This window comes from Pigmentiphaga daeguensis (assembly GCF_039523035.1).
GTDB lineage: Bacteria > Pseudomonadota > Gammaproteobacteria > Burkholderiales > Burkholderiaceae_B > Pigmentiphaga > Pigmentiphaga daeguensis.
Window position 1 is genome coordinate 1 of sequence record NZ_BAAAEN010000033.1, and the last position, 53,781, is coordinate 53,781.

The window sequence follows — 53,781 nt, forward strand, 5'->3', positions numbered from 1 at the left end:
AGAGCAAGACGCCTATGCAGGCTATGAGTGGGTGGTATGATTCACACCCTCATTTGTTCCATCGGCGGCCTTATGATCGTCCGGGACTCGACATCTAGTGCTTCCTTGAGGATCGGCCAGCCGCCAATCGCCAGACCGATGACGCCGATCACGCTGATCGCCGGATAGGGTTCCCACCACTTGAACCAGACCGCAGCGGCAGCGACCGCGACAAGGCAGATACGCAGTGCCTCTTTCCAGTCGAAGGGATGCTCGTGATCGTGAGCCTCGTGCTCATGATCGTGATCGTGATCCTCGTGGCTCTGCTTGGTGAGCCTATCGTGCCCATGCGGCACATTATGCGGAGATGTATTCATCGTAGAGTCCTAAGAGGGTTTGCGCGCGACAGGCACGACTGGAATTCACTTCATGTAGCTGCGAAGAATCGCGATCAACTCGGCCGCGCCTTGCTCGCGCGTGCCGTCGCCGGGGTCTTGGGGGTTAGCGATGTGCGAGTGGATGTGCCCCTCGATCACTTCGCGCATCAAGCCGGTCAACGCACCCCGAGCCGCCACGATCTGGTGCAGGACGTCGGCGCATCCCAGTTCTGCTTCCAGGGCGCGCTCGATGCCCTCAAGCTGTCCCTTTATGCGACGGGCTCGGGCGAGAAGCTTCGGCTTTTCCTTGACGGTGTGACTCATGGTGTCGAGACTTTAGTTAGCATAGGGGGGTATGGTATTCTAGACGCGACCTTTTAACAAGGACGGGCACCAGGCGCCCGGAAAGACGAGGTACCCATGCGTTCTTGCTTTTCAAACCCCCTACCACGGTGGTTCATCGCCCTGCTGATTGCGATGAGCCTGCATGGTCTCGCCGCAGCCGCCCCGGCCGATGATGAGAAGGCACAAACCGTCGTCCACATGCTTGACTACGTTGGCGTGGACTACCCCGAGTTCGTGCAGGACGGCAAGGTTCTCAACGCCGAGGAATATGCGGAGCAACAGGAGTTCGCAACACAGATCGCGACGCTACTTGATCAGTTGCCCGCTGTGACCGAACAGCCTGCGCTGCTGCGGCAAGCTCGCGAGCTGATTGAGCGCATCGGGGCTAAGGCACCAGGCAGCGAGGTCGCTGCCCTAGCCGCGCGACTGCGCGCCGGGGTGATCCAGGCTTGGCAGCTCAGCGTGGCGCCACGACAAGCACCCGACTTGACGCGGGGCGCGAGGCTGTTTGCCCAGCAGTGCACCACATGCCACGGCGCGCAGGGCCGCGGAGATGGGCCATTGGCCAAGGACATGCTCCCTCCGCCCAGCAACTTCCACGACGAGGCGCGCATGCGTCAGCGGAGTCTCTATGGTCTGTACAACACGATCACGCTTGGCGTGGGTGGCACGCCGATGCGCGCCTTCAATGAATTTTCCGAAGCCGACCGTTGGGCGTTGGCCTTCTTTGTGGGCGGCCTGCGAGCTAGCCCCGAGATCATCGCCCAAGGTGAGGCCGCATGGCGCCAAGGGCAAAGTCAGCAGGCGTTCGATGCCCTGTCCACCCTGGTCACGAAGACGCCCAGCGAACAGGGAAAGGCCGGCTCGTCGCTGGACGCTGTACGCGCTTACCTGACCCATCAACCACAGGCACTACAGTTAGCCGCGCCGGCGCCCCTGGCGGTCTCGCGCACCAAACTCGACGAGGCTGCGAAGGCGTATGCGCGCGGCGACCGAGAATATGCGCGGCGGCTTGCAATCGCCGCTTATCTCGAAGGCTTTGAGCTTGTCGAATCGGCGCTTGACACCGTGAACGCTCCTCTGCGCGGCGAGGTGGAGCGGGAAATGATGACGTTGCGCGCTGCCATCGGAGACGGCCAGCCGCCCGAGGCCGTGGCTGCCCAGGTCGAAAAGACCAAGGCACTCCTCGACCGCGCCGACGACGCGCTCTCCGGCAGTGGTTTGTCGTGGTCGACAGCGTTCGTGAGTTCTCTCTTGATTCTGGTACGCGAGGGGTTAGAAGCGATCCTTGTGCTGGCGGCCATCATCGCCTTAGTCGTGAAGACCGGACGGCGCGATGCCTTGCCGTATATCCACGCGGGCTGGATTGGGGCAGTGGCACTTGCGGCTGTCACCTGGAGTGTGGCGCGCTATGTGATAAGCATCTCGGGAGCGAATCGAGAACTCACCGAGGGCATCACGGCGCTGCTGGCAGCGGCAATGCTGTTGTACGTGGGATGGTGGTTGCATAGCAGATCGAACGCACAGGCCTGGAATCGCTTCATCCGCGAGCAGGTCGATGTGGCGCTCAACAAACGAACGCTATGGGCGATGGCCGGTATCTCCTTCCTTGCGGTGTACCGCGAGTTGTTTGAGGTAATCCTGTTCTACGAGACATTGTGGGTCCAGGCGGGAGCTGAAAGCCACGGCGCGGTGTTGTGGGGCGTCGCAGGAGCCACGCTTCTTTTAGTGCTGATTGGCGGGGCCATCCTGCGCTACAGCGTGCGCTTGCCAATCGGGCCGTTTTTTGCGGCGACTTCCGCTTTTCTCGCTTTGCTGGCAGTCGTATTCGTGGGCAACGGCGTCGCAGCTCTACAGGAAGCCGGCATGCTTGACTCAACTTCCGTTCGATTTTTTTCACTGCCGCTATTGGGCATCTATCCGACAGCGCAGGGCCTAGCGCTACAGGTGCTGACATTGATCTTGATCGCGGGTGGCTTGTGGTTCAACCGAACAAGGCAGAACTCTTGAACAGATGCCGCTTCGACCCTTGAACGCGGGAGACGCTATGAAGCTAAATTACACGGGCTTCCTAATACGTTGGGGTCGAGTCCTTTCTCAAGTTATGCCGTCCTAATGCGACCAACACAATATGACCAGCAAATTGCGCCTCGACATTCCCTTGGTACTGCCGCAGATCGCGGATGCGCAGGACGCCATCGTTCGACGCCTGATCGACGACCTGCAGGGCCGTGAAGGCATCGACAAGGTGCATGTACGAACGGCGCAAGACGATGCGCCGGCGCAGTTGTGTATCCACCATGATCCCGAGTTGCTGCCTCTGGGCCGCATCCGCGAGATCGTGCAGGCAGCAGGTGCGCAGATCACAGAACGCTTCGCGCACGTGCTATGGCAGACCGAGGGCATCGGCCATGCGCGGCGCGCCAGGACGGTAACCGAGCTGCTGCGCGGGTTGCCGGGCGTGCTGGATGCAGAGGCCAGCGCGATGGGATTGGTTCACGTGGATTTCGACCGCCAGGCGGTCACGGAGCAGGCCCTCCTCAAGTCGCTTTCGGGTGCAGGGGTGAAGCGGCTTGAAGATTCGACAACGCCGACGTCTGCGGTGCACGGCGAGCCGGGGCATCGTCACGAGCCGGGCGAGAAAGGCGAACATGGGCATGTGCATGGACAGGGAGGTCTGTTCGGCGCCAATACCGAAATGATTTTCGCGTTGGCCTGCGGTACGTTGCTGGGCGTTGGCGTGGCGATCGACAAGCTGATGACGGGCATGCCCGGCTGGCTGCCGCTGGCCTGTTTCGTTCTGGCGTATTTCTTCGGCGGCTTCTACACGTTGCGCGAGGCGATCGACAACCTCAAGCTCAGGCGCTTCGAGATCGACACGCTGATGCTGGTGGCTGCCGCCGGCGCCGCAGCGCTAGGTTCCTGGGCCGAAGGCGCGCTGCTGCTGTTCCTCTTCAGCCTGGGTCATGCGCTGGAACACTATGCGATGGGCAGGGCCAAGCGCGCCATCGAGGCCCTGGCCGAGCTGGCGCCGGACACCGCGACGGTACGTCGTGACGGTCAGACAAAAGAGATTCCCGTCGAGGAACTGGTTGTCGGCGACATCGTCCTGGTTCGGCCCAACCAGCGCCTGTCAGCCGATGGCTTCATCGTGCAGGGCACCTCGGCCATCAACCAGGCTCCGGTCACCGGTGAGAGCATGCCGGTCGACAAACGCCCGGTCGAGGATGCCGCAAAGGCGCGCGCCCGACCCGACAGCGTGGATGCGGCGTCGCGCGTCTTCGCCGGCACCATCAATGGCGCGGGGGGCATCGAGGTGGAGGTGACGCGCCGCTCCAGCGAATCCGCCTTGGCGCGGGTCGTGAAGATGGTCAGCGAGGCGGAGACACGCAAGTCACCCACACAGCGTTTCACGGACAAGTTCGAGCGCATCTTCGTGCCAGCCGTGCTGGGGCTGGCCTTTCTGCTGCTGTTCGCCTGGGTTGTGGTCGATGAGCCGTTCCGCGACAGCTTCTACCGCGCCATGGCCGTGCTGGTGGCGGCCAGCCCCTGTGCGCTGGCGATTGCCACGCCCAGCGCGGTGCTTTCAGGTATCGCCCGGGCCGCGCGAGGCGGCGTGCTCATCAAGGGCGGCGCGCCACTGGAGGAGTTGGGCTCCCTCGATGCGATGGCCTTTGACAAAACCGGCACGCTGACCGAGGGCAAGCCCCGCATCACGGATGTGGTGACGGTCGATGGCACGAGCGAGGAAGAATTGCTGTCCGTGGCGGTGGCGGTCGAGTCGCTCAGCGACCACCCCCTGGCCGCCGCCATTGCGCGGGATGGGCGCGAGCGCCTGGGTGCAACGCAGCCATCGGATGCCGACGGCCTGCAGAACCTGATCGGCCGCGGCGTTACCGCCAAGCTGCAGGGCGAGACAGTGTGGATTGGCAAGGTGGAGATGTTCGGCACCGAAGGCGTTCCTGCGCTGGGAGCCGCTGCCCAGACTGCGATCGAGCGTCTGCGCGAAAGCGGCCGCACGACCATGGTGGTGCGGCGCGGTGACCGCGACCTGGGCGCCATCGGGCTGCTGGACACGCCGCGCGCTGGCGCGAAGGAGGCCCTGCAGCAACTGCGCGACCTGGGCATCCGCCGCATGATCATGATCTCTGGCGACCACAAGAAGGTCGCCGAGGCGATCGCTGGCGAGGTCGGCTTGGACGAGGCCTGGGGCGACCTGATGCCCGAGGACAAGGTCGAGGCGATCCGCAAACTGCGGCAGACAACGAAGGTGGCGATGGTCGGCGACGGGGTCAATGACGCTCCGGCGATGGCCAACGCAACGGTAGGCGTCGCGATGGGCGCCGCCGGTTCGGATGTCGCGCTGGAAACCGCCGATGTGGCGCTGATGGCCGACGATCTCAAGCACCTGCCGTTTGCGGTGGGACTGAGCCGGCATACACGCTCGGTGATCCGCCAGAACGTGTTCGTCAGCCTGGGCATCGTGGCGCTGCTGGTGCCGGCCACGATTTTGGGGCTGGGCATCGGCCCGGCCGTGGCCGTGCACGAAGGGTCCACCCTGCTGGTGGTGTTCAATGCGCTGCGGCTGCTCGCCTATCGCAATCCTGTCAAGAACTCGGCGGCATGAACGCCTGTACTGCGTGAAGCGTGATGTACGGTGAATTTGCCGCAGAAACCTGCTTGGAGCATCGCCTTGTGGCCGATAAGCAGCGTGTGGCCGGCATCTACCGGCGCGTCGTCAGGCTGGCCAACGGGCGCTGCGCGATGCTCGACGACGGAATGGGATTCTCGCTTGCGCCGTGGAAGCCAGTGATCGAGCAGCGTCCAGGACAGCACCTTGCCGCGACCGCGTGTGGCAGAGGGGTGCCCAGAGAAATCGAGAGGCCGCGCGGACTGGTCATGGGCCAACACATCGTCTGCCGGCTGTGGCTCCAGCAGGATACAATAAACCGATTGACGGTCGGTTTTTTGTACAGCATACTGCTAAATTCGAGTCAAAGCTCGGAGTTGACTACCTTGACCAATCACAGCGCACCAACGCTTGGCGATCTGGAAATCGCCGTGCTTGAAGACATCTGGCGTTTCGGCCCATCCGATACCAAGGCGGTGTACGCACGCATTGGACAGTCGCGCTCGATTTCCTTGAACACGGTGCAATCTACGCTGGAACGTCTATTTCGGAAGACCATGCTTCGGCGTGAAAAGATCAGTCATGCTTATGAATATTCAGCGCGAGTTTCGCGCCAGGAATTAATCCACAAGCTGGTCGAATCCACGGTGCGCCGTGTTGCAGGCCCGCAGCCGGATGTATTGCTGCGTGCCTTTGTCGATCTTGCTGCAAGAGCGGATGATGATCAGCTCAAGAGGCTTGAGGAGTTGATTGCCCGCCGGCGTGCTGAATTGGATCAGACGTGATGACGAGTTATGGCCCACTACTTCAGTTTGCATTGCTGTCCGGCTTTGTGCTGGCGGTGACGCTTACCCTGCTGATTGGAGCCTGTGAGCACCCGCTGCGTCGTGCGTTATCTGGGAGGACTCCTTCTCAGCGAGCACGGATATCTTGGTGGGCGCTGGTAACTCCGGCATTGGCGGGCATCGCCTACGTGCTTATGGCCCTTGCAATGCCGTCAATGTTTGAAGGTTCGGCTCGATTTGCCGCTGCCTGTTCTGCGCACGCTGACACGCTTCTGCATCTGTGCGTTTCGCAACCGAGCGGCAACAGTCAGAGTGCGTGGCTATGGGGGGCATTGGCGTTGCTGGTGGGATATGCCGCCTGGCTGGCGACACGGGCCGCAGCGGGGCTTTGGCGCGCTCGGCGAACTCTTGCCTCGCTGGTGCGTCTTAGCAGGCGTCCGGGACATCCTGAGAGACTTCGCGTACTTGATGTCGATCGGCCTATGGCGCTCGCCTGCGGCATCGGGCATGGCCACATCCTGCTTTCGACCTTATTGATGCGGCAACTTGACCCAACACAGTTGCGCGTGGTGCTAGCTCACGAACAGGCACACATCACCAATCGCGATGTTCTGCTTCGTTTAGTCGCTGCCGTATTGTCTAGCATCCAACTGCCAAGCACCCGTCGCCGATTGTTGCGTGATCTAGAACTCGCTTTGGAACAACGTTGCGATTTTGCTGCTGCGAATGAAGTGGGGTGTCGCGTCGCCGTGGCCGAAACTATCGTCGCGATGGAGAAGATATATCGGCAGCACGCCAGGGAACAGGCGCCATTCACGATGGCGTTCTTTTCCGATTTTGTTCCTGAGCGCGTCGAAGCACTGCTGTCGCCTAAGCAGTCGTCTGTCTCATATTTAGGGTTGATGCTAGGTATTCTTGTTCTAGCGTTTTGCAGCCTATCTGTAGGCTGGCTGCATTCTGCGACCGAATCTTTCATCACCATGATGCCCAGGTAAGTTCATATGCGTGTGTTCTGTGTTTTTTTAGGCGAAAAACCGATCAATGATCGGTTTTTTGATGATTCCGCCCGACGTGCGAGGACGGTCATCGCGCGGAATCGTTTGCTCGTCACCTGCCCTCGTGGGAGTTTTCATGAATTTGATTGGTTTAACGGCCTTGGTGGTCGTTGGAACCCGCGATCCATTCACCCTACCCGTCAAACCTCTTTGGCTGAAAGAGGCCGTCTCCCGTGCTCCTCGGCGTCATTTGCATGGCCGACACGTCACGGGGGGCGCGTGAGGTCACTCCCATGAAGCAGTCAAGACCCTGTTCGCTAGTTGCAGCGGCGCGTTGGAATTTTCGCGGAGTATTTATCGGAGCATCTATGTCTTACCAATCTTCACTTTGGACGCGCACGCTCTGCGCTTTCGCAATCGCGCTCTCTCTCCCATCGGCGGCCTTGGCCGCCGACGAGTTCGCCGTTTCAGCCGCGCAAATGCAAGCCTTGGGCGTACAGCTACAACGCCTAGAAAAGCCTGCATCCATTCCGGGTATGACTTACCCAGCCCGCGTCGTGCTGCCTCCCTCGCAGGAGTACGTCGTCAGCGCACCGCTAGCCGGCGTCGTTGATCAATTGCTCGTCGGTCAGAACGAAGCCGTGAAGCCTGGCCAAGCTCTGTTGCGCTTGGTGAGCCCCGAATTGGGTGAACAGCAGCTCAAGCTGATGGAGGCAGCTTCGCGCAACCGGCTGGCGCAGAGGACGCTGCAGCGTGAGAAGCAATTGGCCGCAGAAGGCATCGTGCCGGATCGCCGGGCACAGGACGCGGAGACCGCCGCAGCGGAGGATCGAGCCAGACTACGCCAAGCGGAAGCCGCCTTGCGGCTGGCAGGTCTGGATGCGGCTTCCATTCGCCGCGTCGCCGAAGGCGGCGCCATGCAGGATGCGCTGGTCATCCGGGCACGCGCCGGGGGCACCGTGACCGACATCGGTATTAAAACCGGCCAGCGCGTCCAACAGTCCGATCCCCTGGTGCGTGTCGCCGACACAAGCAAGCTGTGGCTCGACATCCAGTTGCCTGTGGAGCGACAGTCGCAGGTGACGGCTCGCGGCGGCCAGGTGAACGTCGTTGGTCGAGATACGAGTGCCGTCACGACGAGCCTGGGCACCACTGTCAGTGAAAGCCAGACCGTCACACTACGCGCGGACGTCACGCGCGGTGCGCCGTTGCTGCGGCCCGGCGAGTTCGTACAGGTGCAAGTGGCGTTTGCCGGTGGTGGGGAAGGCTGGCCTGTGCCGGTCGCTGCCGTGGCGCGGCAGGGCGACAAGGCCTATGTATTCGTGCGAACCGAAACGGGCTTCTTGGCCACGCCGGTGGAGGTGCTGGACAGCGCCGGCCAGGCCCTGCGCGTCAAGGGCACGCTGCGTCCCGGCCAGCAGATCGCCATCACCTCCGTGATCGGCCTCAAGGCGGCTTGGCTCGGCAAGGGCGGGGGCAACTGACATGCTGACGCGCCTCGTTCAATTCGCGCTCGCGCAGCGCCTGTTCGTCCTGCTGGCCAGCGTGTTGCTCGCCGGTGCGGGCTGGTATGCCTTCCGCAACCTGCCCATTGATGCGTTCCCCGACGTTTCCAGCACCCAGGTCAAAATCATCATGAAGGCCCCGGGCATGACGCCCGAGGAGATCGAAACCCGAATCGCGGTGCCGATCGAAGTGGAGATGCTGGGCATCCCCAACCAGCGCATCCTGCGCTCGATGTCCAAGTACGGCATCGTCGATATCACGGTCGACTTCCAGGACGGCACCGACATCTACTGGGCGCGCCAGCAGGTGGCCGAGCGTCTGTCCAACATCAGCGCCGATCTGCCGACAGGCGTCAGCGGCGGCATGGCGCCGATCACGACACCGCTCGGCGAGATGTTCATGTTCACCGTCGAGTCGCCGGAGATGACGTTGGAGGACCGCCGCAGTCTGCTCGATTGGGTGATCCGGCCCGCCCTGCGTTCGGTGCCAGGCGTGGCCGATGTCAACGCGCTGGGCGGAAAGGTGCGAACTTTCGAGGTCGTTCCCGATCCGGTGAAGCTGGCCGCGGTGGGCCTGTCCACGGCGCAGTTGCGGTCCGCCATCGAGGCCAACAACCGCAACGACGGCGCCGGCCGTTTGGGTGAAGGCGACGAGGTACTGCTGGTGCGTACCGAAGGCAGCATCAAGACCATGGACGACGTGCGCGCCATCGTCGTGAAGGCCGAGGGCGGCGCAAGCGTGCGCATCACGGACATCGCCCAGGTACGCGAGGGATACCTCACGCGCTATGGCGTGGTGACGCAAAGCGGCCGAGGCGAGGCCGTGCAGGGCCTGGTGCTCGGACTGGCTGGTGCCAATGCGCAGAAGGTCGTGCAAGGCGTGACGCAGAAGCTGGAAGAACTCAAGCCCACCCTACCGAAGGGCGTCGAGATCAACGTCTTCTACAACCGCGCCAAACTGGTCGAGACGGCGGTCGGCACGGTGTCAAAGGCGCTGCTGGAGGCGACCGTACTGGTGCTGGTCCTGCTGGGCGCATTCCTCGGCAACCTGCGGGCAGCGGTGACAGTGGCCGTGGTGCTGCCGCTGTCGGCGCTGGCCACCTTCATCCTGATGCGCTGGTATGGCATGTCGGCCAACCTGATGAGCCTTGGGGGTTTGGCCATCGCGCTGGGCATGCTGGTCGACGGCGCGGTGGTGGTGGTCGAGAACATCGTCCAGCACATGGCCCATGACGGCAAGGACAAGCTGCCTCGCCAGCACATGGTGTTCCGCGCGGTGCGCGAAGTGGCCGTGCCGGTGGCCGCGGGCATCCTGATCATCGCCGTCGTGTTCCTGCCGTTGATGACACTGCAAGGGCTCGAAGGCAAGTTCTTCGTGCCAGTGGCGATGACCATCGTGTTCGCGCTGGCCAGCTCGCTCGTGCTGTCCCTCACCATCATCCCGGTGCTGTCGTCCTTCCTGTTCAAGAAGGTGAAGCACGACGACCCGTGGCTGCCCCGCCAGGCACTGCGGCTGTATGCGCCGATCCTGCGCTTCGCGTTGGGCCGGCAAAAGCTCGTCTTTGTCGTGGCCGGCGTCATGCTGGCGGCCGCGGTAGGCGTCTATACCCTGGTCGGCAAGACCTTCATGCCAGCGATGGACGAGGGAGACCTGATCGTGGGCATCGAGAAGCTGCCATCGGTGAGCCTGGAGCAAACGGCCGAACTCGACCTGAAGATCCATCAAGCGTTGATGAAGGGCATACCCGAGATCACTGGCATCGTGGCGCGCGCCGGCGCCGACGAGATCGGGCTAGACCCGATGAGCCTGAACCAGACCGATACCTATCTCGTGCTGAAGCCTCGCAACGAGTGGGCCCCCGGGGGAAAGCCGGCATTGGAAGATCGGATTCGCGCGGTACTCGACGAACTCCCGGGCGTCGGCTACAGCTTCACCCAGCCGATCGACATGCGCGTGTCCGAGATGATCATCGGCGTGCGTGGTGACATCGCGATCAAGATCTTCGGGCCGGACCTGTCGACGCTCAATGACCTCGCCGCCCAGGTCGAGAAGCTGATGAAGGAAGTGCCGGGCAACCAGGACGTCTATACCGTTCAGAACGACGGCGTGCAGTACCTGCGTGTCATCGTCGATCGCCTCGCAGCGGGTCGCTACGGCCTGTCGGTCGAGGATGTGCAAGACGCGCTGCGCGTGCAGATCGAAGGCCAGCGTGCAGGCACGGTGATCGATGGCAATCGGCGCATCCCCGTCGTGGTACGTGGCCAGGACATCGTGAAGGTATCGCCCGCGGAGTTCGCGGCAGTGCGCATTACGACATCCAATGGGCAAAGCGTCGCGTTGGGCCAGCTCGCCCAACTGGAGCGCCAAGGCGGTCCTGTGAAGATCGACCGCGAGATGGGCAGCCGCTACAGCGTAGTGATCGCCAATGTCACCGGGCGCGATTTGGTCGGCTTCGTCGAGGAGGCCAAGGCCAAGGTCGCCCAGGCAGTCACGCTGCCCACCGGGTACCGCATTGCCTGGGGCGGTCAGTTCGAGAATCAGCAGCGTGCGGCAGCGCGTCTTTCGCTCGTCGTGCCGCTGTCGATCGGCTTCATCTTCATCATCCTGTTCTCCACCTTCGGCTCGGTCCGACAAGCGCTGCTGGTCCTGAGCAACATTCCATTTGCGCTGGTCGGCGGCATCGTGGCGCTTTGGCTCACGGGCGAGTACCTCTCGGTGCCGGCCTCGGTAGGTTTCATCGCGCTACTGGGCATCGCCGTGCTCAATGGCGTGGTGCTGGTGAGCTATTTCAACCAGTTGCACGCCGAAGGCTTGTCGCTCGTCGATTGCGTGACACAGGGAGCACACAGGCGTCTGCGCCCGGTGTTGATGACCGCATCAATCACCGCATTCGGACTCATCCCATTGCTGTTCGCCACCGGCCCCGGCTCGGAGGTCCAGCGGCCACTGGCCATCGTCGTGATCGGCGGCCTGATCACGGCGACCGCGCTGACGCTGATCCTGCTACCCATCCTGTACCTGCGATTCGCGCACGCCAAGTCGGCGGCGCCCATGGAGGCGCACCATGCCTAAGTCCTGCTTGACCCTGCTTCTCGATCCACAGATCGAGGAAAAGTTGCTCGACTTGCTGCTCGATGTCGCGGGTGACGAACTCTTTGTCAGCACGCCGACGTTCAGCCACGGCACAGCCTACGGGCGGCTATCGAACGAAGAAAAAGTGATGGGGCGCAGCCACGCGGTCCAAGTGCAGATCCTAGTCACCGACGGGAAGCAGGAAGAAATCCTGCAATTGCTGCAAGAACGTTTTGCCGGCACCGGGTTGCGCTATTGGGCAGCGCCGCTGTCGATCGATGGAGAGATTGCATGAAGTCTTGGATCACGATGACCCTGGGATGGGCGCTGGTGTTGCCCCTGCAGGCGTTTGCGCAGCCCGTCATTCCGTCCGACCTACCTCCTGCCGAACTTGCGCGTGCGGCCATTGAGCAGGAGCCTTCTGTCGTGAAGGCTCGGCATGCGCTCGAAGCAGCAGGCCATGCAGGGCGCAGGATCGCTGCATCGCCCTACGAGTGGTCTGTAGGGATCGACAGTCAGAGACGCCGCTATGACACAGGTGGCAATTCAAACGAATGGACCGCCAGGATCGAGCGACCGATACGAATTGGCGGCAAGGCCGAACTCGATCAGGGCCTAGGCGACACGACCGAACGAATAGCCCGCGCCGAGTTAGCGCAAACACGACATGAAGCGGCGCGTACATTGGCTGACTTGTGGATCGACTGGCTGGCAGCTATTCAGGCGCGAGAGTTGGCTAAGGAACAACTCGACTTCGCCGAATCGAGCGCGTCGGCGGTTGCCGGGCGCCGCAGGGCCGGCGATGCGTCGCTTCTTGATCTCAACGCTGCGCAAGCGGATGCGGCCGAGGCACGCCGACAGTTTGACACCACGCAGGCACAGGAAACCAAGGCGATCCTTCGCCTGCGCTCACGCTTTCCGTCTTTGGTGATGGAGCCACAGTCCTTGAGTGAACCTGTGGAACTAGACCTGGACGAAGCGCAATGGCGCGAACGAGTCCTGGCCGGGAGCGACACGCTGCGGACGATGCAGGAATCGCTGAAGCGGGCCGAACTGACGGCCGATCGGGCACGGGCCGATCGAATTCCTGACCCCACCGTTGGCCTTTTCACAGCCTCGGAGGCTCGTCGCAGCGAACGCATCGTAGGCATCAGCGTGAGCATCCCGCTCGGCGGGACCTATCGCAAGGAAACCATGTTGGAGGCGCTCAAGCAGGCGGACGTGGCGCGGGCCGAACTGGAGCGCCAGCGAAAGGAAATCGACCTGGCGACTGCGGAAACCATCAACGATGCCCGCACTGCACTGCGGCGGTGGAGGTTAGCCGAACAGTCCGCACAAATGGCCCGCGAGAACGCAAGGCTCGGCCAGCGTGGCTACAGCCTCGGCGAAGGGGATCTGCAATCGCTGCTGCTGCTGCGTCGGCAATCCGTTGACGCCGCCGGGGCATCGCTTTCATCCCGCGTCGAAGCGTTGAAGGCGCGCAATCGGCTGCTGATCGACGCTCACTTGATTCTTGGGCTGGCCGACGAATAAAGCTGCGTCGCTGCACACCCATATCACTGGCGCAACTCCCCGACGATGCCAAGACGGCACGCCAGCGTGCGCACGTCGATTTTCGTCACCCTGATCGCACGAGCGCGGCGAATGAAAAGCCACTTTCTGCGCTCATCAAAGGATTTTTTGGAGTTTATTAAAGGTATGAGATTCATCCACGAAAGATTTACGGCAGCAATGCCAAGTCGCCTTCCCTCAACCTGGCCACGGATTCTCCTATTTCTAATAGCAGCGCTTCTCCTCATGTTCGCAAGTGCGAATCAGGCGCTAGCCCATGCCGTTGCCGAAGGTGACAAGGGCTACATCCAAGAAATATCTGGCGTCAATCTGATCCCTTTCATGTATTTAGGGGCGAAGCACATGGCGACGGGATACGACCACATCCTGTTCCTGCTCGGCGTGATCTTCTTTCTGTACCGACTGAAGCATATCGGCCTGTATGTGACGCTATTTGCCATCGGCCACTCAACCACGATGCTGCTTGGCGTGTATTTCAACGTCGGGATCAACAGCTACATCATCGACGCGATCATCGGCTTCTCAGTTGTTTACAAGGCGCTCGACAACATCGGCGCGTTTCAAAGATGGCTAGGCTTTCAGCCCAACACGAAGGTTGCAACCGTCGTATTCGGACTATTTCACGGCTTTGGGCTGTCCACCAAGATCATCGAATACAACATTTCACCTGACGGCCTGATTCCCAACCTGCTGGCGTTCAATGTCGGCGTTGAAATCGGGCAGTTGCTTGCGCTCGGCACGATCCTGATCGCAATGAGCTACTGGCGTCGGACGGCGAGCTTCTGGCGCCATGCGTACACCGCAAACGTGGCAATGATGTGTGCCGGATTCGTTTTGATCGGCTACCAGATCACCGGCTACTTCGTTTCCTAACTGCACACGGAGAAAACTCTATGTACAACGTATCCAAGCCAACCCTTGACGCCCTGCCAACATCGAAACAGTTGATACGCTCGACGATTATTGCGCTCGTTGCGGCCATCGCAATTCTGGTCGCCGTCGTCCTTCCCTCCGAATACGCAATCGACCCGACAAGAATTGGTCGTGCTCTCGGGCTGACGGAAATGGGGGAAATCAAGACACAGTTGGCCAAAGAAGCTGCTGCGGACGCCGCCATGGATGCAGCCAAGACCGCTGCCACGAGTACAGGAAATGCAAGCGCAGCCACGCTGGCACAGGTGCAAGGTGCCGCCCAGGTGACGAACGATTCTGCGTGGCGCGATGAGGTGCGCGTCCTACTCAAACCCGGCCAGGGGGCCGAAGTGAAGCTAAGCATGAAGGCTGGTGAGAAGGCCGAATTCAGTTGGATCACCGAAGGCGGTGTAGTGAACGTTGATACCCACGGCGATGGCGGTGGACAGTCCATAAGCTACGAGAAAGGCCGCGCCGTGCCCGCAGGTGACGGCGTGATCCAGGCTGCCTTTAGTGGCAATCACGGCTGGTTCTGGCGAAACCGCGGGGATGTCGATGTGACTGTGGTTGTTCGCACTCGCGGCCAATACGTGGAAATGAAGCGCGTCTTGTAGTTCGCCGGAAAGACAGGGGCGAATGCCCTATGCACTCCGGCCCTCCTGCTGTGCCAAACGCGCACTAGGAAGCCGAAGTTTCCGCCCTGCCACGAGGCCGGGCCCTACCTATGGAGATAGTGAAATGAATGTTCGTCCGCTCTTGATTGCCTTCCTGGCCAGCACATCGCTTGCTTCACCGCTTGCGATGGCCCATCCCGGCGCGCATAACGACGATGAAAAGGCCATGCCGAAGACCTGCGAGCAATTGGCAGATACGAAGCGGTACATCAGCGACGTGGCTTACCCCGAAGTAAAGAAGCTGAAAGAGCAATGCGATGCCGCCACGAAGAAGAAGCCGGCTGCAACGCCGGCACCGGCAACCCGTCAATCGTCCGGCGGCAAGAACTGATTGCTCAAGGTTGTGGCCGTAGCCCTGCGAGCTGCGGCCACTGCCTTGTTGGATTGGCCCCTAGTTTGGCGCTCGTTTGCATGCTCGGTGCTACTAATACTCAGAACTTTCCTGGGTGACAGATCATGGCTCTGCCATTAACCGAGGAGCGGGTTCTACCCGGCAGCGCTCGCATTGAACCTGCGCGGCAGATTGGAGCGCACAAGGAGACATGTTTAATGGAGCTGCGACATCTACGTTGCTTCGTAGCCTTGGCTGAGGAGCTGCATTTCACACGAGCTGCCGAGCGACTACATATCGAACAACCACCTCTTTCCCGAGCCATCAAAGAACTGGAGGACGAATTGGGGGTCTTGCTCTTCGATAGAGACCGCAGAGGTACCCGGCTGACCGCAGCAGGTACTGCGTTCTTGCAAGACACTCGCCGACTATTCACCGTGTTGGAACAAGCACGAGAGAATGCCAAGGCTGTTGCAGCGGGCTCGCGAGGTAGCCTGCGCATCGCAGTATCCGATGGCGCAATTGATCCCTGGCTGTCGGATTTTCTCGCCAGTTGTCGCGCTGAAGAGCCAGACGTTGAGATTCGCTTGTCCGAAGTGCCGTTGGCCGAGCAGTTGCGCGGTCTGCGTGCCGGCGACTTCACCATCGGGTTCGCGCACACGGCCGAAGTCGGCGACGACATTGTTGCCGAGCCGATCTGGCAAGACCCGTTGGTGATCGCCGTACCTGTCAGACATGAGCTGCTTGTCCACAAGGCAGTCCCACTCCATGAACTCGGAGGCCACCCACTTGTACTGTGCGATCCACAGGTGTGCGAAGGCTACTGTCGTGAACTAGCTCGGCTTCTACGGCTTCTAGAACGTGAACCGAATGTGGTCGAGCACGTATCCTCGCTGGAGATGATGCTTACCCTGGTCAGCGCGGGCTTTGGTGTCGGCTTCACGACAGCGACCAGGGTTGCTATCAGTCCACGACCAGATGTGCTGACTCGCCCGCTAGCGGTGGATTCAGCAGTAATCACAACCTATCTGCTCCGACTCGGTGGCGGCGACATGCCGGCTTCGCTGGAGCGATTCATCGTTCGTCTGCATGATCTCGTCCGGTTACGCGACAGTCTGAGTAGCTGACAGCTCGGTCACCCTCAAGAATCTGTGCTGCTGCCGGTGCCAAGGTTGCGCTCCGTTGCAGACATCAGTTCAGCGGCGCTTATTCCGAGCGCCGTGGCAATTTTTAAGATGAGAGGAAGCGTGGGCACGTGCTCCCCGCGCTCGATCTTGCCCATGTGCGAACGCGAGATGCCTGCTCTAGATGCAAACTCGTCTTGAGCGACACCTTGAGCGACGCGCGCAGCGCGCACAGCCTGCCCGAAGGCCAACGCTGGCTCGGATTCATATGTCGATGTGCCAATGGGGCGGCCTGGCTGAATAGTGGGCTTCTGCATTAGCAGAAGCGTCGAACAATCTACCCAAATTAACCACGTTAATGTTATAGACGTTAAAGTTCTCTCTTAACTATCATGTCGGCTTGCTCTCGACCTGCTTTGCCGCTTTGGGGCACCCATGTACAACACCACCAGCCGGCTCTCCCATCTCAGGCTTGCCATAGCGCCAGGCGTGCCATCGTCAAAGCTCTCGGCACTGCTGGCGCTGCAACGCGCGGAAGAACCCGATGTCACCCTCGCATTCTTTGAGGTTTCGGGCAACGACCTGCGCACGGGGCTACATAACGGTCGCTACGACGCAGGGGTATCGCTTCAGGCGTCGGGCGACACGACCCTTAAGACCCAGCCGTTGTGGGTTGAGTGCATGGCCGTCGCCATGCCGCTACGGTTCCCGTTGCTTGACCAGGCAACGCTCACGATTGCCGATCTGCTGAACTACCCCATGTATCGCTGGCAGGCGGAAATGTGCTCCAAGCTCGACGAGCGACTTTCCACCCTCCCGCCTATAGGTCGGCAAAACATCCGGTACGTGACTTCGTTTGCCCTATTGGCCACATGGGTCGCGGCCGGCTATGGCGTCGGGGTATCCGCGCAATCGCGCATCGAGCATGCCCATCGCTGGGGGCTCGCGATGCGGCCGATCATCGATGGCCCTTACGAGATCGTGACGCACTTGCAGCGACCCCAGGAGCAAGCCAGTTCCGTTGTAGAGCGGTTCGAACGTAGAGCGCTGCAAGTTGCCAGGGCAAGTGCTGCATAGTGGCCGCCCCCTCTGGCCGGGGTGACAACCCCGGCCAGAGGTTGCAGTCCACGGGTCAGGCCCCCTCAAGCACTACTGCGCTATCCACCAACCGACGGACGCTCAGCCGCACATCCTCGGGGATGGGCCGCGTGGCAACGGCTTCGGGCACATCCTCATGGCGCTGCCAGTCGCCCATGAGGACCCGGATGATCGCGGGCACGTTGGTCGGCGTGACCACATCAATGGCCGCACGATCCCCCAGGTCAGGGTGCGGCTGCGTCAGCATGCGGTACAGGTCCCACGAATCCGCGTGCGGGCACTGGTTCATGAGTACCTGGGCCAGCTTGTGCTTGAGCGGCACCAGTTGCCAGTCGGGAACCCGCTGCCCCCGGTTGCCCAGGCTGATGGACAACAGCTTGCCGGCTTTCAGCTCGCGGTTGATCTGATCCTTGGACTTCCCGGCCAGCTTGCCGAACAGCGGGACCGGCAGATTGTTCGGCGACTCATAGATGGCCAGCATTTCCTCGCGCTCGCGCTGGATGGCGGACACTTCCGGCTCCGGGGCATGCACCGGAGGTGGCGGCACCTGCGACAGCCGCTGGAACGTGATTCCACCGCTGTTCGGGGTCACGACGATAGGCGTGGCCACCACGGGCGGCACACCAGGGACAGCGGACTCGGCCACCGTGGGGACCGCGCCCACCACTTCCTCCACTTCCGCCATCGCCGGCACCCCGTCGATACGGATGGTCAGGTGCGCGCTCGCGGCTTCCACTTCGCCCTGTTCGAGCAAGTCGAGGCGATCGGCCCAGTCCTGCATCATCCGGCGGCGCGGCTCCACGTACTTGGCGTGGTTGTAGGCCGAGCTGACCTTGTTCGGATCGGAGTGCGAAAGCTGCGCGTCCACCCAAATCTTCGGGTAGCCGATCTCGTTGAGCGCGGTCGAGATGGTGCCGCGAATGCCGTGACCGGTCAGGCGCCCCTCATACCCCATGAGCTGCACGGCCTTGTTGAGGGTGTTCTCGCTGATGCGCTTCTTGAGTTCGCTGCGATGCGACAGCAGGTACTTCTGCGCCGGACGCATCACGCCCAGGAGATAGCGCACGATCTCGATGGCCTGCAGGGACAGGGGCACGATGTAGGGCGGCACGTCCTGCGGCCGCTTGCCGGCCTTGCGCATTTCGTCCTGGAGCTGCTTGACGACCTGCGGCGGGATGATCCACAAGCCGCGGTCGAGGTCGAATTGCTCAGGCTCGGCCAGCCGCAACTCGCCCGTGCGCACCCCCGTCAGGAACAGCAGCCGGACGCCAAGCTGGGTCTGCCAGCCCCGGGGGTTGTAGAGCCGGAGCTTCTGAAGGAACTCGGGCAGCTCGGGCAGGTGCAGATAGGGGTTGTGGGCCACCGGGGGCTTGGGCTCGGCCACCACGTCCAGGTCCGCGGCCGGGTTGACTTCCAGCCCCTCGGCAATGACCAAGGCGTAGCGGAACATCTGGTTGAACCAGGTGCGGACCTTCTCGGCGGTGGTGAACGCCTTGCGCTTCTCGATCGCCGCCACGACGCCTACGAGCTGGGGCCGACGAATGTCGTAGATCGACATCTTCCCCAGGGTGGGCAGCACGTCCTTGTTGAAGATGCGCAGGATCTGCGAAAGCGTGCTTTGACGGCCTTCCTTGAGTTCCTTGCGGCGATGCTCGACCCAGGCATCGAAGACGTTCTTGAAGGTGTATTCGCCTGCCAGCCTGGCCGCGTGCCGCCGCTGATCCCGCTCGACCTGGGGATCAATCCCCCTGGCGAGCAGGGCTTGGGCCTTGTCCCGCTCGGCGCGGGCCTCGCGCAGGCTGAGGGCGGGATAGCCGCCCAGGGACATGCGCTTTTGCTTGCCCAGCCAGTAGTAGCGGAAGATCCACGACTTGCCGCCTGCGGCAGAGACCATCAGGCCCAGGCAGTCGTTGTCGGAGAGGGTGTAGCGCTTGCCGGTGGTCCTTGCCTGCCGGACGGTCAGATCAGAGAGTGCCATTTCGAGGCTCCTAAGTTATGACTTAGGCTCTATGCTCGTCATGGTTCCCGCTCAGCCCCAGCAACTATCCGGTAGCCGTCCCACCCGTATTCTTGTGCCTCAATTGGTCACTCAAAAACGGTAGCTGTGGGTGGATTTCCGTGGCGCTCGCTGGAATGAAAAAAGGGGCCGAAGCCCCTCTTTTCAACGACTTACAGACGTCAGTGGAAGTCTGTAGATCATAACTTGGAGCGGGAAACGAGTCTCGAACTCGCGACCTCAACCTTGGCAAGGTTGCGCTCTACCAACTGAGCTATTCCCGCATTGGCGCTGCAATGTCGTGCAGCGAGAAAAGAACTATAGCAAATAAAAAATTATCGTGTCAAATCACCCCGGTATGACCACTCGCCGCGAACCCTAAGAAAAACGCCGCACCGGCGATCCGGTGCGGCGCTCGAGGCAAGGCGATTACTGCAGGGTGCGGGTGAAGACGAAGCGTCCTTCGCTCCAGTCCACCGGCACCACGTCCTTCGGGCCGAACTTGCCCTCCAGGATCAGCTTGGCCACGGGGTTCTCGATCTCCTGCTGGATCGCGCGCTTCAACGGCCGCGCGCCGAACACGGGATCGAAGCCGGCACGCGCGATCTGGGCGATGGCCTCGTCCGAGACCTCCAGCCGCATGTCCATCTTCGCCAGCCGCTCGCCCAGGCGCTGCAACTGCACCCGCGCGATGGACTCGATGTGCTTGGCATCCAGCCCGTGGAACACCACGACCTCGTCGATCCGGTTCAGGAACTCCGGACGGAAGTGCTGCTTGATCTCGTCCCAGACCACGGCCTTGATGACGTCGTACTGCTGTCCGGCCATGGCCTGGATCTGTTGCGAGGCCAGGTTGGACGTCATGACGATGACCGTATTGCGGAAGTCGACCGTGCGCCCCTGCCCGTCGGTCAGCCGCCCGTCGTCCAGCACCTGCAGCAGCACGTTGAAGACGTCCGGGTGGGCCTTCTCGATCTCGTCGAGCAGGATCACGCTGTACGGCTTGCGCCGCACGGCCTCGGTCAGGTAGCCGCCCTCTTCATAGCCGACGTATCCCGGCGGCGCGCCGATCAGGCGGGCCACCGAGTGCTTCTCCATGAACTCGCTCATGTCGATGCGCACCATGTGGTCGTCGGCGTCGAACAGGAATCCGGCCAGCGCCTTGGTCAGCTCGGTCTTGCCCACGCCGGTCGGCCCCAGGAACAGGAACGAGCCGTAGGGCCGCTGCGGATCGGACAGGCCGGCGCGCGAACGGCGGATGGCGTCGGACACGAGACGCACGGCCTCGTCCTGGCCGATCACGCGCTCGTGCAGCTTCTCTTCCATGTGCAGCAGCTTGGCGCGTTCGCCCTGCAGCATCTTGGAGACGGGAATGCCCGTCGCGCGCGAGACGACCTCGGCGATTTCCTCGGCGCCGACTTCCGTGCGCAAGAGCTTGGGCTTGTCCGCCTCGATCGCCTTCTCGTTGCCCTCCGCGGACTTCAGGCGGGCCTCCAGCTCGGGCAGCTTGCCGTATTGCAATTCGGCCAGCTTGTCGAACTGGCCCTTGCGCTGCAGCTCGCTCATCTCGGCGCGCACTTTCTCGATCTCTTCCTTGATCGATTGGGCGCCCTGGACGGCGGCCTTCTCGGCCTTCCAGACTTCCTCGTAGTCGTTGTACTCGCGCTCGAGCTTGCCCAGCTCTTCCTCGAGCAGTTGCAGCCGGCGCTGCGAAGCCTCGTCGGTTTCCTTCTTGACCGCCTCGCGCTCGATCTTGAGCTGGATCATGCGGCGGTCGAGCTTGTCCATGACCTCCGGCTTGGAATCGATTTCCATGCGGATGCGCGCCGCCGCCTCGTCGATGAGGTCGATGGCCTTGTCCGGCAGGAAGCGATCGGTGATGTAGCGATTGGACAGCTCGGCCGCGGCGACGATGGCCGGGTCGGTGATGTCCACGCCGTGGTGCAGCTCATAGCGCTCCTGCAAGCCCCGCAGGATGGCGATGGTGGCCTCCACCGAGGGCTCGCCCACCAGCACTTTCTGGAAGCGGCGCTCGAGCGCGGCGTCCTTCTCGATGTACTTGCGGTACTCGTCCAGCGTGGTCGCGCCTATGCAGTGCAGTTCGCCGCGCGCCAGCGCCGGCTTGAGCATGTTGCCGGCATCCATGGCGCCCTCGGCCTTGCCCGCGCCGACCATGGTGTGGAGCTCGTCGATGAAGACGATGTTCTTGCCCTCGTCCTGGGCAAGCTCCTTGAGCACGGCCTTCAGCCGTTCCTCGAACTCGCCGCGGAACTTGGCGCCGGCCAGGAGGCCCGCCATGTCGAGCGACAGCACCCGCTTGCCCTTCAGGGACTCGGGCACCTCGTCGTTGACGATGCGCTGGGCCAGGCCCTCGACGATGGCGGTCTTGCCCACGCCGGGCTCGCCGATCAGCACGGGGTTGTTCTTGGTGCGGCGCTGCAGGATCTGGATGGTGCGGCGGATCTCGTCGTCGCGGCCGATGACGGGGTCGAGCTTGCCCTGGCGGGCCCGCTCGGTCAGGTCCAGGGTGTATTTCTTCAGGGACTCGCGATTGCTTTCGCCTTCCTGCGAATCGACCGGCGCGCCGCCGCGCACGGCGTCGATGGCGGTCTCGAGCGCCTTGCGCTGCAGCCCGGCCTCGCGCAGCAGGCGGCCGGCCTCGCCCTTGTCGTCGGCCAGGGCCAGCAGGAAGAGCTCGCTGGCGATATAGGTGTCGCCGCGGTTGGCCGCTTCCTTGTCGACCTTGTTGAACAGGGACTGGAGATCGCGGCTGATCTGGATGTTGGCATCGCTGCCCTGAACCTGCGACAGGCGGCCGATGGCGGCATTGACCTCGGGGGTCAGCTTGCTGACGGCCACGCCCGCGCGCGCCAGCAGGCTGCCCGCGCCGCTTTCGGCATCGGCCAGCAGCGCCGCCAGGACGTGCAGGGGTTCTATGTAGGGGTTGTCGTTGCGCGCAGCCAGGCTCTGCGCGTCTGCCAGGGCCTGCTGGAACTTGGTGGTGAGTCGGTCGATTCGCATTGTTTTCACGCCAATAAGTGGGGGCCGCGGGCCCGGATACTCTGGATGTGAGGTCGATTCGAACGGTTTCAATCCCCCTACATTGCGCAGGGGGATAGAAGGTTATACCACCCCGAAGACTACCCCCGCAGCCGGTCCAGCGCCTCGTCCAGCCTGTCCACTGCCCAGACCTCCATGCCCTCGATGGGCTGGCGCGGGGCGTTGGCCTTGGGAATCAGCGCCACGCTGAAGCCGAGCTTGGCCGCTTCGCGCAGGCGTTCCTGGCCGCGCGGCGCGGGCCGGATCTCGCCGGCCAGGCCCACTTCCCCGAAGGCCACCAGGCCGCGCGGCAGGGGCCGGTTGCGCATGGAGGACACGATGGCCAGCAGCACCGGCAGGTCCGCCGCGGGTTCGGTGATGCGAACGCCGCCCACGGCATTGACGAAGACGTCCTGGTCGAAGGCCGCGGTGCCGGCGTGCCGGTGCAGCACCGCCAGCAGCATGGCCAGCCGGTTGCCTTCCAACCCGACCGACAGGCGGCGCGGATTGGGCGCATTGGCCGAATCCACCAGCGCCTGGATCTCGACCAGCAGCGGACGGCTGCCCTCCTGCGTGACCATGACGCACGAGCCGGACACCTGCTGCTGGTGCTGGGACAGGAACAGCGCCGACGGGTTGGCGACCCCCTTCAGCCCGCGGTCGGTCATGGCGAAGACGCCGAGTTCGTTGACCGCGCCGAAACGGTTCTTGAACGCGCGCACCAGCCGGAAGGACGAATGGGTGTCGCCTTCGAAGTACAGCACGGTGTCGACGATGTGCTCGAGCACCCTGGGCCCCGCCAGCGCGCCTTCCTTGGTGACGTGGCCGATCATGACGATGGTCACGCCGGTCTGCTTGGCCGTGCGGGTGAGCTGGGCCGCGCACTCGCGCACCTGGGCCACCGAGCCCGGCGCCGAGCTGAGCTGCTCGGAATACAGGGTCTGGATGGAGTCGATCACGGCGACTTCCGGCGCGGTTTCGGCCAGCGCCGCCTGGATGGCTTCCAGGCGTATCTCGGCCAGCAGGTCGACGTTGCCCGTATCCAGGCCCAGCCGGCGCGCCCGCAGCGCGACCTGGTCGCCGGACTCCTCGCCCGTCACGTACAGGACCCGGCGGCTGGCCGACAACGCCGCCAGCGCCTGCAGCAGCAGCGTCGACTTGCCTATGCCCGGATCGCCGCCGATCAGCACCACCGCGCCGGCCACCATGCCGCCGCCCAGCACGCGGTCGAATTCGTCGATGCCGGTGGGAAAGCGCGGCATTTCGCGCGCCTCGATATCGGCCAGCTTGCGCACCGGCGTGCTGGCCGCCAGCGGCGCGTAGCGGTGGCCGGCCGCGGCGCCGGCGCTGGCCGCCGCCACGGTTTCCTCCAGCGTGTTCCAGCCGCCGCAATGGGGGCACTTGCCCTGCCATTTGGGCGCGGTGCCGCCGCACTCGGTGCAGACATAGACGGTCTTGGCCTTGGCCATGGTCACTCCTCGAAATGCATGGGCACGCGCGGGGCGACCGCGCACAGCAGCTCGTAGCCGATGGTGCCGGCGGCCGTCGCCACGTCGTCCACCGACAGGCCCTCGTCGCCCCACAGCGTGACCGGCGCGCCGGCCTGGGCCCGCGGCACGGGACCGAGATCGACTGCCAGCATGTCCATGGAGACGCGTCCCAGCAGCCGGGTGCGCACTCCATCGACGACCACCGGCGTACCGGTGGGCGCATGGCGCGGATAGCCGTCGGCATAGCCGCACGCCACCACGCCCACGCGCATCGGTCCCTCGGCCCGGTACATGCCGCCGTAGCCGACGGCGTCGCCGGCCCGCAGTTCCTGGGTGCCGATGAGCCGCGACTTCAGCGCCATGGCCGGCACGAGCCCCAGCGACTCGGCGCTTTCGTCGGCGAAAGGCGTCGCGCCGTAGAGCGCGATGCCGGGCCGCGCCCAGTCGCCCGCCACCTCCGGGTAGCGCAGGCTGGCGGCGGAATTGCAGAGGCTGACCGGTCCGGGCAGCCCCGCGGTCGCCCGGCGGAACACCTCCAGCTGGGCCTCGATGCCCTCTGCCGTATCGGCGGTGGAGAAATGGGTCATGTGGCCGACCTGGCCCAGCCGGCCCGCGGCCTGCAAGGCCGCGAGTCCGGCATGCGCGCCGGCGTAGGCGTCCGGGCTGAAGCCCAGGCGGTTCATGCCGCTGTTGAGCTTGAGGAAGACGTCCACGGCACGCGGCAGCCGGGCCTGGCGCAGCAGCGCCAGCTGGTCCGCATGATGCACCGCCGTGGTCAGGCCGTACCGGCCGACCGCGTCCAGGTCGGCGGCCTCGAAGATGCCTTCCAGGAGCAGGATGGGCCCGGTCCATCCTGCTTCGCGGCAGCGCACGGCCTCGGACAGGTCCAGCATGGCCAGGCCGTCGGCCCGCGCGAATCCGGCCACCGCGCGTTCGATGCCATGCCCATAGGCATTGGCCTTGATGACGGCCCAGATCCTGGCCCTGCCGCCATCGGGACGGGCGGCATCGAGCCGGCGGCGGACGACATCCAGGTTGTGGGAAAACGCGTGGCGTGAAACGGTGGCGAAGATGGGACGGGGCATGGCGCAAAAGAGGACCGGCGCGGCGCGCCGGGATGGCAAAAGGAAAGTGTAGCCCTTGAGCGCCGGCCGCGCAGGACATCCCTGTCCACACCGTCGTCGCGGCGAACCGGTATCATCGGCGCCGGATTCCCAGGTCTAGCCATGTCCGCCGGTCACTACGAAAACTTCCCCGTCGCTTCGCTGCTGCTGCCCCCGCGCCTGCGGACGGCGGTGCTGGATATCTACCGCTACGCGCGCGCCGCCGACGACATCGCCGACGAGGGAGACGCATCCGACCGGGAACGCCTGGCCGCGCTGGCGCGCTTCGGCGCCGGGCTGGACTGGATCGGGGAAGGCGCACGGGCGCAACCGCCCGCCCCCGAGCTGGCCGCCATCTTCGTCCCGCTGGCCTCCACCGTCGCCCGGCATCGCCTGCCGCTCGCCCCCTTCCGTCGCCTGCTGTCTGCATTCGCCCAGGACGTGACCGTCAAGCGCTACGAGGACTTCGCGGCCCTGCGCGACTATTGCCATCGCTCGGCCGACCCCGTGGGCGAGTTGATGCTGCACCTGTACGAGGCCGCCACGCCGCGCAACCTGGCCTGGTCGGACGCGATCTGCACCGGGCTGCAGCTGACCAACTTCTGGCAGGACGTGGCCGTGGACTGGGGCAAGCACCGGGTCTATATTCCCCGGGAGGACCTGGCACGCCACGGCGTGGCCGAGGCCGACATCGCGGCGGGCCGATGCTCGCCGGCGTGGCGCGCGCTGATGGCGTTCGAGGTCGACCGGGCACGGGCGCTGTTACACTCCGGAGCGCCGCTGGCGCGGGCCCTGCCGGGCCGCATCGGCTGGGAACTGCGCCTGGTCGTCCAAGGCGGGCTGCGCATCCTGGAACGCATCGAAGCCGGCGGGTACGACGTCTTCCGGGCCCGGCCGGTACTGAAGAAAACCGAGTGGCTGAAGCTTGCCTGGCGCGCGCTGCGCATGCCCCAAGCGACGCCCGCACCCCCTCCCCATCATGACGCCTGACCAGTACTGCCAGGAGAAGGCCGCGCAGAGCGGCTCCAGTTTCTACTACAGCTTCCTGTTCCTGCCACCCGAGCGCCGGCGCGCCATCACCGCGCTGTACGCGCTGTGCCGCCAATTGGACGACACGGTGGACGAAGCCAGCGACGCCTCGGTGGCCCGCCTGAAGCTGGCCTGGTGGCGGACCGAGATCGAACGTCTGTTCGACGGCAAGCCCGAGCATCCCGTCACCCGTGCCCTCGCCCCCCACCTGGTCGCCTGCGGCATCACCCGGGACCGCCTGCTGGAGATCGTGGACGGCATGGAGATGGACCTGGACCAGACGCGCTACCTGGACTACCCCGCGCTGCAACGCTACTGCCGCCGGGCGGCCGGCGTCGTCGGCGAACTGTCGGCGGGCATCTTCGGCTACGCCGATGCGCGGACGCTGGACTACGCCGACCGCCTGGGGCTGGCGTTCCAGCTCACCAACATCATCCGCGACGTCGGCGACGACGCCCGCAAGGGCCGCATCTACCTGCCGGTCAACGAATTGCAGCAGTTCGACGTCAAGGCGGCCGACATCCTGAACGGCCGTTATTCGGACAATTTCTCGGCCCTGATGCGCTTCCAGTGCGAGCGGGCGCGGCGTGCCTATCGCGAGGCGCTGGCGCTGCTGCCGCCCGAGGACCGGCGGCCCCAGCGCCCGGGCCTGATGATGGCCGCCATCTACCACGCGCTGCTGGACGAGATCGAACGGTCCGGCTACCAGGTCCTGCACCAGCGCATTTCGCTGACGCCGCTGCGCAAGTTCTGGCTGGCGTGGAAGACCTACGTGACCGGTGGCCGGGCCCTGTGGCGCCAGATCGGAAGCTGAGCGGCCCGCGCCGCGCGGCGGTGATCGGCGCCGGATGGGCGGGCCTGGCGGCCGCGCACGTCCTGGCCGGCCGCGGCTACGCGGTCACGGTGTACGAGGCGGCCCGCGAGGTAGGCGGCCGCGCGCGCACCGTCGTCGCCCGTCCCGGCGGCCCCGCCTTCTCCGCCCCGCTGGACAATGGCCAGCATCTGCTGCTGGGCGCCTACACCGAAACCCTTGCGCTGATGCGCGAGCTTGGCCAGGACCCCGATGCCTTGCTGCTTCGCGCCCCGCTGCGGCTGGCCTCCGCCGATGGACGCTTCGCCTTGCGTGCGCCCCGCCTGCCCTCGCCGCTGCACGGCGTGGCCGCGCTGCTGGGCGCCCGCGGCCTGAGCGCCGGCGCGCGCTGGGCGGCGCTGCGCTTCGTGCTGGGACTGCGCGCGCAGGGATGGCTGGCGGCGGGCCGGGACCCGATGCCCGGACAGGCCGGCGGCTCGCCCACGGTCGCGCGCCTGCTCGCCACCTGGAACCAGCCACGGGAAGCCGTCGCGCGCCTGTGGCGCCCGCTGTGCCTGGCCGCGCTCAATACCCCTCCTGAACAGGCCTGCGCCCGTCTGTTCGCCGCCGTGCTGCGCGATAGCCTGGACGCGCCGCGCAGCCACAGCGACCTGCTGCTGCCGCGCTGCGACCTGTCCAGCCTGTGGCCGCGCGCGGCCGCGGCCCGCCATCAATTGCGCCGTGGACAAGCGGTGCGGGAACTGGTGCCTGGCGACGAGCGCGTGCTGGTCGATGGCGAGCCCTATGCGGCCGCCGTGCTGGCCGTCCCGCCGGGCATCGCGGCCCGCCTGCTGCCCCCCCATCCCGCCATGCAGGCGGTCCGGCAGGCGCTACGCGCCTTCCGCCACCTGCCCATCGCCACGCTGACCGTGCGGCTCGCGGCGCCGTTCCGGCTTGCGTTTCCCATGTTGATGCTGACGGAAGACGCCGCGCGCGGGCACCTGGGCCAATGGGTATTCGACCGGCGCGCCCTGCTGGGCCACGATGAAGGACACGGGGAACTCGCCGTCGTGGTCAGCGCGGCATCGGACTTCGAAGGGCGGGACCGCGCCGCGTGCGCGGCGGGCCTGCTCGATCAATTGCGGGAACAATTGGCCGGCCAGGGCGCGGGCGGCATGCCGCCGGTGCAAGACTGGGAATTGCTGGTCGACAAGCGCGCGACCTTCGCCGCCGTGCCGGACCTGGCGCGGCCGGGCAATGCCACGGCCTGGCCGCGGCTGGCGCTGTGCGGGGATTGGACGGATACGGGCTACCCAGGCACGCTGGAAGGCGCCGTCCGCAGCGGGCTCGAGGCCGGCCGCCTGCTGGCAGACGCTGCGGACGCACGCGGCTGACCCGCGCCGCGCCCTCACTCCTGCCCGGACTCCCAGCGGCGGGCCGCCTCGTCGTCGGAATCGCGCGCCTCGACCCAACGATCGCCCCGGCCCGTGGCCTCCTTCTTCCAGAACGGCGCCTGCGTCTTCAGGTAGTCCATGATGAACTCGCAGGCGGCGAAGCACGCGCCGCGATGCCGCCCCGCCACGCCCACGAAGACGATCTGGTCCAGCGCCCGCAGCGTGCCGACGCGATGAATGACCCGTACGGCGTTCAGCGTCCAGCGTTCCCGGGCCTGCCGGACGATGTCGGCCAGCGCCTTCTCGGTCATGCCGGGATAGTGTTCGAGCGTCAGCGAGGAGACGCTGTCGCCTTCGTTGATGTCGCGCACGGTGCCGACGAAGGTGACGACGGCCCCCACCGACGGATCGGCCCGCAGCGCGGCGATTTCCGCGCCGGCGTCGAAGTCGGCGGTCTGGACGCTGATGGACATGTCACCCTCCGGTGACGGGTGGAAAGAAAGCGACCTCGTCGCCGGCCTGCAGACGTTCGGAGGCCTGCACCATCGTGTGGTTGCGCGCGGCGCGCACGGCGCGCTCGGGAGCCAGCGCCGCGGCCCAGGCGCCGCCGCGCCCGGCCAGCCACGACCGCAGTTCGCCCACGGTACGCACCGTCTCGGGCAGTTCGGCCGCTTCCCTTTCCCGGCCCAGAGCTTCGCGCAGCGATGCGAAATACAGGATGTCGACGTTCATGGCTCAGCCCAGCAGTTCGGCGTAGCTGATGAATGACACCGTATCGCCTTTCCGGATCGTCTGTCCACCCGGATTGTCGATCACGCCGTCTCCCCAGACCGTCGAGGTCAGCACCGCCGACAACTGGTTGGGGAACAGGTCGAGCCCGCCCTGCTCGTTGCGGCGCACCCGCAGGAACTCGCGCCGGCGGTCGGCCTTGGGCCAATCGAAATCGGCGCGCATGGCGGTCCTCGACGGCGTCGTGGCGTGGGCCCCGGCCAGCTTGAGCAGCAGCGGCTTGACCAGCAGGCCGAAGGTCAGGAAGCTCGAGACGGGATTGCCCGGCAGCCCGATGAAGACCGCCTCGGTACCGTCGTCGCGGCGCAGGCGGCCGAAAGCCAGCGGCTTGCCGGGCTTGATGGACAGGCTCCACATGTCCAGCCGCCCCAGCGACTCGACCGCCGGCTTGACGTGGTCTTCCTCGCCCACCGACACGCCGCCGGTGGTGATGATCAGGTCGTTCTCGCGGGCGGCGTTGCGCAAGGCCTCGCGCGTCGCCTCGAAACTGTCCTGCACGGCGCCCAGGTCGGCGTGCTCGACCGGCAGCGCCGCCAGCATGCCCTGCAGCAGGTAGCGGTTGGAGTTGTAGATCTTGCCCGGGGGCAGCGGCTCGCCGGGCGCGACCAGTTCGTCGCCGGTGGACAGCGTGGCCACGCGCAGCCTGGGTTGCACGGGCAGGCGCGGCACACCGACCGAGGCGGCCAGGCCCACGTCCTGCGCCCGCAGGCGCGTTCCGGCCCGCAGGATGCGGCTGCCGGCCTCGATGTCGCAGCCCTTGGCGCGTATCCAGGCGCCCGCCTCGACCGGCTTGGCGAATGCCACGCGGTCGTCCCGGACGTCGGCCTCTTCCTGCATCACGACGGCATCGGCTCCCTCGGGGATCTCCGCGCCGGTGAAAATGCGGGCGGCCGTCCCGGCGGCCAGCGGTTGCGGCACGGCCCCCGCGGGGATGCGCTGCGACACGGGCATGCCCGCGGCGAACAGCGCCGCGTCGGCGGTACGCACGGCGTAGCCGTCCATCGCCGAATTGTCGGCGGCCGGCACGTTGATCGATGCCGTCACGTCGGCGGCCAGGATACGGCCCGCGGCCCGCGCCAGCTCGATCTGTTCGGCGGCCCGGCCCAGGGGCTCGACCGCCAGCAGGATCTCCAGGGCCTCGTCCAGGGAAAGCAGGTTCGAACCAGGCTTCACAATCGACTCCTTCGCGGCCCGCCCCGCGGCGCGCCGCACATACTCGACGCCGCCGTCAGACGGCCTCGGCGGCGATCAGGTCCTTGATGGTCTGCACGTCGCCGTCCACGGTCTGCACGCGCTGCGGCAGCTGTTCGATGTTCTCGAATCCCGCGGGCCGCGGCGCGGGCTGCCCCAGGGCCTCCTCGATGGTGGCCGAGAACTTCACCGGCAGCGCGGTCTCGAGCACCAGCATGGGTATGCCCGGCTCGACATAAGGCAGCGCCACCTTGACGCCGTCGGCGGTATGCGGGTCGATGACCACGCCGGTTTCGGCATGGACGCGGCGGATGGTGGCCAGCCGGTCGGCATGGGTGCTGGTGCCCGAGACGAAGCCGTACTGCGCGAACTGCGGCTTGTAGGCCGACAGGTCGAACGAACCCTGCGCCGCCAGCTCGTCCCACAGCGCCTTCAGGCGCGCGGGATCGCGGCCCAGCAGGTCGTAGACGAAGCGCTCGAAGTTGGATGCCTTCGAGATGTCCATGGAGGGGCTGGAGGTCTCGTAGGTTTCGCTCGAGACGCGCGGGCGGTAGATGCCGGTGCGGAAGAATTCCTCCAGCACGTTGTTCTCGTTGGTGGCCAGCACCAGGCGGCGGATGGGCAGGCCCATGCTGCGGGCGACGTGGCCGGCCAGGATGTTGCCGAAGTTGCCCGAGGGCACCGCGAACGACACCTGGGCCATGGGATCGGCCGCGCCTTCGGTGGCCAGCCGCCAGCCATGGAAGTAGTACACCACCTGGGCGGCGATGCGCGCCCAGTTGATGGAGTTGACCGCGCCGATGCGGTGCGCGGTCTTGAACGCCAGGTCGCCGCTGACCGCCTTGACGATATCCTGGCAGTCATCGAACACGCCATGCACGGCCAGGTTGTGGATGTTGGCATCCTGCAGCGAATACATCTGCGCGCGCTGGAAGGCGCTCATGCGGCCGGCGGGCGACAGCATGAACACCGCCACGCCCTTCTTGCCGCGCATGGCGTATTCGGCGGCCGAACCCGTGTCGCCCGACGTCGCGCCCAGGATGTTCAGCGTCGTGCCCCGGCGCGCCAGCACGTATTCGAACAGATGGCCCAGGAACTGCATGGCCATGTCCTTGAAGGCCAGCGTCGGCCCTTCGGACAGGCCCAGCAGCGAGATGCCCTGCTTGAGCGGCTTGAGCGGCACGATGACCTCGCCGCCGAACACCTCGGGGCGGTAGGTCTTGCGCGTCAGTTCGCGCAGGTCCTGCTCGGGAATGTCGGTGATGAACAGCTTGAGGACTTCGTACGCCAGGTCGGCATACGACAGCGAACGCCACGCCTGGAGCTGCCCGGGCGTGACCTGCGGGATGGACTCGGGCACGGCCAGCCCGCCGTCGGGCGCCAGCCCTTCCAGCAGGACGTCGGTGAACGATTGCGGCGCCATGCCGCCGCGGGTCGAAAGGTATTTCATGCTGCGTCCTAGGCGAGGTTCTCTATGCGCAGGCGCGTGACGGCCGACACCACGGTGGGCAGCGCCTCGATACGGGCGATGGCGGCGTTGACGTTGCGCTCCAGCGCCTCGTGGGTCAGGAAAATGATGTCCGCCTGGGTGGCGTCCTCGCGCGGCTTCTGGATCATGGAAACGATGGAGATCGACGCGTCGGCCAGGATGCGCGTGATGTCGGCCAGCACGCCCGGCTGGTCGGTCACCGCCAGCCGCAGGTAATACGAGGTGGTGATGTCCTCGATCGACAGCATGGGACGGTCGGTGATGGCATCCGGCTGGAAGGCCAGGTGCGGCACGCGGTGCTCGGGATCGGCCGTGTGCAGGCGGGTCACGTCCACCAGGTCGGCGACCACCGCCGAGGCGGTGGGCTCCTCGCCCGCGCCCTGGCCGTAGTACAGGGTCGCGCCCACGGCGTCGCCCTTGACCATGACCGCGTTCATCGCGCCTTCCACGTTCGCCATCACGCGCCGGGCGGCGATCAGGGTCGGGTGCACCCGCAGCTCGATGCCCTCGGGACGCGCCTTGGTGATGCCCAGCAGCTTGATGCGGTAGCCCAGTTCCTCGGCGTAGCGGATGTCTTCCTGCGCCAGCCTGGAGATGCCCTCGATGTGGGCCTTGTCGAAGCGGATCGGCACGCCGAAGGCGATGGACGACAGCAGCGTGAGCTTGTGCGCGGCATCCACGCCCTCGATGTCGAAGGTCGGGTCGGCCTCGGCATAGCCCAGGCGCTGCGCCTCGGCCAGCACCTCCGAGAACGGCAGGCCGCGGGCGCGCATCTCAGTCAGGATGAAATTGGTGGTGCCGTTGATGATGCCGGCCACCCATTCGATCTGGTTGGCCGACAGGCCCTCGCGGATGGCCTTGATGATGGGGATGCCGCCGGCCACCGCGGCTTCGAAGGCGACCATGACGCCCTGTTCGCTGGCGCGGGCGAAGATCTCGTTGCCATGCTTGGCCAGCAGGGCCTTGTTGGCGGTGACGACGTGCTTGCCGTGGGCAATGGCTTCCAGGACGAGTTCGCGCGCCAAGGTGTCGCCGCCTATCAGTTCGACCACGATGTCGATCTCGGGATCGCGGACGATCTGGAACGGGTCGGCGACGACTTCGGCGGCTTTGCCGACGCGGGCCTTCGCCTTGGCGACATCGCGGGCCGAGACCTTGGTCGCGACGATGTGGCGGCCGGCGCGGCGGGCGATTTCTTCGGCGTTGCGGGCGAGGACCTTGAAAGTGCCGCCGCCTACGACGCCCAGGCCCAGGAGGCCTACTCGGATGGGTTCCATTGTGTTTCCGGGCAATACAGGGTTCTTCGAAAACTTCCCCGCCCTTGCTTTGGCGCGCTCCGACCCGCCGCATGGGCTCCGCCGGACGAGGCGGGATGCGGCACTGGGCTGCGGAAGGGGCGGGAATCGCCGGCCACGGCCGCCGGCTGGCAAACCTCCAGTGTAACGGACTTGGGACGGCAGCAGGAAAAGCTCCCGGCGCGCCGCCGGCGGTCTTCGCGCATCGGCGTGCGGCTTCCTCTGGTTTCTCCCGATTTGTACGAACGTACAACAAACTGTACGATCGTATAAAAATCCATATCGAGACCCATGGCCGCGAAAATCGCTCCAGCGCCCCGCCGCGCACGCCCCCGCTCCGAGATCGACGAGGCGCCCGACCGCCGCCGCAACATCCTCATGGCGGCCGAGGCGCTGTTCGCGCGCCATGGCTATCACGGCGTCTCGATACGCGACATCGCCGAGGAAGCCGGCGTGCCGCTGGCGCTGGTCGGCTACTACTACGGCCCCAAGCTGGCCCTGTACGAGGAGATCTTCCGGCAGCGCTCGGGCTACATCAGGGAGCGGCTGGCCGCGCTGGAAACGCTGTGGCATGCCGGTCCGCCCGACGAACTGCTGGACCGCATCGTGCGCGCCTTCGTACGGCCGGCGCTCAAGCTCGCCGCCAACCCCGAAGGCCGGCAGTTCATGCAGCTCGTCGCCCGCAACCTGGTCGAGCAGGGGCCGGAGAACAGCGGGCCGCGCGCCGAACTGTTCGACCCCGTGGCGCACGCCTACATCGATGCGCTGATGAAGGCGCTGCCGGGTATCTCCCGCGCCCAGGCCGCCTGGTGCTACCAGTTCTCGCTGGGCGCGCTGATGCACCACATCAGCGACCAGCGCATCGAGGACCTGTCCCACGGCCAGGCCAAGGCGCGCGAGTTCGACCGTTCCGCCGATCTGCTCTGCCGCTTCCTGAGCGCCGGCATCCGCCACACCTGCGCCGTCTAGGACCTGTCCCCGCGGCAACCGGCACCCTTTTTCCAGGAGACACCATGAAGACATCCAGACTCGCTCCCGCGCTGGGAATCGCGCTCGCCTTATGGGCGGCGGGCGCCGCGGCGCAGACCCGCATCACCGTGGCCTATACGGCGGTATCCGAGTTCATGCCCCTGTTCGTGGCCAAGGAACGCGGCTATTTCGCCAAGCGAGGGCTCGAAGTGACGCCGCAGCAACTGGCCCTGAGCGGCGTGATGCCCGCCGCGCTGCAATCCGGGTCGGTACAGATCGCGGGCGTGGCGAGCCCGGTGCTGCTGCAGGCCAACGACAGCGGCATGGACCTGGTGGGGCTGGCCGGCACGAGCGTCCACAATCCGTCGTCCAAGGCCATTGGCCTGGTCGTGCGCAGCGGCGGCGCCAAAAGCGCGGCCGACCTGGTCGGCAAGAAGATCGCTGTGCCCGGGCTGAACGCCGCCCTGCACATCATCGGCCGCAAATGGCTGGCCGACCAGGGCGTCGATCCCCGCAAGGTGACCTTCGTGGAAGGCGCCTTTCCGCAGATGGGCGATCTGCTCAAGGGCGGATCGATCGACGCCGCGGTCACGGCCGACCCGTTCCTGGGCCGCATCCTGCAAAGCGGCGCCGGCACGCTGCTGTCGCCGCTGGCGCCGGACCTGCCGGCCGGCTTTTCCAACATGCTGTACATGTCGACCCGCGCCTGGCAGCAGGCGCATGGACCGGCCATCGCAAGCTTCCGCGCCGCGCTGGCCGACGCGCTGGACTTCGCCGCCGCCCATCCCGACGAGGCGCGGGCCGACATGGGCAAGTACCTGAAGGTGCCCGCCCCGGTCCTGGCCTCCCTGACGGTGCCGGCCTACAAGGTGCCGCTGGCCGGCAGCGAGCTGCAGTTCTGGGCGGACACCATGCGCCAGCAGGGCATGCTGCGCAAGGCGCCCGACCTGGCCGCGATGGTGGCCAAGTGACCGCCAGCCTGCGCGTCGTCGACGCGGCGCCCCGCGCGGGTGCCGCCGCTCCCCTGATTCGCCTGAGCGGGGTGGCGCTGGACCTGGGCGACCGCCGCATCATCAATGGCCTGGATCTGGATCTGGGCCGGGGCGAGTTCGTCTGCGTGGTCGGTCCGTCGGGCTGCGGCAAGACCACGTTGCTGCGGCTGCTGTCGGGCCTGGTGCAGCCCAGCGCCGGCAGCATCCTGCGCGACGGCCGCCCCATCGACGGTCCGGCACAGGATGTCGCCATCGTTTTCCAGGACTATGGGCGCTCCCTGTTGCCGTGGCGATCGGTGGCGGGCAATGTCTCGCTCGCGCTCGAGGCCGCCCGCGTCCCCCGGGCCGAACGCGCTTCGCGCATCGCGCCGCTGCTGGCCCAGGTCGGGCTGGGCAATCACGCGGACAAGTACCCGGCGGAACTGTCGGGCGGCATGCAGCAGCGCCTGCAGATCGCGCGCTGCCTGGCCCAGCGTCCGGCGGTGCTGCTGATGGACGAACCCTTCGGCGCGCTCGACGCCATGACGCGCCAGTCGCTGCAGGACGATCTGCTGGCCCTGGTGCGGCGGCATGGCACGACCGTGCTGTTCATCACCCATGATCTCGAGGAAGCGATCTACCTGGGCGATCGCGTCGTCGCGCTGCGGGCCAATCCGGGCACGGGCGCCAGCAGCCTCGCGCAGGACATCGCCATCGGCCTGCCCCATCCGCGCGACCAGTTGAGCACGCGCGAGCATCCCGAGTTCCTGCGCCTGCGCCGCTTCCTGTTCGATTTCATCCAGGAGCCGCGTCCATGATCCGCGCCATCGGGCCGCGCCTGCGCGGCCTTCTCCTGCCCCTGCTGGCGCTGGCCGCCGCCGAGGCCGCCATGCGGGCCAGCGGCGCGCAAAGCGACGCGTTCGCCCGGCCCACCGAGATCCTGCGGGCCATGTGGACGGCGGCGCAGGATGGCTCGCTGGCGGCCGCGTCCGCGCAGACCCTGGGCAATGCGCTGCTCGGCCTGGCCGCGGGCGGCGGCATCGGACTGGTTCTCGGCCTGTGGTTCGGCGCCTCCTCGCGCGCCGGCCGGTGGTCGGCGCTCACGGTCAACCTGCTGCGCCCGCTGCCCTCGGTCGCGCTGGTGCCCATCGCCATGCTGGCCTTCGGCTTCGGCTACCGCATGGAAAGCGCGGTGGTGGCCTTCACCTGCGTCTGGCCCATGCTGATGTTCGCCCAGGACGGCGTAGCGCGGGTGGAGCCCCGCCTCGTCGAGGTGGCCCGCGTGCTGGGACTGGGAGGCATCCGCCGCGCCTGGAAGATCGTGCTGCCGGCCGCGCTGCCGCGTATCTTCGTCGGCCTGCGGCTGTCGCTGGGCATCGCGCTGACCATCGCCGTCACCACCGAAATCATCGCCAACCCCATGGGCCTGGGCTACGGCCTGGCCATGGCGCAGCAAAGCCTGAACCCGGCGCTGATGCTCGCGCTGGTCATCTGGATAGGCGTGCTGGGCTGGGCCGCCAATGCCGGCCTGCTGTGGCTGCAGGCGCGCCTGTTCGCCCGCCGCGGAGTCCGCGCATGAACACGCCGCTGCCCGTTTCCCTGCTTTCCGCCCGGCGCCTGGGCGACGCCGCGGGCGGCCTGCTGGTCCTGCTCGTGATCGTGGGAGCGTGGGCCTGGGCCACCGCGGCCGGCTGGGTGTCGCCCATTTTCCTGCCCTCGCCCGGTGCCACCTGGGACGCCCTGCTGCAAGGCCTGGCCGAAGGCGAATTGGCTTCGGCCAGCCTGGCCACCGTCGAACGCATGCTCTATGGCTGGCTGCTGGCCTCGGCCCTGGGCCTCGTCCTGGGCACGCTGATCGGCGTCTCGCCCGCCCTGCGCGCCTGGACGCAGCCCACGCTGGAGTTCGTGCGCCCGCTCCCCGCCTCGGCCGTCATGCCCGTCGCCATCGCGCTGCTCGGCTTGTCGCCCGGCATGGTGCTGGCGGTCATCGCCTTCGGCGCCATCTGGCCGGTGCTGCTGTCCACCGTGCACGGGTTCGCGTCGGTCGACCCGCGCCTGCACGAAGTCGCGCGAGTGCTGGGGCTGTCCCGGAGCTCTATGCCGGCGTCGTCCTGCTGGGCGCCATCGGGCTCCTCAGCAACAGCCTGCTCGCGCTGGCCGAACGGCTGGCCCGCACCCACCACTGACCCCTTTCTCTTGTCCGGACGCATCATGCCACGCCGCATCGTCGACCTTTCCATCTATCTCGAGAACGACATCCTGTCGGACCCGCCCGCGCTCGCGCCACGCATCACCTACGAGAATCACGTGCAGGGCGTGGCGGGCTTCCAGCGCCTGCTGCCCGGCCTGAAGGCCGAGGATCTTCCCGACGGGGAAGCCGCGGCCGCCGAATGGGTCACGCTGACCACGCACAGCGGCACCCACCTGGATGCCCCCTACCACTTCCACTCGACCATGAACCGCGGCGAACGCGCGATCACCATCGACGAGGTCGACCTGGACTGGTGCTTCCAGCCGGGCGTCAAGCTGGATTTCCGCCATTTCCCCGACGGCTACGTCGTCACCGCCGCCGACGTCGAAGCGGAACTCGCGCGCATCGGACACACGCTGCGGCCGCTGGAGATCGTGCTGGTCAATACCCGCGCCGGCTCGCGCTACGGCCACCCCGACTATGTCGAGACCGGGTGCGGCATGGGATACGAGGCGACCATGTACCTGCTGGAGCGCGGCGTGCGCCTGACCGGCACCGACGCATGGAGCTGGGATGCGCCGTTTTCCCATACCGCGCGCAAGTACCGCGAGACCGGCGACAAGTCGCTGATCTGGGAAGGCCACAAGGCCGGACGCGACATCGGCTACTGCCACATCGAGAAGCTCCACAACCTGGAATGCCTGCCTCCCGACGGCTTCTACGTGAGCTGCTTCCCGCACAAGGTGCGCGCCGCCTCGGCCGGCTGGACCCGGGCCGTGGCGATCTTCGACGACCGGCTCTTCGCCCCGGCCTGAGCCTCACCTGCCCCGTTTCCTTTTTCGCTCCCGGAGCCTGCCATGCCCTCCCTTCTTTCCCGCCTTGCCGCCAGCGTCGCCGCGCTGGCCGCCACTTCCGCCATCGCCGCCGGCTATCCCGACAAGCCGGTCCGCGTCATCGTTCCCTACGTGGCCGGGTCTCCCGCCGACATGGTCGCCCGCAAGCTCGGAGAAGGCCTGGCACAGCAACTGGGGCAATCCTTCATCGTCGAGAACAAGGCCGGCGCCAACGGCATGATAGGCAGCGAGTTCGTGGCCCGCGCGGCCCCCGACGGCTACACCATCATGCTGGGCAACATGGACACCCATGCCCTCAACCCGCTGCTGTACCGCCACATCCGCTACGAGCCGGCCCGCGACTTCGCGCCCGTGGCGCAGGTCGGCACCCTGACCGCCATGCTGATCGCCCGTCCCGACGCGCCCTTCCAGGACGCCCGTGGCCTGATCCAGGCCGCGGCCCGCGCGCCCGGGAAGCTGACCTATGGCTCGTGGGGCTTGGGCAGCGTGGCGCACCTGTGGGGCGGCCTGCTGGAGGAATCGGGACGTATCCAGCTGATGCACGTGCCCTACCAGGGCACGCCGGCGGCCATGAACGCGTTGATGGGCAGCCAGATCGACCTGCTGTTCGGACCGCCCACGCTGGCGCTGGCCAATGCGAAGAACGGCAGGTTGAAGATTCTCGGCGTCACCTCCGCCACCCGCCAGCCGCAATATCCGGACGTGCCCACGCTGGCCGAGCAGGGCTTCGCCGGCTACGACGGCACCACGTGGTTCGGCGTGTTCGCGCCCGCCAAGGTGCCCGGCGACGTGCTGGACCGGCTGAACCAGGCCATCAACCGCACGCTGGACAGCCCCGCGATGGCCGATACCGCCGCCACCCTGGCCATGACCGTCACGCCCGGCGACCGCCGGCAACTGGAACGGACCATGGCCGCGTCGCGCGAGAAGTGGGGCAGGATCATCGCCGACAAGAAAATCCAGCTCAACGATTGACTCCCCTTCACAAAGGCTCGCCATGAAACTCGCAACCTTGAAGAACGGCGGCCGCGACGGCCGCCTGGCCGTGGTGTCCGCCGACCTGGCCCTGGCCGCCTACCCCGACCGGCCATGCACCATGCAGGCCCTGCTGGACGACTGGGACGCCATGCGGCCCGGCCTGGAGGCGCTCTACCAGGCGTTGAACCGCGGCGCCGCCCAGGGAGCGTTCTCGTTCGATCCCGCATTGGCCATGGCGCCGCTGCCGCGCGCCTACCAATGGCTGGACGGCTCCGCCTTCGCCAACCACGGCCTGTGGATGCAGCGGGGGTTCGGCGTCCCGCCCATCGATACGACGCTGCCGCTGATGTACCAGGGTGGCTCGGACGACTTCCTGGGCGGCCGCGACGACGTGCCGCTGCCGGACGAAAGCCACGGCATCGACTGCGAGGGCGAGATCGTGGTCGCGCTGGACGACGTGCCCATGGGAGTGGACGCGGCCGCGGCCCTGGATCACGTGAAACTGGTCATGCTGGCCAATGACTGGAGCCTGCGCGCGCTGCAGCCTCGCGAGCTGAAGACCGGCTTCGGCTTCATCCATGCCAAGCCTTCGACCTCGTTCGGTCCGGTGGCGGTCACGCTGGACGAACTGGACGGACACTGGCGCGAAGGCAGGCTGCATCTGCCGGTAAGGGTGGACATCAACGGCCGCTGGATCGGCCATCCGAACGCGCGCGAGATGAGCGTGGGCTTCGGCGACCTCGTCGCCCACGCCGCCGCGACCCGGCGCCTGCGCGCCGGCACGCTGGTGGGTTCGGGCACGGTGTCCGATCCGGCCGAGGGAGCCGGCTCGGCGGCGCTGGCCGAGGTGCGTGCCATCGAGAACGCCACGCAAGGCACGATCTCCACCCCCTTCCTGAGGTTCGGCGACCGCGTCCGGATGGAAGTCAATACGCCGGCCGGGGCAAGCGTGTTCGGCGCGCTGGACCAGAAGCTGGTGCAAGCCCCGGCCTGATTCCGGGGCCGCCACGCCCCCCTCGCGGCATCCGGGAGAGCCCTCGCGCAGAGGGCATTTATAATAATCCGACTGCCGCGCAGGCACTGTCTCGTTCGCGCATCCGTGCCGGCCGTCAGCAGGCGTATAGTTTTTCCATCCTCCCGTCGAACCGGAGCCGATCTTTTGAAGTTGCATTCCGACCCTGCCTCGGCGCTGAACACCGTGACCGCCTATGGCGATGGATACGTCGAAGTCAACCGCGTCCGTTTCGAGCACGCCGTCGTGTTCGGCCCCGAGGGCGATGTCGTCGCCTGGCCCGTTTCCTCCTTCGAAGACGTCGATGCCGCCGCGATGGAACACGTGGCTCGGCCGGGCGCGGCCTCGCTGCCCGAGGTCGTCCTGATCGGCACCGGCGCCCGCCAGCGCTTCCTGGCGCCGTCGCTGCTGCGCCCGCTGCTGAAGGCCGGCGTGGGCATCGAGATGATGGATACCCTGGCGGCTTCGCGCACCTACAACATCCTGATGGCCGAGGGGCGCCGCGTCGTGGCCGCGCTGATCCCGGCCTGAATGATGCGCCGCCCCTCCCGCCTTTCCCCCCATTTTCCGGAGACCCACGCATGAGCACTGCCATCGGGCGGGCCGCCCCCGCCTTCACCGCCCCCAGTACCGACGGCGACATCTCGCTGAAGAACCTGAAGGGCCGCGTCGTCGTCATGTATTTCTACCCGCGCGACAACACGCCGGGCTGCACGACCGAAGGGCAGAACTTCCGCGACCGCTACGCCGAGTTCCAGGCCGCCGGCGCCGAGATCCTCGGGGTCTCGCGCGACACGCTGGCCTCGCACCAGAAGTTCAAGGAAAAGCAGGGCTTCCCGTTCCCGCTGCTTGCCGATCCGGACGAAACCCTGTGCGAGCTGTACGGTGTCATGAAAATGAAGAACATGTATGGCAAGCAGGTGCGCGGCATCGAGCGCAGCACCTTCCTGATCGACGCTCAAGGCAAGCTGCGCCAGGAATGGCGCGGCGTGAAAGTGCCCGGCCATGTCGACGCCGTGCTCGAAGCCGTGCGCGGGCTGGCCTGAATGAGTCCGTTTTTCTTCCTGCGCATGTGTCGTACGCCGGCAGGCGTACGATATATGCAATGGAGGATGCAGTATCGTTGAGCTTCCCTACTGAGGAGATCCGCGCTCATGCCGCTTCCCAAGATGCCCACCCGGCCCGCAGCAATCCTGTCCTTCCCCTCGGGTGAACCAGCGCGCCCCGCAGCCCGCGGCAAACGTACCGAAGCCGAAGCCGAACCCCGACCGCCCTCCTCCACCGACATTCCCGACGTCCAGCCCCAGCTGGAAGGCATCCAGGCCGCGCCGGCCAAGACGGCCCGCAAGACCGCCGCCAGATCCAAGGCAGGCACCCTGCTGACGCCCGCCCCGCAGGCCGGGGCGCCCATCGTCGCGCGCGCGCCGCAGCCCGCGCCCGCGCCGGCTCCCGCCGCCACCGGCAAGGCCGTGGCCAAGCCCACGCCCAGGCGCAAGGCGAAATCGGCCGGGCCTGAAGTCGCCAAGCTGTTCGTGCTGGACACCAACGTGCTCATGCACGATCCGAGCTCGCTGTTCCGTTTCGAGGAACACGACATCTTCCTGCCGATGATCACGCTGGAAGAGCTGGACAACCACAAGAAGGGCATGTCCGAAGTGGCGCGCAACGCCCGCCAGGTCAGCCGCTCGCTGGACGAGCTGGTCAGCGACATCGGCGACATGGAAGCCGGCATCCCGCTCGACAAGCTCGGCAACCGCGACGCGATGGGCCGGCTGTACCTGCAGACGACCCTGCTGTCGGCCTCGCTGCCGTCCGGCCTTCCGGCAGGCAAGGCCGACAACCAGATCCTGGGCGTGGTGCGCGCCCTGCAGGAACGCTACCCCGACCGCGAAGTCGTGCTGGTGTCCAAGGACATCAACATGCGCGTCAAGGCTCGCGCCCTGGGACTGCCGGCCGAGGACTACTTCAACGACCAGGTCCTGGAAGACTCCGACCTGCTGTACACCGGCGTGCTGCAACTGCCCGACGATTTCTGGGACAAGCACAGCAAGGGCATGGAATCCTGGCAGCAGGGCGGCAGCACCTTCTACCGCATCACCGGGCCCCTGTGCGCGCAGTTCGCCGTCAACCAGTTCGTCTATTTCGAAGGCAGCATGCCGCTGTACGCGCAGGTCAAGGAAGTCAACGGCAAGACCGCCGTGCTCCAGACCCTGCGCGAATACACCCACAGCAAGAACAGCGTCTGGGGCATCACCGCGCGCAACCGCGAGCAGAACTTCGCGCTCAACCTGCTGATGAACCCGGACTGCGACTTCATCTCGCTGCTGGGCCAGGCAGGCACCGGCAAGACGCTGCTGGCGCTGGCCGCGGGCCTGACGCAGGTGCTCGAGACCAAGCGCTACACCGAGATCATCATGACCCGCGTCACCGTGCCGGTGGGCGAAGACATCGGCTTCCTGCCGGGCACCGAGGAAGAAAAGATGCTGCCCTGGATGGGCGCGCTGGAAGACAACCTGGACGTGCTGAACATGGGCGACGGCGAAAGCGGCCATGGCGGGGACTGGGGGCGTGCCGCCACCATGGACCTCATCCGTTCGCGGGTGAAGGTCAAGTCGCTGAACTTCATGCGCGGCCGCACCTTCCTGAACAAGTTCCTGATCATCGACGAGGCGCAGAACCTCACGCCCAAGCAGATGAAGACCCTGATCACCCGTGCCGGTCCCGGCACCAAGGTGGTCTGCCTGGGCAACATCGCGCAGATCGACACGCCCTACCTGACCGAAGGCAGTTCAGGGCTGACCTACGTGGTGGACCGCTTCAAGGGCTGGCCGCATTCGGGCCACGTGACCTTGCAGCGGGGCGAGCGCTCGCGGCTGGCCGACTACGCGGCCGAGGTGCTGTGACATGCGGCGTGACCTGGACGGCGGAGCAGGCGGCGTCAGCGACGGCTACCTGCGCGCCATCTGGAGCGCGACGGGAAGCGCCACGCTTCCCGCCGGCATCGCCTGGCTCGGGACGGGCAGCCTGCCGTCCATCTTCCCGGTCACGGACCTGGCCGCCGCCTCGGTGGGCGCGGCCGGCCTGGCCATTGCCGAGCTGGTCGGGCAGCGTCACGGCAGCCTGCCCGCGGTCGCGGTCGACCGGCGGCTGACCTCGTTCTGGTTCGACACGTCGCTGCGGCCGGTGGGCTGGAAACTGCCGCCGGCGCGCGATCCCGTCACCGGCGACTACGCGGCCGCCGACGGCTGGATACGGCTGCACGCCAATGCGCCGCATCATCGCGATGCCATCCTGCGCGTGCTCGGCTGCCACGGCGGTCACGATGAGGTGGCGCGCGCGGTGGCGACATGGAATGCCCTCGATCTCGAGAACGCCATCGTCGAGGCGAAGGGCTGCGCCGCGCAGATGCGTACCCGGGAAGCCTGGGCCACCCATCCCCAAGGTGCCGCCGTGGCGGTCGAGCCGCTGCTTTGGCGCACGCCTGCACCCGCCGCCGATGCGCCCGCCTGGGCCGGCACCCCCGCCCGTCCGCTGCGCGGCATACGCGTGCTGGACCTGACCCGCATCATCGCGGGCCCCGTGGCCACGCGTTTCCTGGCGGGCTACGGCGCCGAGGTCCTGCGGCTGGATCCTCCCGCCTGGGACGAACCGGTCGCCGCCCCCGAGCTGACGCTGGGCAAGCGCTGCGGCCGCATCGATCTTCGCTCCACGGAAGGCAGGCGCCTGTTCCGCCAGTTGCTGCGCGATGCCGACGTGCTGGTGCATGGCTACCGTTCGGATGCCCTGGGCGCGTTGGGTTTCGATGCGGAGCAACGGCGCCGCATCAACCCCGGGCTGGTCGATGTGTCGCTGGACGCCTACGGATGGACCGGCCCCTGGAGAGCCCGCCGCGGGTTCGACAGCCTGGTGCAGATGAGCTGCGGCATCGCCGATGCCGGCATGCGCGAGCTGGGCCGGGACAGGCCGACTCCGCTGCCGGTCCAGGCCCTGGACCACACGACGGGCTACCTGCTCGCCACCGCGGCGATACGCGGACTGACCGAGCGCGCGCGCACAGGCTGCGGCAGCGAAGCCCGAGCCTCCCTGGCGCGCACGGCGGCCCTGCTGGTACAAGGCGTGGCGCCCGCGGACGCCGCGCCTCTTGCGCCTGAAGCCCGCGACGATTGCACCATGCCCTCGGAGATGACGGCCTGGGGGCGGGCACGGCGCGTCAAGTCGCCGCTTGCCGTGGCCGGCGCGCCCATGGCCTGGGACATACCCGCCGGCCCGCTGGGCGCCTCGCCGGCGTCGTGGCGCGCCTAAGGCCCGTTCCCGCCGAAAGCAGCCTGGCGCGGGCCGGGAATGGGTCCTAGAGTTCGATCCACTCGCGCCTGGTCGAGGCATCCGCGCGCAGGGCGGCCGGCGTCCCGGTGAACACCACGGCGCCGTGGCCCAGTACATATGCGCGATCGGCGATGTCCAGGGCGAAATCCAGCTTCTGCTCGATCAGCAGGATGGCCATGCCCTGGCGGCGCAGTTCGTCCAGGCAGGCCGCCAGCTGCGCCACCACCATCGGCGCCAGTCCCTCGGCGGGTTCGTCCACCAGCATCAGTGCCGGATCGCCCATCAGCGTGCGGCCCAGGGCCAGCATCTGCTGCTCGCCTCCCGACAGGTGCTGCGCCTGCACCCCGGCTCGTTGCGCCAGCGCGGGGAACAGCCGGTATACGTCGGCGATCGTCCAGCGCCCCGCCTTGGCGGCCTTCTGCCCCAGCACCAGATTCTGCTCGACCGTCATGCCGGGAAAGACGTCCCGGCTCTCCGGCACGTAGCCGACTCCCAGCCGCGCGATCTCGAACGTGCGCAAGCTGGCCGTCTCCCGGCCTCTCCAGAGCAGGCGGCCGCGCCGCTCGACCAGCCCCATGACCGCGCGCGCCAGGGTGGAACGTCCCGCGCCATTGCGGCCCAATAGCGCGACGATCTCGCCCGGAGCCACGCTCAGATCCACGCCTTGCAGCACGTGGGCGCGGCCGTACCAGGCATGGACGCCGCGAAGTTCCAGAAGGCCGTTCATTCCGGCTCCTGCACGATGCCGCCCAGATAGGCCTGGCGGATCGCCGGATCCGCCCGGATGTGTTCCGGGTCGCCCGTGGCAACCAACCGGCCCTGGACCATGACCGAAATGCGATCGGACAGGCCGAACACCACCCGCATGTCGTGCTCGACGATCAGCACCGTCCTCCCCTGGCACGTGCCGCGTATCAGCTCCATCATGCGCGCCGTCTCGGCCCGGCTCATCCCGGCCGTCGGCTCGTCCAGCAGGACGACGCGCGCATCGGTGGCCAGCACCATGCCCAACTCCAGGGCGCGCTGCTCGGCGTAGCTCAGTTCGCCGGCGGGCAGTTCCGCGCGCCGCGCCAGATCCAGTTGCGCCATGATCTGGTTCGCGCGCTGGGCCACGCCGCGCCCGCGATCCAGCGCACACCACCATTGATAACCCAGGCCTCCCCTGCGCATGGCGGCGCAGCGCAGATTGTCGAACACTGACATGCGGCCGAAGACGTTGGCCACCTGGAAGCTGCGCGACAAGCCCAATCGGGCCATGCGATGCGCCGGCAAGCCGGTGACGTCGCGGCCATGCAAGCGCACTCTGCCCGTCGAGGGCGGCGTCAGGCCCGATATCACGTTGAACAGGCTGGACTTGCCCGCCCCGTTGGGCCCGATCAAGGCGTGGAATTCACCCATGGGGACACGCAGGCTGACGCCGTCGAGCACCTGGACATCCCCGTAGCGCTTGCCCACGCCTTCCAGCGACAAGGCGTCGATGCCGCCCGTCTCCCGCGTCTTAGACATCGCATCGCTCCGGCGAGGGCACCGGGCGGCCTCGGCCCCGACCCAGGAACACACCCGCCGCGCCCAGCACCGCCAGCGCGCCGGCAACGCTCCACGGCAGCGGCGCGAACGGGTCCAGCATCAACCCGAACCACGGGACCGCCGCCGGCCCGCCCGCGTCGTGGACGCGGCCATAGGCCAGTTCGATCGCCAGGCTCAGCCCCGCGCATGCCGCCAGCGCCCCGAGGATCGTCCAGATCCTGGCGCCCAACCATTCCCTCGACTGGCCCCGCGCCACCAGCCGCGCCGCATCGCGCAGCCCGCCGGCCAGTCCGCCAGGCAAGACCAGCACGACCGCGGCGAAGGCGAGCCCCAGGTACAACTGCCAGGCGCCGGTGTGGCGCGACAGTTCCACCGAGAAGAACGTCACCACCACCGCGCCGGCCACCGGTCCCAGGAACAGGCCGCTGCCCCCCACCACCACCGCCAGCAGCACCATGCCCGAGCGCAGCGCCCCCAGGCCGTCGGCGCTGGCGATCTCCAGGTTGAGCGCCATCAACCCGCCCGCCACGCCGGCGAAGAAGCCCGACAGGATCAGCATGAGATAGCGGACGCGATGCGGGTCATAGCCGATGAAGGCCACGCGCTGCGGATTGTCGCGGACGGCGTTGGCAAGCTTGAGCAGCGGCGTGCGGCCCAGCGCATGGATGGCCAGCGTGCAGGCGGCCGTCCATGCGGCGGTCAGGTAATAGACGTGGACATCGGGTCCCAGGGTCCATCCCGGCCACAGGCCCGCCACGAACGCGGGGCCGGCGGTACGATCGGCCGCCAGCCCGCCCTCCCCGCCGAACCATGCCGGCAGCATGCCGGCGGCGGCATGCACCAGTTCGCCTATCGCCAGCGAAATCATCGCGAATGGCGTCCCGCCCCGGCGCGTGGTCGGATAGCCGATCAGCGCGGCGAAACCCGCGCCCGCCAGCCCGCCCGCCACGGGCAGCAGCACGGTCGGGTAGACGAACGACCCGCCGTCCATCCCGCGCAGGAGATGGATGACGGCATACCCTCCCAGTCCCGCGTAGACGGCATGCCCGAAGGACAGCATCCCGGTCTGGCCCAGCAGCAGGTTGTACGACAGCGCGAACAGCGCCATCGCGCACATCTGCGACATCAGGCCCAGTTGGAAGCCGCTGCCGAAGCACAGCGGCGCCAGCGCCAGCACCGCCAGTCCAACGGCCACGCAGGCCAGGAATGGCCTGCCGTCAGGGCGCGGACTCATGTTTCGCGCACGCCCATGAGCCCGCGCGGCCGCCATGCCAGCACCGCCACCATCAGCAGATAGGGCAATACCGGCGCCACGCGCGACAGCGGCCAATCCGCCAGCGCCCGCGCGGCGTCCGCGGCGCCCAGCCACGATGCCGGCGCGGCCAGCGACCAGGCGGACCCCACCGCCAGGGTCTGCAGCAATCCGATCAGCAGGCTGGCCCAGAAGGCGCCCGCCAACGATCCCAGCCCGCCCACCACCGTCACGACGAACACGATGGGCCCCAGCGCCTGCGCCATGCCCGGTTCGGTCACGAACACGCTGCCGCCTATCGCGCCAGCCATGCCGGCCAGCAGGCAGCCGGCGCCGAACACCAGCATGAACACACGGGGCACGTCGTGCCCCAGCGCCTGCGCCATGTCGGGATGACTGAGCGCCGCGCGAACGACCAGGCCGGTCCGGGTACGGGTCAGGCCCCACCACAATCCCGCCAGCATCAGGCCCGCGGCCAGCGCGACCACCAGGCGATGTACGGGAAAAGCGTGCCCGCCCAGGCTGAACAGGGGCTCGCCCCAGGCGGCCGGCATGCGGTAGGGCACGGCGGACCGGCCCCAGGCCAGTTGCACCAGTTCGGCGATGATCATGGCGAGCGCGAAGGTGAACAGCAACTCCGCCACGTGCCCCCGGCCGCGCAAGCGGCGCAGCGCCAGCCGCTCGACCGCCGCGCCCGCCAGCCCCACCAGCACGGGCGCGATGAACAGGGCCACCCAGAATGCCGCGCCCGTGGCCAGCGCCGGCGACAACGCGCCGGCCACGGTGTGGGCCGCATAGGCCCCCAGCATGTAGAAACTCGCATGCGCGAAGTTGATGATGCCCATCATGCTGAAGATCAGCGTCAGTCCGGACGAAAGCATGAAAAGCAACAGCCCATAACTGAGACCGTTCAGCAGCGAAACGATGAGCCCGTCCAAGCAATACTCCGAGCAGCGCGCGAGGGAAAGGGAAACATGGAAACGACGGCAAATAGGTTAACCTTGATTGATACCCGGCGTGAGGCCGGACCGCCAATCACCGTTCCAACGTCGTGAAGCTCGCCAGCACTCTCCAGTCCCTGCGTACCGACAACTCGTTCGCCGCCCTGCCGGACGCGTTCTATTCACGGGTGTCGCCCCAGCCCCTGGACGACCCCTGGCTGGTGCATGCCAACCCCGAGGCCGCCGCCCTGATCGGCCTCGCTCCCGAGGCCCTGGCCACGCCCGAGTTCCTGTCCGTGTTCGCGGGCGCCCGCCCGCTACCTGGCGGAGCGCCGCTGGCCGCCGTCTACAGCGGCCATCAATTCGGCGTATGGGCCGGACAACTGGGCGACGGCCGCGCGCTGCTGCTGGGCGAAGTGGCCGGCCCCGACGGCAACTGGGAACTGCAGCTCAAGGGATCGGGCCTGACCCCGTATTCGCGCATGGGCGACGGCAAGGCCGTGCTGCGCTCATCCGTGCGCGAGTATCTCGCCTCGGAAGCCATGCACGGCCTGGGCATCCCGACCACGCGCGCATTGGCGCTGGTCGCCTCCGACGATCCGGTCATCCGCGAGACCGTCGAGACGGCCGCCATCGTCACCCGCATGTCGCCCAGCTTCGTGCGCTTCGGCTCGTTCGAACACTGGGCCAGCCGTCAGCGGCCCGACCTGCTGCGCGTCCTGGCCGACTACGTGATCGACCGCTTCTATCCCGACTGCCGGCCGGCCCCGACCGGCGTCGCCGACACGGAGGCCGGCCCCTACCTGCGGCTGCTGGCCGCGGTCACGCGCAAGACCGCCACGCTGATGGCGGACTGGCAAGCCGTGGGCTTCTGCCACGGCGTCATGAATACCGACAACATGTCCATCCTGGGCCTGACGCTGGACTACGGCCCCTATGGATTCATGGACGGCTTCGACGCCCACCACGTCTGCAACCATTCCGATACCGCCGGGCGCTACGCCTGGGATGCCCAGCCCGCGGTCGGGCATTGGAACCTGTATCGCCTGGCCGGCGCGCTGATGCCGCTGGTACAGGACGAGGACGCGCTGCGCGCCGTGCTGGCCAACTACGAAGGCGCCTTCCTGGCCGCCTTCCACCACCGGATGGCCGCCAAGCTCGGCCTCGGGCAATGGCAGGCGGGCGACGATGAACTGCTGAACGGCCTCTGGTCCGTCATGCACCAGAATCGCGCCGACTTCACCCTGAGCTTCCGGCGCCTGGCCGACGTGGCCAGCGCCGACGGCACTCCGCCGGCACCGGGCGTCGAAACCTTCGAGGACCTGTATGCCGACCGCGAGGCCGCCCAGGCGTGGCTGGCCACCTACCGTGCCCGCCTCGCTCAGGACGGGCGGCCCGACGGCGAGCGCGCCGCGGCCATGAACCGCGTCAATCCGCTGTACGTGCTGCGCAACCACCTGGCCGAGCTGGCCATCCGTGCCGCAAAGCAAAGGGATCCCGGCGAGATCGACCGCCTGATGCGGCTCTTGCGCGACCCCTACACCGAACGGCCCGGCCACGAAAGCTATGCCCGCGTGCCGCCCGACTGGGCCGGCTCGCTGCAAGTCAGTTGTTCTTCATGAGGTAGACCATGTCCGACCGGCCCAAAGTCAAGAAATCCGATGCCGAATGGCGAACCCTGCTCACCCCCATGCAATACGCCGTGGCGCGCGAGAAGGCGACCGAGCGCGCGTTCACCGGCCAATACTGGGATCATCGCGAACCCGGCATCTACCGCTGCGTGGCCTGCGGCACGCCGCTGTTCGCCTCGGACACCAAGTTCGACTCGGCCTGCGGCTGGCCCAGTTATTTCGCCCCGCTCGACCCCGATAACGTACGCGAGGAACTCGACACCACCCATGGCATGGTCCGCACCGAGATCCTGTGCAACGTCTGCGACGCCCACCTGGGGCACGTCTTCGAGGACGGCCCGCCGCCGACAGGCCTGCGTTATTGCATCAATTCGGTCTCGCTGAAGTTCGAACCGCTGTAGCCCCCCACGCCCTTCGGGCGCCCCCTCAAGGGGGCGATGCGGGCGGACCGGCAAGCCGGATCCACCGCATCCTGGATCTTGGTAGGCCGGGTTAAGCTGGGGCTGTAGGGTGAACGGTGGGGTGGTTTTCTTGTCCCACTCGGATGCATTTTTTTCTCGACGATTCGATGAAATTACTTTTTGATCTTTTCCCGCTGGTTCTTTTCTTCGCCGCATACAAGTTCGCCGACATCTATGTCGCGACGGGCGTGGCCATGGCGGCCAGCGTGCTGCAGATCGTCTGGCTGCTGGTGCGGCGCAGGAAGATCGAGCCCATGCACTGGATCAACCTGGCCATCATCGTGGTGTTCGGGGGCGCCACGCTGTTCCTGCACGACGAGGTCTTCATCAAGTGGAAGCCCACGGTGCTCTACTGGCTGTTCGCGGCGGTGCTGGGCGGCGGCCAGTGGCTGTTCAAGCGCAATTTCCTGCGCAGCATGCTGGGCGCGCAGATCCAGTTGCCCGACCCGGTCTGGAGCCGGCTCAACCTGGCCTGGGTGACCTTCTTCGCCGCGGTGGGCGGCCTGAACCTGTACGTCGCCTACAACTGGCCCACCGAAACCTGGGTCAGCTTCAAGGTGTTCGGCATCTTCGGCCTGCTGCTGGTATTCGTCGTGCTGCAATCGCTCTACCTCGGCCGCCACATGAAACCCGCCCAGGAAGCCTCCACCGCGGACATCGCCAAGCGCGAGACCGACGCCGGGGCCGAACGCTCATGAACGCCGACCGCATCGCGGGGATCCGGCAGCGCCTGCAGGCCCTCGACCCCATCACCCTGGACGTACAGGACGAATCCCACCTGCATGCCGGACACGCCGGCGCGGCCGGAGGCGCCGGACACTTCCGGCTACGCATTGTTTCGCCCCGTTTCGCCGGGCTCAACCGGGTAGCCAGGCATAGGCTGGTGTATGATCGATTGGCAGACTTGATGCCGGCGCACATCCACGCGCTGGCGCTCCAGGCGCTGACACCAGAAGAAGATTCCGCACCAACCTCTTGAGCCCGGTCTTTTCAACCGACCTCACTCCCCCTCTACCTTCAAGGACTTCCATACATGAAGCGTGTTTTGATGATGGCTGCCGCGCTGACCCTGGCCGCTCCGGTTTTTGCGCAGAATGCCGCCGTGGTCAACGGCAAGGCCATCCCCTCGTCGCGCGTGGACCAATTCGTCAAGCTGCTGACCAAGCAGGGCCAGCCCGACTCCCCCCAGTTGCGCGAGCAGATCCGGGAAGAACTGATCAACCGTGAAATCTTCCTGCAGGAAGCCGACAAGCGCGGCGTCGCCAAACAGCCCGAAGTCCAGGCCGAAATCGACCTGACCCGCCAGAGCGTGCTGATCCGCGGCCTGTTCAACGACTTCCTGGCCAAGAACCCGGTCTCGCCGCAGGACGTCCAGGCCGAGTACGACCGCGTCAAGAGCGCCCAGGGCGACAAGGAATACCAGGCCCGCCACATCCTGGTCGAAAGCGAGGCCCAGGCCAAGGACATCATCGCCCAGCTGAAGAAGGGAGCGAAGTTCGAGGACCTCGCCAAGCAATCCAAGGACCCCGGCTCGGCTGCCAACGGCGGCAGCCTGGACTGGGCCCCCTCCAGCACCTACGTCAAGCCGTTCGCCGACGCGCTGGCCGCGCTGCAGAAGGGCCAGACCACGGAAGCGCCGGTGCAGACCCAGTTCGGCTGGCACGTGATCCGCCTGGACGACGTGCGCCCGGTCCAATTCCCGCCGCTGGAGCAGTTGCGCCCGCAAATCGAGGAATCCCTGCGCCAGACCAAGCTGCGTGATTTCCAGACCAGCCTGCGCGAAAAGGCCCGGATCCAATAAGCTTGTTGGATTCAACCAACAAAAAACGCTGTCCCGATAATTAAATTTTCAACAATCAGGGTTTCCCTGGGTTGAACCTGATGCCCCGTAAAACAGGCCCTAACCCGCCTGAGTTACGGGGCGTTTTTCTTGCTCAACCCTCCAGGAGAACTGGCGATTCGCGGGTTCACACCGTCCTGGGGTTGCAATTAGGTAACAAAACCTTAGAGCAAAGCACAACACATTTTTATTGCAAGGGAATTAACTATTGGCACTCCAGGGGCTTTCTGGTGAAATTCTTCGAGATTTCTTCACAGCAAGTACATCGCGTAGAAATCATGAGCAAGACGGGGGGCTTGTCTTGGGGGAAAGCGGCAGCAATGCTGTCTTCCGACTCGTCCCTTCGGCTTATCGAGTTACTCACTCCGCTGGAGACCTATTTAAATGAAGAAGACCCTTCTTGCCGCCGCGCTGCTGGCTGGCTTCGCAGGTGCCGCTCAAGCGCAAAGCAACGTCACGCTGTACGGTTTGGTTGACGCTGGTTTCAGCTATGCCAAACTCGAAGGTAAGCAAAGCGTCACTGGCATCAACAGCGGTCTGATGGGCCAGTCGCGCTGGGGCATCCGTGGTTCGGAAGACATCGGTGGTGGTCTGAAGGCCATCTTCACCCTGGAAAATGGTTTCGAAGTTGATCGAGGCACCGAAATCGGCGGACGCCTGTTCGGCCGCTATGCCTTCGTCGGCCTGGAAAGCGCCCAAGCCGGCCGCTTCATCATGGGCCGCACCACGAACCTGGGCTTCATGTGGGCCGCTGGTATCGCCAACCCGTTCGGGCTGGGCTTCGGCCAGTCCACCGTCAGCGCCACCTTCGGCTACAACGACAGCGAACTGGGTGGCGGCCGTTCCGATAACGCCGTCTACTACTACTCGCCCAGCTTCTCGGGCTTCCAGGGCGCGATCGGCTATAGCTTCAACGTCAATGGCACGGAAGCTGCTGGCAGCAAGAACAACAACCGCCTGATCGACCTTGGCCTGAAGTATGACAATGGCCCCCTGAAGGCCGTGTTGACCTATCAGTACATGAAGCCCGCCACCGGTGGTAACGGCAACTTCAAGAACCTGACGATTGGTGCCAACTACGACTTCGGCGTCGTTGCTGTGTACGCCGGCTACGCCAACGCCAAGAACATCCAGAACGCCGCAAGCTGGAACGCCAACGCAGTGTACGCTGGTGGCTTTAGCAACACCGGCGCCACCTTCACCAAGGACAACGCCTACACGATCGGCCTGAGCGCCCCTCTGGGACCTGGCAAGGCTTATGCCGCCTACCAGAAGGCCACGCAGTCGAAGGTCAAGGGCTTCGCCCTGGGCTACACGTACGACCTGTCCAAGCGCACCAATCTGTACACGTACTTCTCGCAAAACGAAGTGCGCGACTGGGCGGCCAACAAGAATCTGGACGCCCGTCAGTTCGCCGTGGGCCTGCAGCACCGCTTCTAAGCACTTGATACCGGCCTGAGCCGGTCTCTACGGGGCTTTGGCTCCGGTGCGACCAAGCATGAACCCCGCCTAGTGCGGGGTTCTTTTTTGGGAGCCGAACATTTCGAACCCTCTCTATCAGTCCGCACGTTGCCAGATGTAACCACCTCCCCTTCTCCTGTTGCGCGAACAACGATAAGACCAATTGGTTTCGACAGAATCGCAACATCTCTGAATATCGCACCAGATTTAACAGTTGGCACTCTTAATCCTTTCTGGTGAAATTTCTTCAGATTTCTTCGCAGCCTAAGTGTCGAGTCCCGGACGATCATAAGGCCGCCGATGGAACAAATGAGGGTGTGAATCATACCACCCACTCATAGCCTGCATAGGCGTCTTGCTCTGCA

Annotated in this window: 49 protein-coding genes, 1 tRNA gene and 2 pseudogenes; 35 read left to right on the forward strand and 17 right to left on the reverse strand. The window is 66.1% G+C overall.

Annotated features, from left to right (window positions below):
* Positions 1-41 precede the first annotated feature (41 nt).
* Together ABD104_RS26910 and ABD104_RS26915 are read right to left on the reverse strand one after the other, a co-directional pair.
* Positions 42-356, reverse strand: a complete 315-nt coding sequence (locus ABD104_RS26910; protein ID WP_343928563.1) for a hypothetical protein — start codon at positions 354-356, stop codon at positions 42-44.
* Positions 357-401: 45 nt separating this feature from the next.
* Complete coding sequence (locus ABD104_RS26915; RefSeq protein WP_056930818.1) at positions 402-680, reverse strand: metal/formaldehyde-sensitive transcriptional repressor; 279 nt, start codon at positions 678-680, stop codon at positions 402-404.
* A gap of 96 nt (positions 681-776) precedes the next feature.
* Here ABD104_RS26915 and ABD104_RS26920 point away from each other — a divergent pair, with 96 nt between their 5' ends.
* The 13 genes and pseudogenes from ABD104_RS26920 (at position 777) to ABD104_RS26980 (ending at position 16,305) form a co-directional block, all read left to right on the forward strand.
* Positions 777-2,711: a cytochrome c/FTR1 family iron permease gene (locus tag ABD104_RS26920; RefSeq protein WP_056930819.1), complete on the forward strand. Its 1,935-nt coding sequence runs from the start codon at positions 777-779 to the stop codon at positions 2,709-2,711.
* A gap of 121 nt (positions 2,712-2,832) precedes the next feature.
* The gene (locus ABD104_RS26925) at positions 2,833-5,328 is read left to right on the forward strand and encodes a heavy metal translocating P-type ATPase (RefSeq protein WP_056930820.1); all 2,496 of its coding nucleotides are present in this window, start codon (positions 2,833-2,835) and stop codon (positions 5,326-5,328) included.
* Between the two features lie 32 nt (positions 5,329-5,360).
* Positions 5,361-5,594, forward strand: a pseudogene (locus ABD104_RS26930) (DUF3363 domain-containing protein); the annotation flags it as partial.
* Between the two features lie 6 nt (positions 5,595-5,600).
* A complete protein-coding gene (locus ABD104_RS26935; RefSeq protein ID WP_225546739.1) occupies positions 5,601-6,116 on the forward strand; it encodes a BlaI/MecI/CopY family transcriptional regulator in 516 nt (171 codons plus the stop codon).
* Complete coding sequence (locus ABD104_RS26940) at positions 6,116-7,111, forward strand: M56 family metallopeptidase (protein WP_343928562.1); 996 nt, start codon at positions 6,116-6,118, stop codon at positions 7,109-7,111. Before ABD104_RS26935 ends, ABD104_RS26940 begins: the two co-directional genes overlap by 1 nt.
* 368 nt (positions 7,112-7,479) lie before the next feature.
* Positions 7,480-8,595, forward strand: coding sequence for an efflux RND transporter periplasmic adaptor subunit (locus ABD104_RS26945; RefSeq protein WP_056930822.1), 1,116 nt, complete (start codon positions 7,480-7,482; stop codon positions 8,593-8,595).
* A gap of 1 nt (position 8,596) precedes the next feature.
* Positions 8,597-11,689 (forward strand): efflux RND transporter permease subunit, encoded by a 3,093-nt coding sequence (locus ABD104_RS26950; protein ID WP_056930823.1) that lies wholly within the window; start codon positions 8,597-8,599, stop codon positions 11,687-11,689.
* A complete protein-coding gene (locus ABD104_RS26955; protein WP_056930824.1) occupies positions 11,682-11,984 on the forward strand; it encodes a DUF3240 family protein in 303 nt (100 codons plus the stop codon). Before ABD104_RS26950 ends, ABD104_RS26955 begins: the two co-directional genes overlap by 8 nt.
* Positions 11,981-13,222 (forward strand): TolC family protein, encoded by a 1,242-nt coding sequence (locus ABD104_RS26960; protein WP_082594921.1) that lies wholly within the window; start codon positions 11,981-11,983, stop codon positions 13,220-13,222. The genes ABD104_RS26955 and ABD104_RS26960 overlap by 4 nt, the downstream gene beginning before the upstream one ends.
* 264 nt (positions 13,223-13,486) lie before the next feature.
* A complete protein-coding gene (locus tag ABD104_RS26965; RefSeq protein WP_343928550.1) occupies positions 13,487-14,134 on the forward strand; it encodes a HupE/UreJ family protein in 648 nt (215 codons plus the stop codon).
* A 20-nt stretch (positions 14,135-14,154) separates the two neighbouring features.
* Positions 14,155-14,787 (forward strand): hypothetical protein, encoded by a 633-nt coding sequence (locus ABD104_RS26970; protein ID WP_056930828.1) that lies wholly within the window; start codon positions 14,155-14,157, stop codon positions 14,785-14,787.
* Between the two features lie 124 nt (positions 14,788-14,911).
* Positions 14,912-15,178 carry a hypothetical protein gene (locus tag ABD104_RS26975; protein ID WP_082594922.1) on the forward strand — a complete coding sequence of 89 codons (267 nt, stop codon included), beginning with the start codon at positions 14,912-14,914 and terminating at the stop codon, positions 15,176-15,178.
* Positions 15,179-15,396: 218 nt separating this feature from the next.
* Positions 15,397-16,305: a LysR family transcriptional regulator gene (locus tag ABD104_RS26980; RefSeq protein WP_082594923.1), complete on the forward strand. Its 909-nt coding sequence runs from the start codon at positions 15,397-15,399 to the stop codon at positions 16,303-16,305.
* A gap of 14 nt (positions 16,306-16,319) precedes the next feature.
* Here the strand turns inward: ABD104_RS26980 and ABD104_RS26985 are convergent, their stop codons facing one another.
* Positions 16,320-16,619: a helix-turn-helix domain-containing protein gene (locus tag ABD104_RS26985; protein WP_082594924.1), complete on the reverse strand. Its 300-nt coding sequence runs from the start codon at positions 16,617-16,619 to the stop codon at positions 16,320-16,322.
* 118 nt (positions 16,620-16,737) lie between these two features.
* Between ABD104_RS26985 and ABD104_RS26990 the strand changes: the two genes are divergently transcribed.
* The gene (locus ABD104_RS26990) at positions 16,738-17,379 is read left to right on the forward strand and encodes a substrate-binding domain-containing protein (protein WP_056930830.1); all 642 of its coding nucleotides are present in this window, start codon (positions 16,738-16,740) and stop codon (positions 17,377-17,379) included.
* Between the two features lie 55 nt (positions 17,380-17,434).
* Here the strand turns inward: ABD104_RS26990 and ABD104_RS26995 are convergent, their stop codons facing one another.
* From ABD104_RS26995 to alr, 5 genes are all read right to left on the reverse strand, one after another.
* Positions 17,435-19,378 carry a tyrosine-type recombinase/integrase gene (locus ABD104_RS26995; protein WP_056930831.1) on the reverse strand — a complete coding sequence of 648 codons (1,944 nt, stop codon included), beginning with the start codon at positions 19,376-19,378 and terminating at the stop codon, positions 17,435-17,437.
* Positions 19,379-19,604: 226 nt separating this feature from the next.
* Positions 19,605-19,680: transfer RNA gene (locus ABD104_RS27000), tRNA-Gly, on the reverse strand.
* A 145-nt stretch (positions 19,681-19,825) separates the two neighbouring features.
* Positions 19,826-22,417 (reverse strand): ATP-dependent chaperone ClpB, encoded by a 2,592-nt coding sequence (clpB, locus tag ABD104_RS27005; protein WP_087836992.1) that lies wholly within the window; start codon positions 22,415-22,417, stop codon positions 19,826-19,828.
* A gap of 119 nt (positions 22,418-22,536) precedes the next feature.
* Complete coding sequence (radA, locus tag ABD104_RS27010; protein WP_087836991.1) at positions 22,537-23,904, reverse strand: DNA repair protein RadA; 1,368 nt, start codon at positions 23,902-23,904, stop codon at positions 22,537-22,539.
* A 2-nt stretch (positions 23,905-23,906) separates the two neighbouring features.
* Positions 23,907-25,010 carry an alanine racemase gene (gene alr / locus ABD104_RS27015; protein ID WP_343928551.1) on the reverse strand — a complete coding sequence of 368 codons (1,104 nt, stop codon included), beginning with the start codon at positions 25,008-25,010 and terminating at the stop codon, positions 23,907-23,909.
* 141 nt (positions 25,011-25,151) lie between these two features.
* Here alr and hpnC point away from each other — a divergent pair, with 141 nt between their 5' ends.
* From hpnC to hpnE, 3 genes are read left to right on the forward strand one after another with little or no spacing between them, the layout of a single operon-like run.
* Positions 25,152-26,018 (forward strand): squalene synthase HpnC, encoded by an 867-nt coding sequence (gene hpnC, locus ABD104_RS27020; RefSeq protein ID WP_279815332.1) that lies wholly within the window; start codon positions 25,152-25,154, stop codon positions 26,016-26,018.
* Positions 26,008-26,871, forward strand: a complete 864-nt coding sequence (gene hpnD, locus ABD104_RS27025) for a presqualene diphosphate synthase HpnD (protein WP_132978733.1) — start codon at positions 26,008-26,010, stop codon at positions 26,869-26,871. Before hpnC ends, hpnD begins: the two co-directional genes overlap by 11 nt.
* Positions 26,850-28,241, forward strand: a complete 1,392-nt coding sequence (gene hpnE, locus ABD104_RS27030; RefSeq protein ID WP_343928552.1) for a hydroxysqualene dehydroxylase HpnE — start codon at positions 26,850-26,852, stop codon at positions 28,239-28,241. Before hpnD ends, hpnE begins: the two co-directional genes overlap by 22 nt.
* A gap of 14 nt (positions 28,242-28,255) precedes the next feature.
* On the opposite strand, the gene moaE is transcribed toward hpnE, so the two are convergent.
* The 5 genes from moaE to ABD104_RS27055 are packed head-to-tail and all read right to left on the reverse strand — an operon-like array spanning position 28,256 to position 32,987.
* The gene (moaE, locus tag ABD104_RS27035) at positions 28,256-28,714 is read right to left on the reverse strand and encodes a molybdopterin synthase catalytic subunit MoaE (protein ID WP_087840650.1); all 459 of its coding nucleotides are present in this window, start codon (positions 28,712-28,714) and stop codon (positions 28,256-28,258) included.
* A gap of 1 nt (position 28,715) precedes the next feature.
* A complete protein-coding gene (gene moaD, locus ABD104_RS27040; RefSeq protein WP_087840649.1) occupies positions 28,716-28,973 on the reverse strand; it encodes a molybdopterin converting factor subunit 1 in 258 nt (85 codons plus the stop codon).
* A 3-nt stretch (positions 28,974-28,976) separates the two neighbouring features.
* Complete coding sequence (locus ABD104_RS27045; RefSeq protein WP_371695231.1) at positions 28,977-30,206, reverse strand: molybdopterin molybdotransferase MoeA; 1,230 nt, start codon at positions 30,204-30,206, stop codon at positions 28,977-28,979.
* 52 nt (positions 30,207-30,258) lie between these two features.
* Positions 30,259-31,671, reverse strand: a complete 1,413-nt coding sequence (gene thrC, locus ABD104_RS27050) for a threonine synthase (RefSeq protein WP_087840648.1) — start codon at positions 31,669-31,671, stop codon at positions 30,259-30,261.
* Positions 31,672-31,679: 8 nt separating this feature from the next.
* Positions 31,680-32,987, reverse strand: coding sequence for a homoserine dehydrogenase (locus ABD104_RS27055; protein WP_343928553.1), 1,308 nt, complete (start codon positions 32,985-32,987; stop codon positions 31,680-31,682).
* 309 nt (positions 32,988-33,296) lie between these two features.
* Here ABD104_RS27055 and ABD104_RS27060 point away from each other — a divergent pair, with 309 nt between their 5' ends.
* The 12 genes and pseudogenes from ABD104_RS27060 (at position 33,297) to ABD104_RS27115 (ending at position 44,282) form a co-directional block, all read left to right on the forward strand.
* Positions 33,297-33,974 carry a TetR/AcrR family transcriptional regulator gene (locus tag ABD104_RS27060; RefSeq protein WP_279815320.1) on the forward strand — a complete coding sequence of 226 codons (678 nt, stop codon included), beginning with the start codon at positions 33,297-33,299 and terminating at the stop codon, positions 33,972-33,974.
* 44 nt (positions 33,975-34,018) lie between these two features.
* Entirely contained in the window at positions 34,019-34,945 is a 927-nt protein-coding gene (locus ABD104_RS27065) for an ABC transporter substrate-binding protein (RefSeq protein ID WP_087840645.1), read from the forward strand.
* The gene (locus tag ABD104_RS27070; RefSeq protein WP_343928554.1) at positions 34,942-35,763 is read left to right on the forward strand and encodes an ABC transporter ATP-binding protein; all 822 of its coding nucleotides are present in this window, start codon (positions 34,942-34,944) and stop codon (positions 35,761-35,763) included. Before ABD104_RS27065 ends, ABD104_RS27070 begins: the two co-directional genes overlap by 4 nt.
* Positions 35,760-36,524 carry an ABC transporter permease gene (locus ABD104_RS27075; protein WP_279815317.1) on the forward strand — a complete coding sequence of 255 codons (765 nt, stop codon included), beginning with the start codon at positions 35,760-35,762 and terminating at the stop codon, positions 36,522-36,524. The genes ABD104_RS27070 and ABD104_RS27075 overlap by 4 nt, the downstream gene beginning before the upstream one ends.
* A 221-nt stretch (positions 36,525-36,745) precedes the next feature.
* A pseudogene (locus ABD104_RS27080) lies at positions 36,746-37,027 on the forward strand (ABC transporter permease); the annotation flags it as partial.
* Positions 37,028-37,156: 129 nt separating this feature from the next.
* Positions 37,157-37,951 (forward strand): cyclase family protein, encoded by a 795-nt coding sequence (locus ABD104_RS27085; protein ID WP_371695110.1) that lies wholly within the window; start codon positions 37,157-37,159, stop codon positions 37,949-37,951.
* A 42-nt stretch (positions 37,952-37,993) separates the two neighbouring features.
* A complete protein-coding gene (locus ABD104_RS27090; protein WP_279815316.1) occupies positions 37,994-38,965 on the forward strand; it encodes a tripartite tricarboxylate transporter substrate binding protein in 972 nt (323 codons plus the stop codon).
* A 22-nt stretch (positions 38,966-38,987) separates the two neighbouring features.
* The gene (locus ABD104_RS27095; protein WP_343928555.1) at positions 38,988-39,962 is read left to right on the forward strand and encodes a fumarylacetoacetate hydrolase family protein; all 975 of its coding nucleotides are present in this window, start codon (positions 38,988-38,990) and stop codon (positions 39,960-39,962) included.
* 165 nt (positions 39,963-40,127) lie between these two features.
* Positions 40,128-40,511 (forward strand): Mth938-like domain-containing protein, encoded by a 384-nt coding sequence (locus ABD104_RS27100; RefSeq protein WP_087840640.1) that lies wholly within the window; start codon positions 40,128-40,130, stop codon positions 40,509-40,511.
* A 50-nt stretch (positions 40,512-40,561) separates the two neighbouring features.
* Complete coding sequence (locus ABD104_RS27105) at positions 40,562-41,026, forward strand: peroxiredoxin (RefSeq protein WP_279815312.1); 465 nt, start codon at positions 40,562-40,564, stop codon at positions 41,024-41,026.
* A gap of 108 nt (positions 41,027-41,134) precedes the next feature.
* Positions 41,135-42,883: a PhoH family protein gene (locus ABD104_RS27110; protein WP_132978729.1), complete on the forward strand. Its 1,749-nt coding sequence runs from the start codon at positions 41,135-41,137 to the stop codon at positions 42,881-42,883.
* 1 nt (position 42,884) lies between these two features.
* Positions 42,885-44,282, forward strand: coding sequence for a CoA transferase (locus tag ABD104_RS27115; RefSeq protein WP_343928556.1), 1,398 nt, complete (start codon positions 42,885-42,887; stop codon positions 44,280-44,282).
* Positions 44,283-44,328: 46 nt separating this feature from the next.
* Here the strand turns inward: ABD104_RS27115 and ABD104_RS27120 are convergent, their stop codons facing one another.
* The 4 genes from ABD104_RS27120 to ABD104_RS27135 are packed head-to-tail and all read right to left on the reverse strand — an operon-like array spanning position 44,329 to position 48,020.
* On the reverse strand, positions 44,329-45,030 hold the full coding sequence (locus tag ABD104_RS27120) for an ABC transporter ATP-binding protein (RefSeq protein ID WP_087840636.1): 702 nt from the start codon (positions 45,028-45,030) through the stop codon (positions 44,329-44,331).
* On the reverse strand, positions 45,027-45,809 hold the full coding sequence (locus ABD104_RS27125) for an ABC transporter ATP-binding protein (protein ID WP_087840635.1): 783 nt from the start codon (positions 45,807-45,809) through the stop codon (positions 45,027-45,029). The genes ABD104_RS27120 and ABD104_RS27125 overlap by 4 nt, the downstream gene beginning before the upstream one ends.
* On the reverse strand, positions 45,802-47,064 hold the full coding sequence (locus ABD104_RS27130) for a branched-chain amino acid ABC transporter permease (protein ID WP_087840634.1): 1,263 nt from the start codon (positions 47,062-47,064) through the stop codon (positions 45,802-45,804). The genes ABD104_RS27125 and ABD104_RS27130 overlap by 8 nt, the downstream gene beginning before the upstream one ends.
* On the reverse strand, positions 47,061-48,020 hold the full coding sequence (locus ABD104_RS27135; RefSeq protein ID WP_343928557.1) for a branched-chain amino acid ABC transporter permease: 960 nt from the start codon (positions 48,018-48,020) through the stop codon (positions 47,061-47,063). The genes ABD104_RS27130 and ABD104_RS27135 overlap by 4 nt, the downstream gene beginning before the upstream one ends.
* 113 nt (positions 48,021-48,133) lie before the next feature.
* Here ABD104_RS27135 and ABD104_RS27140 point away from each other — a divergent pair, with 113 nt between their 5' ends.
* The 6 genes from ABD104_RS27140 (at position 48,134) to ABD104_RS27165 (ending at position 53,395) form a co-directional block, all read left to right on the forward strand.
* Positions 48,134-49,645: a protein adenylyltransferase SelO gene (locus tag ABD104_RS27140; RefSeq protein ID WP_343928558.1), complete on the forward strand. Its 1,512-nt coding sequence runs from the start codon at positions 48,134-48,136 to the stop codon at positions 49,643-49,645.
* Positions 49,646-49,653: 8 nt separating this feature from the next.
* The gene (gene msrB / locus ABD104_RS27145; protein WP_279815302.1) at positions 49,654-50,055 is read left to right on the forward strand and encodes a peptide-methionine (R)-S-oxide reductase MsrB; all 402 of its coding nucleotides are present in this window, start codon (positions 49,654-49,656) and stop codon (positions 50,053-50,055) included.
* Between the two features lie 167 nt (positions 50,056-50,222).
* Positions 50,223-50,813: a septation protein A gene (locus ABD104_RS27150; RefSeq protein WP_343928559.1), complete on the forward strand. Its 591-nt coding sequence runs from the start codon at positions 50,223-50,225 to the stop codon at positions 50,811-50,813.
* The gene (locus tag ABD104_RS27155) at positions 50,810-51,094 is read left to right on the forward strand and encodes a BolA family protein (protein WP_087840629.1); all 285 of its coding nucleotides are present in this window, start codon (positions 50,810-50,812) and stop codon (positions 51,092-51,094) included. Before ABD104_RS27150 ends, ABD104_RS27155 begins: the two co-directional genes overlap by 4 nt.
* A 54-nt stretch (positions 51,095-51,148) precedes the next feature.
* Complete coding sequence (locus tag ABD104_RS27160) at positions 51,149-51,916, forward strand: peptidylprolyl isomerase (RefSeq protein WP_343928560.1); 768 nt, start codon at positions 51,149-51,151, stop codon at positions 51,914-51,916.
* A gap of 423 nt (positions 51,917-52,339) precedes the next feature.
* Positions 52,340-53,395 carry a porin gene (locus ABD104_RS27165; RefSeq protein WP_343928561.1) on the forward strand — a complete coding sequence of 352 codons (1,056 nt, stop codon included), beginning with the start codon at positions 52,340-52,342 and terminating at the stop codon, positions 53,393-53,395.
* Positions 53,396-53,781: the final 386 nt, after the last annotated feature.

Bases quoted from the DNA above. Each gene is read 5' to 3' on its own strand.
- ABD104_RS26980 (WP_082594923.1), top strand. From the start codon at position 15,397: ATGGAGCTGCGACATCTACGTTGCTTCGTAGCCTTGGCTGAGGAGCTG.
- ABD104_RS26955 (WP_056930824.1), top strand. From the start codon at position 11,682: ATGCCTAAGTCCTGCTTGACCCTGCTTCTCGATCCACAGATCGAGGAA.
- ABD104_RS26935 (WP_225546739.1), top strand. From the start codon at position 5,601: ATGGGCCAACACATCGTCTGCCGGCTGTGGCTCCAGCAGGATACAATA.
- ABD104_RS27110 (WP_132978729.1), top strand. From the start codon at position 41,135: ATGCCGCTTCCCAAGATGCCCACCCGGCCCGCAGCAATCCTGTCCTTC.
- hpnD (WP_132978733.1), top strand. From the start codon at position 26,008: ATGACGCCTGACCAGTACTGCCAGGAGAAGGCCGCGCAGAGCGGCTCC.
- ABD104_RS26970 (WP_056930828.1), top strand. From the start codon at position 14,155: ATGTACAACGTATCCAAGCCAACCCTTGACGCCCTGCCAACATCGAAA.
- ABD104_RS26975 (WP_082594922.1), top strand. From the start codon at position 14,912: ATGAATGTTCGTCCGCTCTTGATTGCCTTCCTGGCCAGCACATCGCTT.
- moaD (WP_087840649.1), bottom strand. From the start codon at position 28,973: ATGAACGTCGACATCCTGTATTTCGCATCGCTGCGCGAAGCTCTGGGC.
- radA (WP_087836991.1), bottom strand. From the start codon at position 23,904: ATGGCCAAGGCCAAGACCGTCTATGTCTGCACCGAGTGCGGCGGCACC.
- ABD104_RS26995 (WP_056930831.1), bottom strand. From the start codon at position 19,378: ATGGCACTCTCTGATCTGACCGTCCGGCAGGCAAGGACCACCGGCAAG.
- ABD104_RS26940 (WP_343928562.1), top strand. From the start codon at position 6,116: ATGACGAGTTATGGCCCACTACTTCAGTTTGCATTGCTGTCCGGCTTT.
- ABD104_RS27075 (WP_279815317.1), top strand. From the start codon at position 35,760: ATGATCCGCGCCATCGGGCCGCGCCTGCGCGGCCTTCTCCTGCCCCTG.
- ABD104_RS26945 (WP_056930822.1), top strand. From the start codon at position 7,480: ATGTCTTACCAATCTTCACTTTGGACGCGCACGCTCTGCGCTTTCGCA.
- alr (WP_343928551.1), bottom strand. From the start codon at position 25,010: ATGCCCCGTCCCATCTTCGCCACCGTTTCACGCCACGCGTTTTCCCAC.
- ABD104_RS26960 (WP_082594921.1), top strand. From the start codon at position 11,981: ATGAAGTCTTGGATCACGATGACCCTGGGATGGGCGCTGGTGTTGCCC.
- ABD104_RS26910 (WP_343928563.1), bottom strand. From the start codon at position 356: ATGAATACATCTCCGCATAATGTGCCGCATGGGCACGATAGGCTCACC.
- ABD104_RS26925 (WP_056930820.1), top strand. From the start codon at position 2,833: ATGACCAGCAAATTGCGCCTCGACATTCCCTTGGTACTGCCGCAGATC.
- ABD104_RS26990 (WP_056930830.1), top strand. From the start codon at position 16,738: ATGTACAACACCACCAGCCGGCTCTCCCATCTCAGGCTTGCCATAGCG.
- msrB (WP_279815302.1), top strand. From the start codon at position 49,654: ATGTCCGACCGGCCCAAAGTCAAGAAATCCGATGCCGAATGGCGAACC.
- ABD104_RS27165 (WP_343928561.1), top strand. From the start codon at position 52,340: ATGAAGAAGACCCTTCTTGCCGCCGCGCTGCTGGCTGGCTTCGCAGGT.
- clpB (WP_087836992.1), bottom strand. From the start codon at position 22,417: ATGCGAATCGACCGACTCACCACCAAGTTCCAGCAGGCCCTGGCAGAC.
- ABD104_RS27085 (WP_371695110.1), top strand. From the start codon at position 37,157: ATGCCACGCCGCATCGTCGACCTTTCCATCTATCTCGAGAACGACATC.
- thrC (WP_087840648.1), bottom strand. From the start codon at position 31,671: ATGAAATACCTTTCGACCCGCGGCGGCATGGCGCCGCAATCGTTCACC.
- ABD104_RS27120 (WP_087840636.1), bottom strand. From the start codon at position 45,030: ATGAACGGCCTTCTGGAACTTCGCGGCGTCCATGCCTGGTACGGCCGC.
- moaE (WP_087840650.1), bottom strand. From the start codon at position 28,714: ATGTCCATCAGCGTCCAGACCGCCGACTTCGACGCCGGCGCGGAAATC.
- ABD104_RS27090 (WP_279815316.1), top strand. From the start codon at position 37,994: ATGCCCTCCCTTCTTTCCCGCCTTGCCGCCAGCGTCGCCGCGCTGGCC.
- ABD104_RS27060 (WP_279815320.1), top strand. From the start codon at position 33,297: ATGGCCGCGAAAATCGCTCCAGCGCCCCGCCGCGCACGCCCCCGCTCC.
- ABD104_RS27155 (WP_087840629.1), top strand. From the start codon at position 50,810: ATGAACGCCGACCGCATCGCGGGGATCCGGCAGCGCCTGCAGGCCCTC.
- ABD104_RS27160 (WP_343928560.1), top strand. From the start codon at position 51,149: ATGAAGCGTGTTTTGATGATGGCTGCCGCGCTGACCCTGGCCGCTCCG.
- ABD104_RS27150 (WP_343928559.1), top strand. From the start codon at position 50,223: ATGAAATTACTTTTTGATCTTTTCCCGCTGGTTCTTTTCTTCGCCGCA.
- ABD104_RS27130 (WP_087840634.1), bottom strand. From the start codon at position 47,064: ATGAGTCCGCGCCCTGACGGCAGGCCATTCCTGGCCTGCGTGGCCGTT.
- ABD104_RS26965 (WP_343928550.1), top strand. From the start codon at position 13,487: ATGTTCGCAAGTGCGAATCAGGCGCTAGCCCATGCCGTTGCCGAAGGT.
- ABD104_RS27125 (WP_087840635.1), bottom strand. From the start codon at position 45,809: ATGTCTAAGACGCGGGAGACGGGCGGCATCGACGCCTTGTCGCTGGAA.
- ABD104_RS27055 (WP_343928553.1), bottom strand. From the start codon at position 32,987: ATGGAACCCATCCGAGTAGGCCTCCTGGGCCTGGGCGTCGTAGGCGGC.
- ABD104_RS26950 (WP_056930823.1), top strand. From the start codon at position 8,597: ATGCTGACGCGCCTCGTTCAATTCGCGCTCGCGCAGCGCCTGTTCGTC.
- ABD104_RS27105 (WP_279815312.1), top strand. From the start codon at position 40,562: ATGAGCACTGCCATCGGGCGGGCCGCCCCCGCCTTCACCGCCCCCAGT.
- ABD104_RS27115 (WP_343928556.1), top strand. From the start codon at position 42,885: ATGCGGCGTGACCTGGACGGCGGAGCAGGCGGCGTCAGCGACGGCTAC.
- ABD104_RS26915 (WP_056930818.1), bottom strand. From the start codon at position 680: ATGAGTCACACCGTCAAGGAAAAGCCGAAGCTTCTCGCCCGAGCCCGT.
- ABD104_RS26920 (WP_056930819.1), top strand. From the start codon at position 777: ATGCGTTCTTGCTTTTCAAACCCCCTACCACGGTGGTTCATCGCCCTG.
- ABD104_RS27065 (WP_087840645.1), top strand. From the start codon at position 34,019: ATGAAGACATCCAGACTCGCTCCCGCGCTGGGAATCGCGCTCGCCTTA.
- ABD104_RS26985 (WP_082594924.1), bottom strand. From the start codon at position 16,619: ATGCAGAAGCCCACTATTCAGCCAGGCCGCCCCATTGGCACATCGACA.
- hpnC (WP_279815332.1), top strand. From the start codon at position 25,152: ATGTCCGCCGGTCACTACGAAAACTTCCCCGTCGCTTCGCTGCTGCTG.
- ABD104_RS27095 (WP_343928555.1), top strand. From the start codon at position 38,988: ATGAAACTCGCAACCTTGAAGAACGGCGGCCGCGACGGCCGCCTGGCC.